The sequence below is a fragment of the Luteococcus sp. H101 genome (genome assembly GCF_038433155.1).
Taxonomy (GTDB): domain Bacteria; phylum Actinomycetota; class Actinomycetes; order Propionibacteriales; family Propionibacteriaceae; genus Luteococcus.
In genome coordinates, this window is sequence record NZ_JBCDMW010000035.1 from 1 (window position 1) to 53,703 (window position 53,703).

Consider the following 53,703-nt stretch of genomic DNA (forward strand, 5'->3'; position numbering starts at 1 on the left):
CCCGGGGCATGTTCCCGGCTAGGATTGGTCGGCGGCCGCAGCATGGCCGCACCACCCACGAGCGAATGATCCGGAGCGACGATGGCGAGCGAGAAGGCCAAGGAACTGGCGGCCAAGCAGAAGGCCCAGGTCAAGGCGGAGAAGGAGCGCAAGAAGAACTCCTCCGACCCGCGTGACTGGAGCCAGATGCGCCAGATCAAGGAGAGCTACCGGATCACCAAGGAAGCTGATCCGAAGCTGCCGCTGGTGCTGGGCGCCGGCTTCGGTGTGCCGGTGCTGCTGGGCATCCTGTTGGGCCTGTTGGTCAAGCCGATCTGGTTCTGGATCTTCCTGGGCGTCATGGTGGGCCTGACCGTGGCGATGCTGCTGTTCACCCGTCGGGTGAAGAGCTCGGTCTACAAGCGGTACGAGGGCCAGCCCGGCTCCGCCGAGGTGGCGCTGAACATGCTGCCCAAGGGCTGGAGCTCCACCCCCGCCATCAATGCCACCCGGCAGCTGGACGTCGTGCACCGCGTCGTCGGCCCCGGTGGCCTGATCCTGGTGGGCGAGGGCGACCCGGGGCGGTTGAAGAACCTGCTGGCCACCGAGGTGAAGCGGCACGAGCAGACCGCCTATGGCGTTACCGTGCAGACCGTGCAGATGGGTGAGGCCCCCGGTCAGGTGCCGCTGGCCAAGCTGGCCGACCACATCAAGAAGATGCCCAAGCAGCTGGACGCGGTCAAGATCGACGAGGTGAACAAGCGGCTGCGCGCCATGGACGCGGTGCGTGCCCGGATGCCGATCCCGAAGGGCCCGCTGCCGCAGCAGGGTTCCCGTCGCGCCATGCGCGGCCGCTGAGCCGGCACCGTGGCAGCGCAGAACCTCCTCAACGCGGAACAGGTCACCAAGACCTACGGCACCCGCACCCTGCTGGACCAGGTCTCGCTCGGGCTGGGCAAGGGTGACGTGATCGGCGTCGTCGGCCGCAATGGCGACGGCAAGTCCACCCTGCTCAAGGTGCTCACCGGCGCCATCGAGCCCGACGGTGGCCGGGTGACCCGCACCGGATCGGTCTCCATCGGCGTGCTCACCCAGGCCGAGCAGGTGGTGCCCGGCCAGACCGTCCGGGACCTGATTGTCGACGGCGAGCCGGACCATGTCTGGGCCCGGGATGCCTACCGCCGCGCGGTGGTGGAGCACCTGCTGGCCGACATCGCGCTGGACGCCGAGCTGGGCCGGCTGTCCGGTGGCGAGCGTCGCCGGGCCGCCCTGGTCAGCCTGATGTTCGGCCACCATGACCTGCTGGTGCTGGACGAGCCCACCAACCACCTGGACGTGGAGGCCGTCGCCTGGCTGGCCGACCACCTGAACACGCTGCAGCAACGCAGCATCGCGATGCTGGTGGTCTCCCACGACCGCTGGTTCCTGGATGCCATCTGCAACCGGGTCTGGGAGGTGCACGACGGCGTCGTGGACCCCTACGACGGCGGTTACGCGGCCTATGTACTGGCCCGTGCGGAACGGGCCCGGCAGGCCGCCGCCAACGAGGCCCGTCGGCAGAACCTGGTCCGCAAGGAACTGGCCTGGCTGCGCCGCGGCGCGCCCGCCCGGACGTCGAAGCCGAAATTCCGGATCGAGGCCGCCAACAGCCTGATCGCCGACGTGCCGCCGCCGCGCGACCGGCTGGCCCTGGAACAGTTCAGCGTCAGCCGGCTGGGCAAGGACGTCTTCGACCTGGAGAAGGTGACGCTGCGCTTCGGCGAGCGCACCCTGCTGAACCAGCTGACCTGGTCGATCGGGCCCGGCGACCGGATCGGCCTCCTGGGGGTCAACGGCGCCGGCAAGACCACCCTGCTGAACCTGCTGGCTCACCAGATCTCCCCCACCTCCGGCCGGGTGAAGCAGGGCAAGACGCTGCGGTTGGGGCACCTGAGCCAGCACGTCGGGGAGCTGGACGAGCGGGAGACGGTGCTGGAGAGCGTCAACCGGCTCAAGCAGGAGACCAAGCTGGCCACCGGCCGCGACGCGTCGGCCTCCAATCTGCTGCAGGAGTTCGGGTTCACCGGGGAGAAGCTGGTCACCCGGATCGGTGAGCTGTCCGGCGGTGAGCGACGCCGGTTGAGCTTCCTGCGGATCCTGATGGACGAGCCCAATGTGCTGTTGCTGGACGAGCCCACCAATGACCTGGACATCGACACCCTGACCGTGATCGAGGACTACCTGGACACCTGGCCGGGCACCCTGATCATCGTCAGCCATGACCGTTACTTCCTGGAGCGGGTGACCGACTACACCTATGCCCTGATGGGCGACGGGCGGTGCGTGCTGTTGCCCGGTGGCGTCGACGAGTACCTGGCCCACCGTCGCAATCGGGAGACGGGCCCCGGCAAGAGTGCCCTGGCCGGCCCCGACTCCCCCACCCAGGAGGATGCGGCTCCGAAGGCGTCGGCCGGCGAGATCCGGGCGGCCAAGAAGGAGATGAGCCGGATTGACGGGCAGCTGACCAAGCTGCGCGCCCGGATGGAGAAGGTCCACGCGCAGATGGCCGAGGCCGCCAGCGACTACACCCGGCTGGCGGAACTGCAGGCCGAGCTGCAGGAACTCACCGACCAGTCCGACGAGCTGGAACTGGCCTGGCTGGAGGCCGCCGAGCTGGCCGAAGGCTGAGGGCGGAGGGCCGGCGCTCAGCGGCAGGTGACCTGGGCGTAGACCTCGCCCAGCTCGGCCGCGATCCGCTCCGGCGCGAAGCGCGCCACCACCTCGGCGCGGATCCGGCCGGGCTCCCACTGCGGGAAGCGGCTGACGAAATCGGTCAGCGAATCCGCCAGTGCCGCCACGGAATCGGTCTGGGCAAACATCCCGAGATCGTCGTGCAGGAAGCCTTCCGGCCCGCCGCACCGGCTGGCCAGCACCGGCAGCCCGGAGGCCATCGCCTCGATGAAGACCACCCCGAAGGTCTCCCACTCGCTCAGCATCACGAAGCCGTCACAGGCCGCGAACTCGGCGGCGATCTGGGCGCGGGTCCGCTGCCCCAGCAGCCGGACCCGGTCCGAGACCCCGGCCTCGGCGGCGTGCGCCTCGATCACCTCGCGCTCCGGCCCGTCGCCGATGATGGTCAGAGTGGCCTCCGGCCGGTCCGCGAAGGCGCGGGCGAAGCCGTCGACCAGCAACACCATCCGCTTGCGGGGCAGCAGGTTGCCCGCCGTGACCAGCCGGATCCCGTCGTGCGGTTCCCGGGGCAGCTGGGCGAAGGTGGCGACGTCGACGATGTTGGGCACCACCCGCACTGGCACGTCGAAGTTCTCGGTCAGCACGTCGGCCAGGGCCTGGGAGACGGCCACGACGGCGTCGGCCCGACGATAGGCCTCGGTGGCCTTGAGCCGGAGGTCGAAGGGGATGGAGGACGGGTTGAACTTGGAATTGTGCTCGGTGACCACCAGCCGGAACTGCCGACGCCGGCTGCTGCGCGCCGCGGCCAGGGCGTACTTGGTGAAGTGGGCGTGCACCACGTCGGGAATGCCGTGGGCGGTGACGATCTGGGTGAAGACCAGGTCGAAGGCGCGGTCCAGCACGGCCTGGTCCACCGCGCTGGGCACCTGGCCGACCGGCAGGCTGAGGGTGTGCACGTCGATCCCGGCAATCACCTCGTGCCGCATCCCGAAGCGACGCCAGCGCCGCACCGACCGCACGTCCAGCGCGGCGATCGCCACCCGGTGACCGGCAGCGCGCAGCGCCCGGGCCTGGTCCAGCTCGAAGATGCCCCAGAGCGGGGTGCGCGGGCTGGGAACCCCGCGGGCCACGATCACGACGAACATCGTCGCCTCCTCCCTTGGCGTCTCGGGTCAGCGCCGGTTGACCACGACCGTACCCAGCGCCAGGTCATCCAGGGCGCGCCGCTCCGCCCCGATCACGACGGCCGGCAGCAGCACCACCTTCATGGCGGCCCGCAGCAGCGAGCGCAGCCAGCCGATCGGCTGGTGGTCCAGCCGGACCACCGCGATCCGGCAGAGCAACTGCCCGAAGGAGCCGGAGGTCAGGGCAGTCAGCACGCTCTTCTGCAGGAAGTACAGCCCCATCGGGGCAAACCGCCGCCAGTCGAAGCCGTGGGTGACGGCATCCCCGAAGAGCAGCTGGGCCAGGATCATGCACGCTGCCCAGTCGATCACCAGCGCGGCCAGCCGGGCATTCCAGGTGGCCAGCGAGCCGCGGCCGGAGCGCGGCAGGCCGAGCGTCTCGCCGGGAAAGTACTGATCCGCCTGTGCGCCCTGGGTCATGGGTGAGAGGATACCGGGCATGTAACACCGCTGTTACATGCCCGGAACGGCAAGGCAATCAGGGCTAACTAGTTTCATGGCATCAACCCGCTCAGTTCCACTGGAGGAAACATGTTCCAAGGCGCCGAAGACCTGCTGGCGTTCATCAAGGACGAGGGTGTCGAGAACGTCGACGTCCGCTTCTGCGACCTGCCCGGCGTCATGCAGCACTTCACGGTTCCCGCGGCGGCCTTTGACGAGGCCGTCTTCGAGGAGGGCCTGTCCTTCGACGGCTCGTCGATCACCGGCTTCACCAAGGTGCACGAGTCCGACATGGCGCTGATGCCCGACCCGACCACCGCCTTCATCGACCCCTTCCGGGTGTCCAAGACCCTGGTGGTCAACTTCTTCGTGCACGACCCGATCACCAAGGAGCCCTTCTCCCGGGATCCCCGCACCATCGCCAAGAAGGCCGAGGCCTACTTCGAGTCCACCGGGCTGGGCGACACCGTCTTCTTCGCCCCCGAGGCCGAGTTCTACGTCTTCGACGACGTGCGCTTCGAGACCAAGTCCAATGGCTCCTTCTACGAGATCGACTCCGAGGCCGGCGCCTGGAACACCGGCCGCGTCGAGGAGGGCGGCAACCGCGGCTACAAGGTGAAGCTCAAGGGCGGCTACTTCCCCGTCGCCCCGGTGGACCACTTCTGCGAGCTGCGCGACGAGATCGTCGCCCACATGGAGAAGCTGGGCATGCAGACCGAGCGGGCGCACTCCGAGGTGGGCACCGGCGGCCAGGCCGAGATCAACTGGCGCTTCGACACCCTGACCGCCAGCGCCGACAAGGTGATGCTGTTCAAGTACCTGGTCAAGAACACCGCCTGGGTGAACGGCAAGACCGCCACCTTCATGCCGAAGCCCATCTTCGGTGACAACGGCTCCGGAATGCACGTGCACAGCTCGCTGTGGTCGGGCGGCCAGAACCTGTTCTACGACGAGAATGGCTACGGCCAGCTCTCCGACGTGGCGCGCTGGTACATCGGCGGCATCCTGAAGCACGCCCCGGCGCTGCTGGCCTTCACCAACCCGTCGACCAACTCCTACCACCGTCTGGTGCCCGGCTTCGAGGCCCCGGTGAACCTGGTCTACTCGGCCCGCAACCGCTCCGCCTGCATGCGGATCCCGCTGACCGGCGCCAATGCCAAGGCCAAGCGCGTCGAGTTCCGCTGCCCCGACCCGTCGGCCAACCCCTACCTGGCCTTCTCCGCCATGCTGCTGGCCGGCCTGGACGGCATCCAGAACCGGATCGAGCCGCCGGAGCCGATCGACAAGGACCTGTACGAGCTGCCGCCCGAGGAGCACGCCCAGGTGGCGCAGGTTCCCGCCTCGCTGGACGCCGCGCTGGATGCGCTGGAGGCCGACCACGAGTTCCTGCTGCAGGGCGACGTGTTCACCGCCGACCTGATCGAGACCTGGATCGAGATCAAGCGCGCGGACATCGACGAGATCCGTCAGCGCCCGCACCCGTACGAGTTCGACCTGTACTTCGCGATCTGATCCTCGCCGGTTCGAGAGGCCGTCGCTTCCCCACGGAAGCGGCGGCCTCTTGCCGTGCCGGTTGGAGGGCCAGTGGCACACCTGCCCACGACGCGCCGTAGTAGGTGTGCCACACTGGCAGGGCGACCCGGGCCGAGGAAGGCGGTGTGAATCCGCCACGGTCCCGCCACTGTGAGCGTCGGCGACGCCAGTCAGGAACTCTCCCGGGCCCTGAAACGACTACTCGGGCGAGAGACCTGAAGGAGCCCCATGAGCGAACCCTGCCGCACCGCACCCCCGCGCCTGATCGGCGTCGGCGTGGGCCCCGGAGACCCGGAACTGGTCACCCTCAAGGCGGCCCGGCTGCTGCGGGAGGCCGACGCGGTACTGGTGCCCGCCACGGAGTCCTCGGGCGACGGTCCGGGACGGGCGGAGCAGCTGGTCACGGCGGTGGCGCCCGACACCCGAATCATCCGGATCCCGTTCTCCATGGCGGACCGACGGGGGGTCACCCCCCGTCGCGAGGAGAGCTGGCAGGCCTCGGCCACCGCCGCCCTGGAGCTCTTCCGGGAGGGGGCACACAGCGTGGTCTTCGCCACCATCGGGGACCCCAGCGTCTACTCCACTTTCAGCTACCTGGCCGGCACGGTCACCGCCCAGCGCCCCGACGTGGTCACCGAGGTGGTACCCGGGATCACCGCCATGCAGGCCCTGGCCGCGGCCAGCGGCACGCCGCTGTGCGAGGGCACCGAGATCCTGGCCCTGGTGCCCGCCACCCGGGACCTGACCGGCCTGGATCCGGTGCTGCAGGCGGCGGATTCGGTGTGCCTCTACAAGGGGGGACGCCAGCTGCCGGCGGTGCGCGCGGCGCTGGCCCGGCACGGCCGCACCGGGGTGATGGGCAGCCGGCTGGGCCTGCCCGACGAGGAGGTGACCCGGCTGGACGCGCTGGACGAGGCCGCCACCGGCCCCTATCTCTCCGCGGTGCTCAGCGTCCCCGAGCGCCACCGGACCGGGGGTGCCCTGTGACCGCGGATGGTGTGGTGAGCGGCCAGGTGGTCTTCGTCGGCGCCGGCCCCGGCGCCGCTGACCTGGTGACGGTGCGCGCGGCCCGGGTGATCGAACGGGCCGATGTGATCATCTGGGCCTCCAGCCTGGTCCACCCCGACATCGTCGCCGGCCACAAGCCCGGGGCCGAGCTGGTGGACTCCGCCTCCCTGCCGTTGGAGGCGCTGGAACCCTACTACCTACGCGCCCGCGACGACGGGATCCTGGTGGCGCGGGTGCACACCGGTGACCCGAGCATCTACGGCGCCACCGCGGAGCAACGCGAGCTGTGCGACCGGCTGGGCGTGCCGCACCAGACCATCCCCGGGATCAGCGCGTTCAGCGCCGCCGCGGCCCGGATGGACGTCGAGATCACCCTGCCGGAGGTCAGCCAGTCGCTGGTGCTGACCCGGCTGGAGGGTGGCCGCACCCCCATGCCGCCGCGGGAGACGGTGCGCGGCTTCGCCAGCCACGGCGCCACCATGGCGCTCTACCTCTCGGCAGCCCGCAACAAGGTGCTGCAGGAGGAGCTGCTGGCCGGCGGCTACCCGCCCGAGACCCCCTGCATCATCGGGCACCAGGTGACCTGGCCCGACGAGCTGATGCTGCGCTGCCAGCTGGCCGACCTTTCGGCCACCATGAAGGAACACAAGCTGTGGAAGCACACCGTCGTGCTGGTTGGCCCGGCGCTGGCCGAGACCCCGATGGCGCGACGCAGCCACCTCTACCACCCCGGCTTCCGGCACGAGTACCGCCAGGCCGACCCCCAGGCCCAGCAGCAGTTGCGCACCGAGGGTGCCGTCGGCCTGACGCAGCAGAACCCCAAGGAACAAACACCCGACCTGCAGGAGGACAAGTGATTCGCGTCTACGGCTACCTGGGTGAGCCCAGTCTGCGGGTCTACTGCGAGGCCGCCGCGGCGGACCTGGTGGTGGGCGGGGCCCGCCACCTGGATGCGCTGGACGTACCCGAGGAGCGACGGATCGTCTTGGGCCCGATGAGCCAGGCGATCCCGAAGATCGTCGAGGCCGGGCCCACGGCCCAGGTGCTGGTGGTGGCCAGCGGGGATCCGGGCATGTTCGGGATCGTGCGGCGGCTGACCGAGGCCGGTCTGTCCGTGCAGGTGGTGCCGCGACCCACCTCGATCGCCGAGGCCTTCGCCCGGGTGGGGATGGCCTGGGACGACGCGGAGGTGGTGAGCGTGCACGGCCGCCCCCTGACGCCCGGGCTGGCGGTCTGCCGGGCCTGGGGAAAGGTGGCGGTGATGACCAGCCCGGTGCACGGGCTGCGTGAGCTGGCGGCCGGCCTGGCGGACCTGGACCGTCGACTGGTGCTGTGCGAGCGGCTCGGCGAACCCGACGAGCGGGTCCGGGAGTTCGACGTGGTCAGCGCGCTGCAGGTGGACGAGATCCTGGAGCCCAATGTGGTGCTGGTGCTGGACCCGGCCGAGACGGGTCATGTCGGCTGGCGGCTGGGCGCGCCCCGGCCCGAGGGCGCGCCCCCGGCGGTCTCCCCCGCCGCAGCCGAGCTCTTCTGCCGCCTGCTGCCCGGGCTGGGTGACCTGCTCTGGGTGCGGGGCGAGCTGGCGCGCGAGGTGGCCGGCCTGGCCCGGACCTACCGGAGCGCGGTGATTGACCTGGCGGCCGAGCCGGCACCCGTCGCCGCCCCCACCTGGCTGATCACCGACGACCCCGCCGACGCCGCCCTGGCCGCCGAGCACGGGCTGGCCGCGGACCGCGTCGTGCTCACCACCGGAATGGGACCCACCGCATGAGGCGCTGGCAGGACGTGACCATCACCCAGCTGGTGAACTCGACGGCCGCCCGGGAGCATGCCGAGCGCATCGACCGGGCGCTCGGCGGCGGTACCCGGATCATCGAGGGGCCCCTCGCCGAGACGCTGCCCGCGGCCTGGCCCCAGACGGAGCTGATCATCAGCCACCTGGCGCTGGGCGCCACCACCCGGATCCTGGCCCCCCTGCTGGACAGCAAGCGGACCGACCCGGGCGTCGTGGTGGTGGACGAGGCCGGCCGGTTCGCGGTGCCGCTGGTGGGCGGGCACGTCGGCGGGGCCAATGCCCTGGCCGACGCCATCGGCGAGGCGCTGGGCGGGACGGCGGTGCTGACCACCGCCACCGACGCCGTCGGGATCCCCGCGCTGGACCTGCTGGGCTGGAGCTACGACGGGGACCTGCCGGCCGTCACCCGCGCGATGCTGGAGGCCCGGCCGGTGCTGCTGGACCGGACCCTGGGCTTCCCGGTGCCGCCGCTGGCCCCGTCGGTGTCCGCCGACGCCGCCGAGCCGGTGGCCCGGATCGTGGTGACCGATGCCGCCGCGGCGCCCCAGGCCGACGACCCGGCCCTGCCCACCGTCGTGCTGCATCCCAAGTCCCTGGTGGTGGGGATGGGCTGCAACAAGGGCACCGATGTCGAGGAGCTGGAGTTGCTCTTCCACCAGACCCTGGCCGAGGCCGGGCTGCACCCGTCGAGCGTCACCGCGCTGACCACCGTCGAGGCCAAGGCCGGGGAGCTGGGACTGCTGCAGCTGGCCCATCGGCTGGGCCTTCGGCTGAGTGACCATCCCGCCGCCGAGCTGGCCACCCAGGAGGTGCCGAACCCGTCGGAGTACGCGCAGCGGCACGTCGGCTGCCCGTCGGTGAGCGAGGCCTCCGTCCTGGCCCACGGCACACAGCTGGTGGTGCCCAAACAGAAGTCGGCCAATGCCACCTGCGCGGTGGGCCGGTTGCCGGTACGCGGGCTGCTGCAGGTGGTCGGGCTGGGCCCCGGCTCGCGTGACCTGCTCACCCCCCGGGCCCGCGACGCCATCCGGCAGGCCAACTTGGTGGTGGGCTATGGCCCCTATGTGAAGCAGATCCGGGACCTGGTGCGCCCCGGCACCGAGGTCTACGCCTCCAAGATGGGCACCGAGAAGACCCGCACCAGTCTGGCCATCGACCGGGCCCGGGCCGGTGACCGGGTGGTGCTGGTCTGCGGCGGGGACCCGGCCATCTACGCCATGGCCTCCCCGGTGCTGGAGCAGGGCACCGACGGGATCGACGTGGAGATCATCCCCGGGGTGACCGCGGAGCTGGCGGTCTCGGCCATCCTGGGCGCCCCACTGGGCCACGACCACGCCACCATCTCCCTGTCCGACCTGCACACAGACTGGCAGGTGATCGAGCAGCGGCTGCGGGCGGCGGCCGAGGGGGACTTCGTCGTCACCCTCTACAACCCCCGCTCCCGGACCCGACGGATGCACCTGCCCCGCGCCCTGGAGATCCTGGGCGCGCACCGGCCGCCCACCACCCCGGTGGCGGTGGTGCAGCAGGCCAGCCGCCAGCGGCAGAAGGTGATCACCGCCACCCTGGCGGACTTCCAGCCGGACTGGGTGGACATGAACTCGCTGGTGGTGGTGGGCTCCTCCCTGACCCGCTTCGTGTCGACGGGTTCCGGCGAACGGCTGATCGTCACCCCGCGGGACTACCACTGGATGACCGCGCCGGACGCACAGGAGTGAGCGCATCGTGAGCACCGAACCCGCCCTGGTGATCGCCGCCCACGGCACCCGGCTGGCAGCCGGGCAGCGGGACTGCCAGCAGCTGGCCGAGCTGGTCTCCGGGCAGCTGCCCGGCGTGGAGGTCCGGCTGGGCCACGTCGAGCTGGTGGACCCTCACATCGACCAGGTGGTCGAGGAGCTGCTGGAGCGCCATGAGCACCTGGTGGTGACCCCGCTGATGCTGGGCACCGGCGCCCACGTCCGCCGGGACATCCCCGACATGGTGGGGCAGGGTGCGCAGCCGTCGGGCCGACGCGCCGACGTCACCCTCACCCCGCACCTGGGGCAGCACCCGCTGCTGCTGGATGCCCTGTGGCGCCGGGTTCGGGAGGCGATGGCCGACGGCCAGCCGTGGGACGAGGCCGAGACCATGGTGGTGCTGGTGGGCCGGGGATCGCTGGTGCCGCAGGCCAATGCGGACCACGTCGCGCTGGCGCGGCTGCTGCGCGAGGGCCACAACGTGGCGGACGTGCTCACCGGCTTCATCCAGGTCACCACCCCGGACGTCGCCGCGGCGCTGGACCGGGCGGTCCTGCTGCGGGCCCGACGGATCGTGCTGGCCCCCAACTTCCTGTTCGCCGGCCGGTTGGACGGCTGGCTGCACCAGCAGGCCGACGCGTGGGCGGCCGAGCATCCCGACGTCGAGCTGCGGGTGGCCGGGGTGATCGGCCCGTGCGCGGAGCTGGCCAGCGTGGTGGCCGAACGCTACCGGCAGGCCGCCCATGAGCACCGCGCCCAGGCGATGCGCTCCAGCGGGTCGCCGATGTACCTGTCCGGGCTGGACCTGAAGGACCGACGGGTGCTGCTGGCCGGCGGCGGGGCGGTGGCCACCCGTCGGCTGGTCCGGCTGCTGGCCGCCGGCGCCCGGGTGGAGGTGGTGGCGCCCCGGGCCAGCACCACCATCCAGGACCTGGCGCTGCAGGGTCGGATCGGCTGGCAGCAGCGCCCGGCCGGCGTCGACGATGTGGCCGGCGCCTGGTATGTGCTGGCCTGCACCGACGACCCGGCCACCAACCGGGCCCTGACCGAGGCCGCCACCCGTCAACGGATCTTCTGCGTCCGGGCCGACGACGCGCGCCACGGCACCGCGTGGACCCCGGCCACCGAGAGCGTGGGGGGGTTCACCGTCGGGGTGCTGGGAAACCGGGACCCGCGCGGCTCGGTCCGGCTGCGCCAACGCATCATCGACACCCTGCAGACCGAGACCCTGACCGCGGAAGAGGACTGATGGCCACCTACGAGTACCTGACCGACGGCGCCGAGATCTACGCCAACAGCTTCCGGATCATCCGGGAGGAGGCGGGGCTGGACCGGCTGCCCAACGACCTGTCGCAGGTGGCGGCCCGGATGGTGCACGCCTGCGCGCAGACGGACCTGGTGGACGACATCGCCTACAGCCCGGGCGTGGTGACGGCGGCCCGGCAGGCGCTGCTGGCCGGCGCGCCGGTGCTGTGCGACTCCACCATGGTGGCCACCGGGATCATCCGCTCCCGGTTGCCGCGCTCCAATGACGTCGTCTGCCTGTTGCAGGATCCCCGGACGGTGGCGCTGGCGGCCCAGAAGCAGATCACCAAGACGATGGCCGCGGTGGAACTGTGGCTGCCCCGGCTGGAGGGCGCCATCGTCGCGTTCGGCAATGCCCCCACCGCCCTGTTCCGGCTGTTGGAGCTGGTCCGCGACACCGGGGTGAAGCCGGCCGCGGTGATCGGCATCCCGGTCGGTTTCGTCGGCGCCGCGGAGAGCAAGCAGGCGCTGGTGGACAATGACCTGGGCCTGGAATACCTCACGGTGCGGGGGCGCCGCGGGGGCTCGGCGATGGCCGTCGCCGCCCTGAATGCGATCGCCTCCACGGCGGAGACCAGCAACACCGCGCAGCTGGATTGAACGGCTGACCGCCCCGGAGGGCCCCGACTGTCCCGGCGGACCCCCGCAGTGGCATAGTCGGGCACACAACTCCACATGCCCCCGCGGTGCGAGGAAGCCGGATGAGCCGGCACGGTCGCGCCACTGTGTCCATCCCGCCATGACCCGGTGGGGTGGGAGTCAGGAACTACGCCGCGGGGCACACCCAACCCATACCGAGACGCGTCATCTCGAGAAGGAGTCCGCATGCACATCGCAGAAGGCTTTCTGTCACCGGCACAGTGTGCCCTCTGGTACGCCGCCAGTGCCCCGTTCGTCATCCACGGCGCCAAGGCCGTGATCGCCGAATCCCGCAAGAGCCCGGAGAACAAGCTGCTGCTGGCCGCCGCCGGCGCCTTCACCTTCGTGCTGTCGGCCATCAAGCTGCCGTCGGTGACCGGCAGTTCCTCGCACCCCACCGGCACCGGGCTGGGCGCGGTGCTGTTCAAACCACCGATCATGGCCTTCCTGGGCACCGTCGTACTGCTCTTCCAGGCCCTGCTGCTGGCCCACGGCGGCCTCACGACGCTGGGCGCCAATGTCTTCTCGATGGCCATCGTCGGCCCGTGGGCGGGCTACGGCGTCTTCGTACTCTGCCGCAAGGCCCGCTTGCCCTGGTATGTCGGCATCTTCGGCGCGATGTTCTTCGCGGACCTGGTGACCTACTGCTGCACGTCGGCCCAGCTGGCGCTCGCCTACCCCGACGCCGGCAGCGGCTTCCTGGGCTCGCTGGCCAAGTTCCTGGGGCTGTTCGCGCTCACCCAGATCCCGCTGGCCGCCATGGAGGGCCTGCTGGGCATCCTGGTCTTCCGATTCCTGGGCCGGGTGGCCATGCCGGAGCTGCAGCGGCTCGGCGTCGCCGGCCCGGGCCGGACCCGTCCCGTGCCGGAGGCCGCCCATGTCTGAGCTCAGCGTGAATCCGTCCCGCAACCGTTGGGTGACTCCCCTGCTGCTGGTGGGGATCCTGGCCATCTTCGCCCTCAGCCTGCTGCTGGCGCCGCGCCCCTCCGATCCGGAGGCGGAGGCCTTCGGCGGCACCGACGCCGCGGTCACCGACGTGCTGTCAGACAAGGGCGTCGAGCCCTGGTTCCAGCCGATCTTCGAGCCCGGCTCCAGTGAGATCGAGTCCGGCCTGTTCGCGCTCCAGGCCGCCCTGGGCGCCGGCGCCTTCGGATTCGCCATCGGCAACCTGCGGGGGCGTCGCGCGGAGCGCGCCCAGAATGAGGCTCGCGCGGAGCGCGCCCAGCACCACCCGACGGCAGACTGAGGTGCATCTGACCAGCGTCGACGACGCCGCCTGGGCCAGCCCCTGGCGGCGTCGTCGCGTCGGCGAGAAGGCCCTGCTCAGTCTGGGCCTGGTGCTCACCGCCCTGCTGGCCCCGACCTGGCCGGGCACGGTGCTGGTGGGCCTGGCGGCGTTGGCCGCCATCCTGGGGCCGGCCCGGATCCGGCCAGCCGTGCTGGCCGGGGTGATGGCCGCCCCGTCGGCCTTCATCCTGGTGGGCGCCGCCTCGGTGGCGGTCGGGGTGGGCTCGCCCGTCGCGGAGAGCCACCTGCTGTGGCGCTGGGGGCCGTTCAGTCTGGGGCGCGACGGGTTGCTGCGCGCGGCTGGGCTGCTGGGCCACGGGATTGCCGGCGCCCTGGCGCTGATGGTGCTGGCCACCACCACCCCGATGGTGGACCTGATCACCTGGGGCCGCCGTTGGCGCATTCCTGACCCGCTGCTGGAGGTCGCCGCGCTCACCTACCGCCTGCTGTGGGTGCTGCTGGCCACCACCGTCGGGATCCGGCAGGCGCAGGCCGCCCGGCTGGGCGACGCGGCCCCGCTGCGCCGCCGGATGGAGGCCGCGGGCAATGCCGTCGGTGCCGTGCTGGTGCGCTCCTGGAACCAGGCCCGACGTCTGGAGGAGGGCCTGGCCGGGCGCGGCTACGAGTCGTCGCTGACCACGCTGAGCGTGCAGCGGCCCGCCTCCCCGCGCTTCCTGCTGGCCACCGCAGCCGCACTGGCCACCATCTGGGCCCTGGTCTGGGCGGTGGTCGGCCATGGCTGAGAACATGCTGCCCGTGATCGCCGATTCCACCCGCCCCGTCGACGACGGCCTGGTGCTGCGCGCCACCGGCCTGGTGGCCGGCTATCCGGGCAAGGAGGTGCTGCACGGCGCCAATCTGCGGCTGCCGCGCGGGTTTCGGCTGGCGCTGCTGGGGGCCAACGGTTCGGGCAAGACCACCCTGCTGCGCTGCCTGTCCGGCGCCCACCAACCGTCGGGCGGCAGCATCACCGTCGACGGCCGGGTGCTGCGCCGCAACCGTGAGGGGCTGCGCGAACACCGTCGGTTGGTGCAGCTGGTGCTGCAGGATCCCGACGACCAACTGTTCAGCGCCGACGTCACCCAGGACGTCTCCTTTGGCCCGATGAACCTGGGTCTGGATGACGCGGAGGTGCGGGCCCGGGTCAGCGAGGCGCTGGAGCTGCTGGGTGTCAGCCACCTGGCCGAGCGCCCCACCCACCAGCTCTCCTATGGCGAGCGCAAGCGGGTGGCGACGGCCGGCGCGGTCGCGATGCGTCCCCGCGTGCTGCTGCTGGACGAGCCCACCGCCGGGTTGGACCCGGCCGGGGTGCACGAGATGCTGGCCGCCCTGGAGCGGCTGATCGCGCAGGGCACCACCGTCGTCTTCGCCACCCACGACGTGGACCTTGCCCTGGCCTGGAGTGAGCAGGCCGCGGTGGTGCTGGACGGCACCGTGCGGCAGGGCCCGGCCACGGAATTGCTGGGCGACGCCGAGCTCCTCGACGCCGCGCGGCTGCACCGGCCGTGGCCGCTGGAACTGGCGGCCCGCCTGGGGCTTCCCGGGCGCCCCCGACACCTGGACGAGATTGCCGCCCTGCTGGGGCCGAAGACTGCGAAGGATGCCTGATGCCGCTTGATGCTGACCCCATTGCCGTGGACCTGTCCCCCGTGCCCGGGCGGCCCGACGAGTGCTTCGAGCACGACGGGCTGATCACCAAACGGGCCGTGCGGGCGATGGCGCTGGCCCAGCTGCGGCCCGCCGCCGGGGAACTGCTGTGGGATGTCGGCGTCGGTTCGGGCGCCGTGGCCATCGAGTGGGCCCTGGCCGCGCCCGACGCCCGGGCCGTCGGCTTCGAGCGCAAGGCGGAGCGGGCCGAACGGGCCCGGTGCAACATCGCCCGTTTCGGGCTGACCGATCGGGTCGAGCTGCGGCTGGGCGAGGCCGTCGAACGGCTGGCGGAGCTGGCCGCGGCGGGAGCCCGCCCGGATGCGGTCTTCGTCGGCGGAGGCGCCAGCCAGCAGGTGCTGGAGACCTGCTGGGCGGCGCTTCGCCCCGGCGGACGGATCGTGGTGCACGGCGTCACGCTCGAGACCGAGGCGCTGGCCGTGGACTGCCATCGCCGCCACGGCGGCTCTCTGACCCGGCTGCAGCTGGACTCCGCGGAGGCGCTGGGCAACTTCACGGCCTGGAAGCCCGCCCGTCCCATCGTGCAGTGGGCCGCGACCCGCCCACTGGGGCTGTGACAGCATGACCCAGCACCCCACCGCTGAGAAGGAAACCCGGATGAACCTTGAGAAGACCCAGCCCACCGCGGGCACCTTGGCACCCCTGCAACCGGGCACCGTGACCCTGGTGGGCGGCGGTCCCGGCGACCCCGGGCTGCTGACCGTCGCCGGGCTGCAGGCGCTGCGCCAGGCCGACGTGGTGCTGGTGGACCACCTGGCCCCGCAGGCCTCGCTGGCCGAGTGCTCCGAGCAGTGCGAGCAGGTCTGGGTGGGCAAGCTGCCCCGCGGGGAGTTCGTGCCGCAGGAGCGGATCAACGAGCTGCTGGTGGAGCATGCCCGGCAGGGCAAGCGGGTGGTCCGGTTCAAGGGTGGCGACAACTTCGTCTTCGGCCGGGGCGGCGAGGAGTGGCAGGCCTGCGCCCAGGCCGGGATCGCCGTGCGGGTGATCCCCGGCGTCACCTCCAGCGTCGCCGCCCCCGCGCTGGCCGGGGTGCCGGTGACCCACCGCAATCTGGTGCAGGGTTTCACCGTGGTCAGCGGCCACGTGCCGCCGGGTGACGAGCGCTCCCGGTTGGACTGGGAGGCGCTGGCCCGCACCAGCACCACGCTGGTGGTGTTGATGGGTGTCAAGTACCTGCCCGAGATCACCGCCGAGCTGATCCGCTGCGGGATGCCCACGAGCACACCGGTGGCGGTGGTGGCCAATGGCGGGCGCGCTGACATGCGTCAGGTGCGTGGCCCGTTGGACCGGATCCCAGACCTGGCGCGGGACATCCGGCCGCCGGCCGTGACCGTGATCGGTGAGGTGGCCGGGCTGGACCTGTCAGCTGCGACCGCGCAGTGAGGTGAGCCAGGTCAGGGCGTCGTCCATGCTCTCGGCCTGCTGACCGGGCAGCTCTGGGCGGGCCAGCATCACCACCTGCACCCCCAGCTGCGCGGCGGCCTCCAGCTTTGCGGCATGGTCGGTGCCACCGATGTCGCGGGCCACCAGGGTCCGCTGGTCAGCCAGGAGCCCCAGTTCGGTCTGCAGGTCCAGGGCCCCACGGGCCACGACGACGTGCCAGTCCGCGGGACGTTCGAAGCCGTCGTCGCGGCCAACCCGCACGGTCACCGGCGAGGGCAGCAGGTGATAGTGCCACAGCGGCTGCCGGCCGACGGTGAGGAAGACGGGCGCCCCGCTACGTCCGGCCGCCTGGCAGGCCTCCTCGTGGTCGGCCACCCAGAGCCAGTCGCCGGCGTCGAAGCGTTCCCGCCAACTGCGGCGGGCCACCCGGAGGAAGGGGATTCCCAGGTGATCGCAGACCTGATACGCGTTGCGGGTCATGGTGCGGGCATAGGGATGGGTGGCGTCCACCACCGCGTCGACGGTATGGGTCCGCAGCCAGGCGGCCAGACCGGCGGCGCCGCCGAATCCGCCGCGCCGGATCTGGCCGGGCGGCTCGTCGGTGCTGTTGGACGGCAGGGAACTGATCGGGGACATGCCGCGCGCCACCATCGCCTCCGCCAGCCGACGGCCGGCGGTGGTCCCGGAGAGCACCAGCACTGTCATGGGCACATCCAACCAGTAGTGAGGCGCAAATGGGGCGGGTGCCTGCCGGGAATGCAAGGCAATGAGGTAACTTATCGCGACGAGGCCACGCCAGCCGCTCTGCTGCCCCGCCTCCGGACAGCGCAGACGCCCCCACTTCCCCATGGTGGACGCAGGCTGCCCGCTCACTCCCATAGAGAAGGAAGTACCCATGGCCACAGAACAGGCCAGGCAGATCATCGAGGAAATCGGTGGGCCTGGGAACATCAAGAGCCTCACTCACTGCGCCACCCGCCTGCGCTTCGAGCTCAACGACGCCTCGGTCGTCGACAAGCAGAAGCTGGAGCAGGTCAAGGGCGTGATGGGCGCGGTCCCGCAGTCCGGTGACCGTTACCAGGTGGTGATGGGCGGCGCCGTCGCCGGTGCCTACAGCGACATCATGCAGCTCCCCGAGATGGCAGATCTCGGGGGAGCGAATGCCGGCGCCTCCAGCGCCAAGAAGTCCGCCGACGACATCAAGGCCGAAGCCCGCGCCGGTGGCGTGCGCGGCAAGCACGCCTGGGTGGATGCCTTCTTCGAATTCCTCTCGGACTCCTTCCGCCCGATCCTGGGCGTGCTGCTGGGCGCCTCGTTGATCATCGCCATCACGGCCGTGCTGGATGCCCTGCACATCGTCGACTTCCGGGCCAAGGACAAGTCGGCCAGCTGGGTCTTCGTCGACGCCATGTGGAACAGCGTGTTCTACTTCCTGCCGATCATGGTGGCCTACAACGGCGCCAAGAAGCTCAAGGTGGATCCGTGGATCGGCGGTGCCATCATGCTCGCGCTGATGACGCCCGACTTCGGCAAACTGGCCAAGGCCGCCAACACTACCTGCGTGACCCCCTCCTTCGGCGGTGACCCGATCTGCACCGCGCACATCTTCGGCCTGCCGATGCAGCTCGCCAACTACGGTGGCCAGGTCTTCGTGCCGCTGATCATGGTGGCCATTCTGGCCGTTCTCTACCGGTTCCTGCAGAAGATCTTCCCGGCCAACCTGCAGATGGTCTTCGTGCCCTTCTTCTGCCTGCTGATCATGATCCCGCTGACCGCCTTCCTGATCGGCCCCTTCGGCGTCTGGCTGGGTGCCACCATCGGTGCCGGCCTGGCCTATGTCAACACCCACTTCCCCTTCGTCTTCGCCCTGATCATCCCGATGGTCTACCCCTTCCTGGTGCCGCTGGGCCTGCACTGGCCGCTGAACGCCATGATGCTGGTGAACATCAACACGCTGGGCTATGACTTCATCCAGGGCCCGATGGGCGCCTGGAACTTCGCCTGCTTCGGCGCCACCGCCGGTGTGTTGGCCCTCTCGCTCAAGGACAAGGACGTGGTGATGCGCCAGACCGCCTCCGGCGCCCTGGCCGCCGGTCTGCTGGGTGGCATCTCCGAACCGTCGCTGTACGGCATCCACCTGCGCTTCAAGCGGATCTACCCGTCGATGCTGGTGGGCTGCTTCGTCGGTGGCCTGGTGATTGCCGTCGGCGGCGCGCTGGGCATGGCCGACGGCGGCATCAAGACCAATGCCTTCGTCTTCACCAGCCTGCTGACCATCCCGGTCTTCAAGCCGATGATGCTCTACGTGATCGCCATCACCGCGGCCTTCTTCACCGCCATGGCCATGGTGATGGCCCGCGGCTACATGACCAAGGAGGAGCGCGCCGAGGCCCTGGCCCTGCGCGACGAGGCCGCCGTCGACCCGCTGGCCGCCGCGGCCGACACCACCGACCACGCCGTCGCCCCGGCCGCCGCCGTTGCCACCACCGGTACCGCGGCAGCCGCCGGCACCGGCACCGCCGTCGCGGAGAAGCCCGCCAAAGTGGTCAAGCCCGCCATGGTTCCCGGCACGGTGACCACCGTCACCGCTCCCCTGGCCGGCCGCGTCGTGCCGCTGGCCGAGGTCCCGGATCCGGTCTTCAGCGCCGGCACCGTCGGGCTGGGCGTGGGCATCGACCCGTCGGGGGACACCGTCTTCGCGCCGGCCGCCGGCAAGATCGTCGTCGCCCAGAAGACCGGGCACGCCTTCGGCATCCAGCTGGACAGCGGCGTGGAGCTGCTGGTCCACGTCGGCATCGACACCGTGAACCTGGAGGGTCGCGGCTTCGACGTGAAGGTGGCCCGCGGTGACCGGGTGGAGGCCGGCACCCCGCTGGTCACCTTCGACCGCGGCATCATCGAACAGGCCGGCTACTCGCTGGTCACCCCGGTGCTGGTGACCAATGCCAAGAAGTTCGGCGACGTCGCCCAGATCGCGCAGGGTGACGTGCAGGTAGGCCAGGAGCTGATCAGCACCACCGCCAAGCCGGCCAAGACCGAGCCGACCGCCTGATCAACCGGCACCCATGACGGCCGGTGGGCACTCCTTCGCGGAGTGTTCACCGGCCGTTCGTCGCCCTGGCCAAGGGGTCGCTGCAACCAAGCCGTCTGGTCAGACTACGTGGATCTGGTGGTCCGCAATGACACCGACGCCACCTTCCAGCTGCTGACCAGCGTCGGGGATCGCTATCTGGAGGGCGAACTGCGCTGCGACCAGGGCGTGGAGATCATCGACCTGGGCGACTGACTACCCCACCGGCGTCACCGGATGGGAGTCGTTGACGTAGACCAGTGCGTCCCACGCCTGACTGGGCGTGACCTTCACCTCGTGGAAGAAGGGCAGCCAGCGCTGCAGCTGGTTGAAGGGTGATCCGGCGCTGGCCATCGGCAGGGCCCGATCCAGCACGGCTCGGTTCTCTGGGTTGGCCTGGGCGGTCTCCAGGTAACCAACGCGGGTGCCGGCGAAGATGCCACGCACCGGCGAGTTCACCGTGAACCGGAGGTCTTGTCCTGGTCCCGCAGCCGGACGCGGCGGGCGTCGACCCCGATCGCCCGGTAGCGCTCGCCCCAGCGTTCGGCAGCCAGCACCCCGAGCTTGGTGCCCGGCGCCAGCGACGCCTGGCCGGACCTGTCGACGTGTCCGTTGTGGGCCAGCAGCCCCGCGAACAGCCCCGCGGCCCAGCAGGCCGTCGCCCGGCTGACCGACCGGGAGCGCGAGGTGATGGTGCTGGTGGCCCAGGGCCTGACCAATGCCCAGATCGCCAGCCGGTTGCACCTCAGCCTGGCGTCGGTGAAGGCCCACCTCACGGGTGCCTTCACCAAGCTGGGCGTGAACAACCGGGTATCAGCCGCGATGGCCATTCGCGACGCTCGCCCGTGAGTCGAAGTCTCACCACACGGCGGCGGCCACCAGAACCGGCAGCGGCAGGGTGACCACGATGAACGCAATCACCTGCCAGCGCAGGGTTTCGGCCAGCACGGCGACGAATTCGCGCAACACGGCGCTGGGCCAGAAGTAGCCCGCGGTGGGAGCGCCGGCCACCTGCACCGGAACCCCCAGCCGTCGGGCCAGGATGGCGGCGCGCATGGCGTGGTAGCTGCTGGTGACCGCCAGCCCGGTGGCGTTGGGGCCGAGCCGAGGGTCGGCGCGGACCAGTTCGTGGGTGTAACGCAGGTTCTCCGCGGTGGTACGGGACTGCTGCTCCAGCAACAGCGACTGGGTCGCCAGCCCCTTGCCGACGGCGTACTCCCCCATGGCGCTGGCCTCGCTGGTCAGCTCGTCGCGCCCCCGACCGCCGCTCATCACCAGCACCGGGCTGCGCCCCGCCGCCTGCTCCTGCCGGAAGATCTGCAGCGCCCGGTCGATCCGGCTGGCCAGCAGCGGCGGCACCCGGCTGCCAATCAGCCCGGAACCCAGGGCGACGATGAAGTCGGGATGCTGGCGGCGCACCAGCAGCTGATAGAAGCCGGAATAGCCCAGGTAGCCGAAGAAGAGGGTGGCCACCCAGCCGCCGGCCATCACGATCCACAGCGAAACCGGCAGCCACGCGCGGCTGATCGTCGCCAGCCACAGCGAGAGCGCCATCGCCGTCATCAGACCAAGGCCGGCCAGCAACGAAAGCGAATTGCCCAGCGTGCGCGATTCCCGACGCAGCATCACCGATCCGTTCCAGAGCAGGAATCCGACCAACCCCAGGGCCAGCAGTGGGGAGCAAATCAGGACGACGAAGGCGGCGCTGGCCAGCGTGGCATCACCCAGCACCGTGAGCGTGATGGCCAGCAGCGCGGCGGTGGCGCCGATCCAGGCGGCGTTGGCCAGCCGCCGGGGCTCGTCGAGCACGCGTCGCCAGGCGTGCCACCCGCACAGCATGGTGACAAGGATCAGGGCGAGGGCGACGGTGATGTGCAGCATGAGTCCATCGTTTCCGGCGCCCGACTGAGCGCGGATCCTCCTCCGGGATGCTCCGGGCGTGCGACCAACCCGTCCGCCCTCCTCCTCAAGGATGAACTTTGTCAAAGACCCTTGACACCCACTCCACCGTCAAGGACGCTTGCCTTGTCAAGGAAACTTGACTCCAATCCCAGAGGAGAGCGACATGAGCAAGACCCAGACCCCCGTCGAGAAGCAGCGCACCGCTGCCCTAGCCCCCATCATGGTCGGCCTGCTGGCGATGATGCTCTCGAATGCCGTCGATGCCTCGCCCTGGCATGTGATCCTGCAGATCGCGGCCGCCATCCTGTGTCTGTTCGGCGTGTACCAGCTGAGCAGGAGCATGGGCCAGCGCCAGCAACGGTGAGCTGCGCCAGCGTCTGGATCCGCTGATGCTGAACGACGTGCGCCAACTGCGCGAGACGCTGGGACTCTCCCAGGGAGCCCTGGGAGAGCGGCTGGGCGTCTCCCGGCAGACCATCAACTCGATCGAGACGGGCAAGTACGACCCGTCACTGCCCCTGGCCATCAACCTGGCGCGGCTCTTCGGCCGCCCCGTGGAGGAGATCTTCCATGTCGACGAGAAGTAATACCCCGGCACGGATGTGGCTGGGTTTCGCGGCGGGCCTCGTCGCGATCCTCACCCTGTTCGCGGCGCTCCACCCCCGCGACCCGTCCACCGCCTGGGGCGCATTGTGCGGCGGCGGTCTGGTGCTGCTGGTCTTCACCGTTGCCCGGCGGATCAAGCGGGGCGACAATGCCCTGGTCCGTGGCGCCCGGGGCGAGTCCGACGAACGCGACGCCCTGATCCTGACCAAGGCCGGAGCCTGCGTCGGGTTGGCCTCGCCGCTGGCCGTCGGCGCCGCGATGGTGGCCGTGGTGTGGGATGTCACCCCGCTGACGGCGCTGGGCGGCATCGCCTGGGTGAACCTGGTGGTCTTCGTCGCCGCCTACTGGTGGCTGCGGCGCCACAGCTGAGCAGCGTCAGCGTGGCAGGCTTGCCAAGTAGTCGGCAGCTCCCAAGGTGCGCAGCCCGGGCGGCGCCACAAAGCGCGAATCATGTGTGACCACGACGTCAAAACCAGCTTCCCGCGCGGTCGCGGCCAGAACGGCATCTCGACCCCCGACACCGGCGGCGGCCACCAGATCCACTGCCGCACGGGCCACGTCCACATCAAAGGGATGCACCACCACAACATTCAACAACCACCTGGCCTGCTCCACTGCCTTGGTGGCATCACCCACCCGGAGGCGATGGAAGAGGAACTCCTGGATGGTCTCGGCCCCCACGTGAATCGCGAGATCTCGCTCCACGCGGCCAAGCAGCTCCCGGGCAGCATCGCGACGCGGATGCGACCCGCCCACGGCATGGAGCAGAACCGAAGTGTCCACGAACACGGAGATCACGCGAACCGCCCGACGAGCTCAGCCTCCATCGCCTCACGGGTCTCCCGCCAAGCGGCATCATCCAGATCAGCGGGCTCACCATCCGCGCTTGCCAGGAGATTCCTGACGGACTGAACCCTGACCTCGTAACCAGACGGGTAGGCCAGATCAATGGCATCACGGATCACCGTGGCCACACTCGCCCCACGCCGGGTCGCCTCCTCGGCCACCCGGGCATAGCGCTGCTCGTCCAGCAATAGTTGGAGGCGTCGTTCAAGCACGGCCATGCACATACATTAGCATGCACATGGTGACGCGAGACCGTGATCCAGTACGTTCGGTCTACACCGGGAGGCGGCGCCACAGGGCGCGGGGCATCAGACCGGCCAGCACCATCCCCGGGCCGAAGAGTGCCGGGACGTGCACCACCGCCTTGCCGGAATCCAGGGCGCGCACCGTCGCCCGGGCCACCTCGTGGGGCTCGACGGTGAAGGCCACCGGCTTGTTCCCGGCGATCATCGGTGTCGCGACGGCACCGGGGCGCACCACCAGCACCCGCACCCCGCTGCCCGCCAGCTCGTCGCCCAGGTTGAGGTAGCTCGCGTCCATCGCGGCCTTGCTGGCGCCGTAGACAAAGTTGGAGCGCCGCACGCGCACTCCCGCCACGGAGCTGAGGGCGATGATCGCGCCGCCACCCTGGCGTCGCATCGCATTGGCCAGCGCCACCCCGATGCCCACCGCGGCGGTGGCATTGACCGTCAGCAGCCGCTGCGCCGCGCCGACGTCGCTCCGGGCCTGCCGCTGGTCCCCCAGCACCCCGAAGGCGACCACCGCGTGACCCACCCGGTGCGTGCTGAAGACCCGCTCCACCAGGGCCTGGTGTGTGTCCAACGCCAGGGCGTCGAAGTCCAGCACCTCCACGGCGCCTGCCCCGGCCGCCCGCAGCCGCTCGGCCACCCGCGCCCTCTCGCCGTCGGCCTCCTCCGGCCGGGGGCGCTGGGCCAGCAGCACGTCGCTGCCCGGATGCTCGGCCAGCAGCGCCTCGACGATCGCCAGCCCGATCCCGGAGCGGCCGCCCAGCAGCAGGATCGCGCTCATTCGGCCGCTCCCCAGAAGTACTTCTCCACCGCCTGGGAGGCCCGACGGGTGGTGCGCCGGTAGTCGTCCAGCAGTTGGGAGACCTGCCCGCGGTCATAGCCCAGCATGGTGGCCACCGCGTCGGCCTCCCGGGCGTCGCCGGGGATCGCGTCGTTGGCCCGCCCGCGGACCAGCATGATCTTGTTCCGCAGCCGGCTGGCCAGCCGCCAGGCCTCCTCCAGCACCTGGGCATCGGCCGGCTCCACCAGTCCGGCCTCGGTGGCGGCGTGCAGCGCGGGCAGCGTGGCGGTGGTGCGCAGGCCGGGCAGCTCGTGCGCGTGCTGCAGCTGCAGCACCTGCACGGTCCACTCCACGTCGCTCAGCCCACCGGGGCCCAGCTTGGTGTTGCGCCGGGGGTCGGTGCCCCGTGGAATCCGCTCCTTCTCCATCCGGCTCTTCAGCTTGCGGATCTCGTTCAGCCGGGAGCGCTCCAGCCCGTCGACGGGCCAGCGCAGCGGATTGACCAGCTCAAGTGCTCGGGCGGTGAGGTCCGGATCCCCCGCGCCGTGGGCGGCGCGCAGCAGCGCCTGCGCCTCCCAGGTGACCGACCAGCGCTGGTAGTAGCTGGCCAGGCTGGACAGGCTGCGCACCATCGGGCCGTTCTTGCCCTCGGGCCGCAGGTCGACGTCGATCTCCAGCGCCGGGTCCGGCCCGCGGGTGGCCAGCAGGGTGCGCAGCTTGCCGATCAGCTGCGTGGCGCGCTTGCCCGCCTCCTGGTCATCGCTGTCGGCCATCACGAACATGGCGTCGCAGTCGCTGCCCAAGCCCATCTCCCCGCCGCCCCACCGGCCCAGGGCAACCACGCCCAGCTCCGGGGCGTCGGGCACCTCGCGTCGGGCCACGGTCAGGGCGGCGTCGATGGTGGCGCCGGCCAGGTCGCTCAACCCGATGCCCAGCTCGTCCAGCGTGGTGACCCCCAGGATGTCCCCGACGGCCAGCCGGAAGAGCTCGGAGCGGCGGATCGCCCGCACCGAGGCCATGGCGTCGGCCGTCTGATCGTGCCGCTTGGCGGCGCTCAGCATGGAGGCCAGCACGTCCTGCCGGGCGCGCGGGTGCAATTCGTCGTCCTTGGCCAGCACCCGGACCATCTCCGGTGCGCGCTTGAGCAGGTCGACGGCCAATCGGCTGGAGGACAGGATCCGGGCCAACCGCTCGGCCATCTCCCCCTCGTCGCGCATGGCGCGCAGGTACCACGGGCTGTTGTTGCCCAGCGCCTCGGAGACCTGACGGAAGCTGAGCAGCCCTAGGTCCGGATTGGGCCCCTCGGCCAGCCAGGCCAGCATGGCCGGCAGCAGCTGGCGTTGGATCTCGGTGCGCCGGTTGACCCCGGTGCTGAGCGCCTCGATGTGCTGCAGGGCCGCCTTCGGGTCCTGGAAGCCGAGCACCCGCAGCCGGTCCCCGGCCTGTTCCGGGGTGAGCTTGAGCTCGTCGCTGTTGAGTCTGGTGACGGCGGCCAGCAGTGGGGAGTAGAAGACCCGCTGGTGCAGCCGCAGCACCCGACGGCTGGTGGCCCGCCAGGTCTCGTTCAGCTGCTGGGCGCCGTCGGGCATCCGCAGGCCGCGGGCTATCACCCGCAGTTCGCGTTCGTCCTCGGGCAGCAGGTGGGTGCGGCGCAGCTTGTAGAGCTGGATGCGGTGTTCCAGGGTGCGCTGGAAGCGGTAGGCGGCGTCCAGCTCCGCCCCGTCGGCCCGGCCGATGTAGCAGGCGTCGACCAGGTCCTTGAGGCAGGCCAGGGTGGCGCGGCCGCGGACCCGCTCGTCCACCCGGCCGTGCACCAGTTGCAGCAGCTGGACGGAGAACTCGACGTCGCGCAGGCCGCCCGCGCCCAGTTTGATCTCCCGGGTGGCCTGGGCCGCCGGCAGCAGGCTGATCACCCGCTGGCGCATGGCCTGGGTCTCTGCCAGGAAGTGCTCGCGCTCGGCCGCCCGCCAGACGTGCGGTTGGACGATGTCGACGAAGGACTGGGCAATCTCCAGGTCCCCGGCCATCGCCCGGGCCTTCAGCATCGCCTGGAATTCCCAGTTCTTGGCCCACTTGGCGTAGTAGGTCTCCATGCTGGCCAGGCTGCGCACCAGCGGGCCCGACTTGCCGTCGGGCCGCAGGTTGGCGTCCACCTGCCAGATGGAGCCGGCCGCGGAGTGCGCGGAGCAGATCTGGCTCACCTTGGCGGCCAGCCGGGTGGCGATCTCCACCGCCCGGGCCGAGGAAGTGTCGTCATCGGCGGGCTCGGCGACGTAGATCACGTCCACGTCGCTGATGTAGTTCAGCTCCTGGGCGCCGCACTTTCCCATGGCGACGATGCCCAGCCGGGTGTGTTCCTGCCCGGGGACCTGGCTGCGGGCAATCGCCAGCGCGCCCTCCACCAGCGCATCGGCCAGGTCCGCCAGCTCCGCCGCGACGTCGTCGACGATGGCGTACGGGTCGGCGGCCCCCAGGTCCCGGGCCGCGATCCGCAGCAGGTGGTTGCGGTTGGCAATCCGCAGGGCGTCCGCGGCACCGTCGTCCGCGGCCACCGGCCGGGGATCGGCCGGGTCCACGCCGATCGCCGTCAGCACCGCCGCCCGCAGCTGGTCACCGGGCAGCCGGGCCGGGTCGGCCAGCAGGATCTGCAGTGACTCGGGATGGGCCACCAGGTGCTGGTTCAGCGCCTGGGAGCCGCCCAGCACGGTGGCCAGCCGGGCGCCGGCGGCCGGGTCACTGGCGAAGGGGGCCAGCAGTTCGGGGGCCTTCTCGTCGAGCCGGTTCAGCCCCAGCAGGGCCAGGTCCGGGTCGGCGCTGGCCTCCAGCAGCTTCAGCCAGCCGGCGTCCCCCTCCAGCACCAGGCTGGCGCCGCCGGGCAGCTCGCGTCGCTGCGCCAGGGCGGTCAGGTCCCGGACCGCCTGGTCCACGTCCAGGAATCCCCGCCGGGCCAGTTCCCCCGGCGTGCTGGTCATCCGCGCCATTGCCACCCTCCTCGAGACCGTGTGGCAAGAGACTATGACAACTGGGCATTCGCCCGGATGTCATGTCGGGGTAACCTGACAGAAACCCTTGTCACAAAAGATTCGGAGCATGAGCATCATGGCGGCACGAAGCGATCGCGCCCTGCGCACCGCAGGTGAGGTGCTGCTGGGGCAGTGTCGCGCCATGTGCGGGGGGCAGGTGGCCCTGAGCGCCCACGCCCGGGCCCGGGTGGTGGTGCTGCTGGATGACCTGCTCGACGGGATCGAGAACCCCACCAATGCCCGCCACCAGAGCTGGGCCAGCCTGCTGAGCCATCGCAGCGCCGGCCGGACCCAGCTGGACGAGATGACGGCGGAGCTGGCGGACAACACGTCCCCGCAGGCGCTGCGCCGGCTGTGTGCCGCCCGCAATGCGACGCTGGCCTCCGTCCTGGCCGGGAACCTGCCGGTGAGCATCCGCAACCAGTTCGGCAACTCCCACCTGGTGGACTACCTGCGGGTCACGCTGCTGGAGCTCTCGGTGCTGGCGGTGCTCGCCGGCGGCGCGACGCTGCAACCGGCGGCGCTGCGGATGGATGTGCGGGCGCTCTCCCAAGCGCTGGGCGAGCGTTACCCGGGGCAGACCATCGAGGTGCGGATCCCGCCGGCCAGCGCGGTGCAGGTGGGCGCCTTCGGCGAGGGCCCGACGCACACCCGCGGCACCCCGCCCAATGTGGTGGAGACCGACGAGTTGACCTGGCTGCGGCTGGGTACCGGGTTACTGACCCTGGACGATGCCATGGCCCAGGGCCTGGTCACCGCCTCCGGCAGTCACTTCCTGGCGCTGGAGCGGATGCTGCCGCTGATCGACCTGGCTCAGTCCTCGTCGTAGCCCCGACGCTCCACCGAGACGCCACCCATCACGGCGACGCCCTGGATGGTGACCACCGGGGCATCGGCCGGGAGCTGGTCCGGGTTGATGCTCCCCTCGGCGCCGAAGCCGCCCATCACCGGCAACCCGTGCACCCGCACCCGCACGTCCGGCGGCACGATCACGTCGATCCCACCCATGAGGGCGAAGGCCAGCACCGTGGTCTTCGGCTGGGTGAAGCAGGCCTCGCGCAGGTCCAGCTCCACCCGCCCATGATGGCGACGGCCGTGTGGGTGCCGGCGGCCGTCCACTCGCCGGCCCGGGAGGCGCCCGACATCAGGGCGAAGGTCACCGGCAGGCCGGTGCCACCCACCACCCGGGAACGCTCCAGATCGCTGCCCATCGGCCGCAACGCGGGCAGCGGGCGGTCGGTGGTGGCGGGCAGGTCCGCCAGCAGCACGTCCAGGTCGGTGACGTGCACCGCCGACCACGCTCGCTCCATCCGCTCGGTGAACTCCGCCAGATCCAGCATTCCCTCCTGGTAGCCGACGGAAAGCCGTTCCACGGCCGCGGCCCGTTCCTGGTCACCGGCGCGCACCTGGCGCGCCGGCAGGTTCTCGCTCATGCCCCGAGCCTATCGGCGGACGGGATCGCTCACAGGCGCGGCAGCAGGGTACTCAGCTCGTGGTGGGTGACCTGTCGCCGGTATTCCTCGAACTCGGCCCGCTTGTTGCGCAGGAAGTAGTCGTAGACGTGCTCCCCCAGCGTTTCGGCCACCAGTTCGGAGTTCTCCATCTCCCGGATCGCCTCGTCCAGGTTGTGCGGCAGGCTGGCGATGCCCATTGCCCGTCGTTCCCGGTCGCTCAGGGCCCACACGTCGTCGGCGGCCTCGTCGGGCAGCTCCATCTCGTGCTCGATCCCGGACAACCCGGCCGCCAGGATCAGGGCATAGGCCAAGTAGGGGTTGGCGGCTGAATCGATGCTGCGCAGCTCGATCCGGGCGCTGGAGGACTTGTCCGGCTTGAACATCGGGATCCGCACCAGCGCGGAGCGGTTGTTGCGGCCCCAGCAGATGAAACTGGGCGCCTCTCCCCCACCCACCAGTCGCTTGTAGGAGTTGACCCATTGGTTGGTGACGGCGGTGATCTCGGCGGCGTGGTGCAGCAGTCCGGCCACGAACTGCTTGCCGGTCTTCGACAGCCGGTACTGGTCGGTGGCGTCGTAGAAGGCATTGGTGTCGCCCTCGAAGAGGCTCATGTGGGTGTGCATGCCGCTGCCCGCGTGCTCGGTGAAGGGCTTGGGCATGAAGCTCGCCTCGATCCCCTGGCTGACGGCCACCTCCTTCATCACCACCCGGAAGGTCATGATGTTGTCGGCCATCGTCAGGGCGTCGGCATAACGCAGGTCGATCTCGTGCTGGCCGGGCGCGCCCTCGTGGTGGCTGAACTCGACGCTGATGCCCATCCGCTCCAGCATCTGGATGGCGTCGCGGCGGAAGTCGGTGCCGTCACCCAGCGTGGTGTGGTCGAAGTAGCCGCCCATGTCCAGCGGGGTGGGCTCCACCCCGGGCACGACGGGTGACTTGAACAGGAAGAACTCGATCTCCGGGTGGGTGTAGAAGGTGAAGCCCATGTCGGAGGCCTTGTTCAGCGCCCGCTTGAGCACATGCCGGGGGTCGGCGAAGCTCGGGGACCCGTCGGGCAGCGTGATGTCGCAGTACATCCGGGCGGTATTGCTCTGGGTGCGCCAGGGCAGCATCTGGAAGGTCGACGGGTCCGGGTGGGCCACCATGTCCGCCTCGTAGACCCGGGCGTACCCCTCGATCGCGGAGCCGTCGAAGCCGACGCCCTCCGCGAAGGCCCCCTCAAGCTCGGCCGGGGCAATCGCGACGGACTTCAGGAAGCCCAGGACGTCGGTGAACCACAAGCGGACGAATCGCACGTCCCGCTCCTCCATCGTGCGCAACACGTACTCTGTCTGCCTGTCCATGACCCCCAGTCTGCCAACGATCGTGTTTCAGTGGGGTTACAGAGGCGAGCACCTAGACTCGGTGGCATGTCGATGCCTGGTTGGTACCCGGACCCCGCGGGAGCACCGGGCCGTTTCCGCTACTGGGACGGCTCGGCGTGGTCTGCCGAGACGACGGACAATCCGGGCCAGACCCGGCCCGTGGCCTTCGCGGCGCCCACCGGTGGGCGGGACGAGCGGGGCGGCAAGGGGCCGCTGATCGCCCTGCTGGCCGGGCTGCTGGTACTGGCCTTGCTGGTCTGGGCCCTCTTCTTCCGTGGCAGCGACGGTTTCAAGGCCGTCCCGGAGGACACCAACAGCGCCTCCCCCACCGGCCCGGTGTGGAATGAGACCGACACCCCCACCCCGACCCCGTCGGGCGTGAGCGAGCCGGCCCCCACCGGCGGCGCCATGGTCAACTGCCCCACCGGCGGCGGCGAGGTCACCCCGCACTCCGGCAATGAGCTGCGCGGCGGCGGGCTGGTGATCCCGGCCGCCAGCGACTGGGCCGATGCCAGCAGCATGTCCTTCAGCCTGCCGTGGACCCGAGACATGCAGGCCCAGACCAAGGAGATCTACCGCAGCGGCGGCACCTCCTGGTTCTCGGTGCAGGCGGTGGGCGCGGTGAACAAGTCCGACGGCTTCACCGAGGTGCGCAACAGCGCCCGGATGATGATGAGCTGTTTTGCCACCTCCGGCTACTACTCCGGCTACATCGGCCGCAAGGACCTGGTCACCGAGGCCGTCACCATCGACGGCAAGCAGGGCTGGCACCTGCGCAGCGAGGTGTACGTGGAGATGGAGGGCCTGCCGCAGGTGCCCGGTGACGTGATCGACGTGGTGGTGGTGGACACCGGGTCCACCGACACCATGGGCATCTTCGTCAGCTCGGCCACCATCGGGGACCAGCCGGTGCAGGGCGTGGTGGATTCCGCCCGGGAGGCCATGAAGCTGGGCTGACCCAGCCCCGCCGCCCGGGCGGCCGCCGCTCACTCCTCGACGGGGCTGCCGTCCAGGTGGGTGCGCTCCTCGTCGTCGGCATCCTCGTCCCGGTAGCGCGGGTCATTGTCCCACTGGTCGTTGCGCTCCTGGACGTGAGTGAGGGCGTTGGCGGCCTCCTCCTTGGTGGCGTAGGGGCCAAGCCGGTCCTCAGCCTTGGCCTCCCCCTCGCCAACCACCCGGTGTTCGGTCAAAGACCAGTACCACTGCTCCAGCTGAGCCATCGTTGCCTCCTACTAGACTGCGTCCGTGACTGACATCAAGCCCTATCCCATCAGCCCGCGTCGGGCCGTTCCGTCCTCGATCATCCGCCCCGAGTACGTGGACAAGCCTGCTCCCCAACCGTACATGGGCAGCAATGTGCAGTCACCGGAGACGATCGAGAAGATGCGGGAGGCGGGTCGGATTGCCTGCGGGGCCATGCACGAGGCGGGCAAGGCGGTGGCCCCGGGCGTGACCACCGACGAGCTGGACCGGATTGCGCACACCTACATGCTGGACCATGGCGCCTACCCGTCGACGCTGGGCTACCGGGGCTACCCGAAGAGCGTGTGCACCAGCGTGAACGAGGTGATCTGCCACGGCATCCCCGATGCCCGGCCGCTGGAGGACGGGGACCTGGTCAAGATCGACGTCACCGCCTTCAAGGACGGCGTGCACGGGGACAACTGCTTCACCTTCCTGTGCGGCGACGTGGACGAGGAGTCCCGGCTGCTGGCCGAGCGCACCCAGGAGGCGATGAACCGCGCCATCAAGATGTGCAAGCCGGGCCGGCCGCTGAGCGTGATCGGCCGGGTGATCGAGTCCTATGCCAAGCGCTTCAACTACGGCGTGGTCCGGGACTACACCGGCCACGGCGTGCACACCGCCTTCCACTCCGGCTTGGTCATCCTGCACTACGACGAGCCGCGGCTGGACACTCCGATGGAGGTCGGGATGACCTTCACCATCGAGCCGATGCTCTGCCTGGGGGACTACCACTCCCACCAGTGGGACGACGGCTGGACCGTGGTCACCAATGACCGCTCCCGGGTGGCGCAGTTCGAGCAGACGATCGCGATCACCCCGTCGGGCGCCGAGATCATCACCAAGCTCGACTGAGGTCTGCACAAGTTGGCAGCCTGGCGGACACAGAAAATTTCCTGAACGTGCAAATCGCCAAATAGTTGCCAACTTGTGCGCCCCCGAGGGCCAAGGGGCGCCGGCCTCTGCCCCAGGACTGGAAGACGAGTCGGCCTGTAAGCCGGATTTTGTCCTCGCGGTTGCCCGCGATGGGTGGTCATCCATCTGCGACGCCTGTTGCCAGACGCCTTCGACGCGCCCTCCCGAAGGATTGGCGTCGTGCGACCTACCCGGACGCTCGGGCGGGCAGCCCTCGATCACGTCCGCGACCCACCAGGGGTGGGCCTTCTTGGTCTTGCTCCGGGTGGGGTTTGCCAGGCCGCCCCAGTCACCTGGGGCGCCGGTGGTCTCTTGCACCGCCGTTTCACCCTTACCAGCGTTGCCGCTGGCGGTCTGTTCTCTGTGGCACTTTCCCGCGGGTCACCCCGGGTCGGTGTTACCGACCACCCTGCCCTGTGGAGTCCGGACTTTCCTCAGGAAGCATGCTTCCCGCGATCACCCGGCCGACTCGTCCGTCGTCCAGTGTAAGCCCCTCACTGCGGGGCGAAGACCACGGTGCCCTTGTTCAGGTCGACTGCATCCAGCCGGGCGGTGACCTCCTGCCCCAGCTCCAGCCCACGCTGCTTGATCCGGCCCTCGGTGGCCGGCTCGGCGATGGAGATGGTGCCCTCGCCGCGCTTGTCGTCGTAGTCGACGATGGTGCCGGTGAACTCCTGCCCCACATGGCTGGACAGCACCAGCGCCTCGGTCAGGTCCACCACGCCTCGCTCGAACTTCTTGGCCCGCTGGTCGCTAGCGCGCATCTCGTCGGGCAGGGCCGCAAGGGCGTCGGTGACCCACTGTGGGATCGGAGTCTGGCTGCACAGGTGGACGCAGATCTCGCCCACATAACGGTCCACCAGCCGACGCAGCGGCGCGGTGCAGTGCGCGTAATGGGCGGCCAGGGCATTGTGCTTCAGGTTCTGCCCCGCCGTCTCAGGCCCGACGACGGTATAGGCGGCACCACGGAAGAGCCGGGTGCAGGAGGTCATCATCGCCAGATGGCGGGGCTGGCTGACGTCGAGCGAACGGACGAAGTCCGGGTACCCCATGCCCTGGGGCCACGGGATCTGCAGGCTGCGGGCCGTGGCCTTGAGCCGCTGCACGTCGCGCTCCTCCGCCGGTGGAAGGGTGCGCAGGATCCCGGCGCCGGCGGCCAGCATCATGTCGGCGGCGGCCATCCCGGTGAGCAGGGAGATCTGGGCATTCCAACCCTCGACGGGCAATGGGGAGCGGAACTCCACGCGCCACCGGTCCCCCTCGGCGACGATCTCCTGCTCGGGCAGGTTCAGGCTGACGCCGCCGCGGCTGATCTCCTGCTGTTCACGCAGCTGGCCGACCTCGCGCAGCAATTGCAGCCATTCGGGCGCGGTGCCGTCGTCCAGCATCTTCTGCACGCCGAGATAGTCCAGCCGCTCCCGGGAGCGCACCAGCGAGCGTTGCACCGTGGCGGAGCGCTGGGCGCCGGTGGCGTCCAGTTCCACCTGCCAGACCAGCGCGGGACGGGGCTTGCCGTCGGCCAGCAGGCTGGCGGCCCCCTCGCTCAGGCTCGACGGGTGCAGGGGCGCCCGCTCGATCGGGGCGTAGAAGGTCTGTCCCCGCCGGTGCGCCTCCGAATCCACCGGGCCGCCCGGTTCCACCCACGCGGCGACGTCGGCGATCGCGTACCAGACTCGGAAACCGTCGTCGAGCCGCTCCAGGAAGAGCGCCTGGTCCAGGTCCATCGAACCCTCGGGGTCGATGGTGACGAAGTCGATCTGGGTGTGGTCAACCCGCTCCCCCAGCTCCCACCGCTCGGCATCCAAGGGTCCTGCCTGTGCGGCCTGGTCCGCGGCGCGCTGGACGTCGTCGGGGAAACCCGACGGCACCTCCAGCTCGGAGCGCAGCCGCTCGATCCCGGCCCGGATCGGCTCCGGGGTCTGCTGGGCGCTGATGTGACGGGTTGGCATGGCTTCTCCTCAGCTGGGTCAAGCAGTGGGTCAGGCAGGCATTCAGTCGGGCAGGCCGGATTCCTTGGTGCGGACCAGGATCCGGTCGCACTCCTCACAGCGGAGTACCTCGTTGGCGGGGGCCGCGGCATAGCGACGCAGGTCGGCCAGGTTGGCCTCCAGCTGGCAGCCGGTGCAGCGACGCTGCTTGAGTTCGGCTGCGCCAATCCCCATCCGGGCCGAGAGCTTGTCATAGGTGGCCACCAGCGGCGCGGGCAACAGCCGCACGTGGGCCTCGCGCTCCTTGTGGCGCTCGGCCAGCTCGGCGTCCAGGTCTGCCAGCTGGGAGTCCCGCTTGGCCATCAGGGCGCGGATCCGGTCCTCCAGCTCCTTGCGCTGCATGGTCAGCCGGTCCACCTCGATCCCAAGGTCCTCCACCACCTGCATGGCGTCCAGCTCGTCGTCCTCCAGCTTGTTGATCCGGCCACCCAGGTGCTCGATCTCCTCGGTCAGGGAGCGCAGCGCCTTCGGGTCCCCGATGCTGCCGTCGTCGACGCGCTTCTGGTTGCGGGCCAGCCGCTCCCGGGCCGGGTTGAGGTCATCCTCGATCCGCTTGGCGTCGGCCTGGGCGTCGCTGAGCCGGGTCTGGGCGGCCACCTGGTTCTCCACCAGGGTGGCGCGTTCAGCCATCAGCGTCTTGATGGTCTCCAGCTCGGGCAGGGTGCGGCGACGGTGCTGCAGCTGGTTCACCTGCAGGTCCACGGCGGCAAGGTCCAGCAACCGCATCTGGTCGGCAGGTTCGGCAAGCATGGTCTTCTCCTGTTCCCGCCCCGGAACTCTCGCGGGGCCTGGGTGGCAGCCTACCCACTGCCGCGGGCAAAAGAGGGCTGACCAGCCGGTAGAATGAGCCCGCCCACCTCTTGCAAGCCCCGGCCCTGCCGCGGGAAGGACCCCCATGAGCACCCCTACCCCCGCCAGCGCCATGCCCGGCGACCGCCTGGACGCCGCCCAGTACCGACGTCTGGTGATCGTGCTCGGCATCCTCGGGGCGCTGGGCCCGATGACGATCGACACCTACCTGCCCGCCCTGCCACACCTGGCGGAGAGCCTGGGCGCCTCCAGCTCGCAGGCGCAGCTGACGCTGAGCGCCATGATGATGGGCCTTGGCCTGGGTCAGCTGGTCTTCGGCCCGCTCTCCGACGCGGTGGGGCGCCGCCGCCCGCTGCTGGCCGGCCTGGTGGTGCACGCCGTCGCCAGCCTGGCCTGCGGGCTGGCGCCCAGCATCGGGGTGCTGCTGGCGGGCCGGCTGCTGCAGGGCTTCGCCGCGGCCGCCGTGGCCGTCGCCTCCCAGGCGCTGATCCGCGACCTCTTCCGCGGCATGCGGGCCGCCGAACTGTTCAGCCGGCTGGCGCTGATCACCGGCATGGCACCGATCCTTGCGCCGTTGGTGGGCTCCGGGCTGTTGACCTTCACCTCCTGGCGTGGGGTCTTCGTGGTGCTGGGCCTGGCCGCGGTGCTGATCGGTCTGCTGACCCGCAACCAGCTTGCCGAGACCCTGCCACCCGAACGCCGGATTCCGGCGACGATTGCCGGCACCCTGGCCGCCTACCGACGAGTGCTCTCGGACAAGCTCTTCCTGGCGGTGGTCTTCGTCGCCGCGATGATCTTCACCGCCCTGTTCGCGTATGTCTCCGGCTCGCCCTTCGTGATGCAGGGGGTCTTCGGGCTGAGCCCGCAGGCCTTTGGTGTCACCTTCGCGTCGATGTCGCTGGGCCTGAGCCTGTCCAGCCAGTTCAACCCGCGGCTGGTGCGCCGGGTCGGCCCGGTGCGTGGGCTGATCACCGGGCTGGCGGTGATCGTCACTGGGGCGCTGGTGATGCTGGCCCTGGCCGAATTCCGGATCGGCGGGCTGGTCGGCTTCCTGGCACCGATGTTCCTGGTGATGATGGGTCTGGGCATCGCCCTGCCGAATGCGCCCGCCGTCGCGCTGCACCGGCACGGGGAGGCCGCCGGCACCGCCGCCGCCCTGCTGGGGGCGGCCCAGTTCACCATGGGCGGCATCGTCACCCCGCTGGTCGGCGCACTGGAAGACGGCACCTCCCGCCCGATCCCGCTGGTGATCCTGGCCTCCGCCGGCCTTGGTCTGCTGGTGCTGCTGCTCGTCGCCCGACGACTGCGCGCCGAGAGCTACGACTAGAGTTCCGCGCTGGGGCAGGTCATCTGGCGCGGCGGACGTCGTCGCGGAGGCGTTGACCACGGCCTGGCGGCGGATCCAAGTCCTGCCACTGGACCTGGACGACGCCCGGGCCTGGATCTTCGGGATCGCCCAGCACTGCCTGCTCAACGACCGTCGCGGCCAGCGACGGCAGGGGGCACTGGGCAGTGCGGATCGCCACCGTCGACATCGGCCTGACGCGTAGCGTGAATGATGCCGCCAGCCTGGCCATTCCGCGCGCCGATCTGGCCCGCGCCTGGCACCGGCTCGGCCCGGACCAACAGGAAGTAATTGCCCTCACGGCACTCGACGGCCTGACCTCCGCACCACCCCTTCCACTTGGCGGCCTTGCCAGCTACTATGCTGTACAAGGTAGCTGGCAAGACCGACTGGAGGCCGGGATGGACGAGCGGATCACCCAATTGCGCAAGGGGGCGTTGGACCTTGCGGTACTCGCCCTGCTCGCCGAGACCCCCCGTTATGGCGGGGCACTCGTCGAGAGTCTGCAGGCGGCCGGGCTGGAGGTCAGCACCGGCACCATCTACCCGATCCTCACCCGGCTGAAGAAGGCCGAGCTGGTCCAGACCCACTGGGAGGAATCCCCCTTCGGCCCGCCGCGCAAGTTCTACACGCTCACCGATGACGGCCAGCGGGAACTCGTCGGGCTGGCCGACGCCTGGCGCTCCCTGAACCGCACCATCAACGGGCTGCTGACCAACGGCACCCCCGCCGCCGGCACCTCGATCATCTCCGGCTCATGACCACCATCGACGACTGGCTCGCTGCCGTCCGCGCCGACCTGCTGGAGCCGCACGCCCCTCGCGCGGAGCTGGCCGAACTGGTCGACGCCCTGCGCGAGGCCGCCGACGAACTCGGCGAGCAAGCCGCCTGTGAGGCCTTCGGCGACCCCGCCGAAGTGGCTCGGCAACTCAACCAGCAGACCCCCACCGAGCCCGTCGGCACGAACCGGCTGGTGGGCTCGCCTATCGGGGTCAATCCGATCACCATGCCCTCCCGTCTGGCCTCGGCTTTCAACCCCGCCGACTCCCGGATCCTGGTGCCGCACGCCCTGGGCCTCGGCTGGCAGGTGAACCTTGGGGCCGTGGCCACCCGCCTGCACCTCGTCGAGCCAGACCAGCTGGACGAGGACGTCCTCGACGCCCTGGACGAGCAGACCCTCACCCGGGGCGCGGTTGCCGCCAGCATCCCGGCCCTGCTCGGCCTGGCCCTGCTGCCCTTCGGGATCGGCCAGGACCGACTGCCCAACCACTGGCCGCTGTTCGGCCCGCCAGACGGATGGGTCACCCCGATCACCGGCCAGTGGCTGCCGATCCTCCTCGCCCTGGGCGCCATCGGCCTGGCCTTCCTGCCGCGGCGGCTGGGCGCCAGCCAGCTGTGGAGGATGTTGCTGCTGGTGATCGCCAGCATGCTCTCGGTCACCATGGCCGGCGTGATCGGGATGCAGGTCTTCGGCGGCAGCCGCCCAATCGGCTGGTTGCTCCTGCCGGTGATGCTGGCCGCCACCGGCGCCGCCCTCTCCCAGGGCGTCGTGCTGCTGCGAGCCGGCGCCCGCGCCGCCGCCCGACTCCACGAACCCTCCCAGAACAGGAGTTGACCATGAACGACTGGAATCAGCTGTCCCCCACCATGCAGACAGTGGTGCTCGTCCTCGGCGGCATCCAGGTGGCGCTGTGGATGATCGCGCTGATCTGGTGGGCGCGCACCCCGGCCGAGCGAATGAGCCTGCCGCGGGTCGCGTGGCTGTTGATCATCCTGTTCGCCAACGGAATTGGTCCAATCGCCTGGTTCATTGGCGGGCGTCGCCCGAATGCGGTGACCCAGACCGCCCCGGTGCAGGAGTGGGCCAGCCAGCAGCAGCGCGCCGTCGACACCCTGTACGGCAAGAAGTGAGTACCGCGCCCGCCCTGCAGATCCGGGACCTCGGCAAGCGGTTCCGGGACAAGACCGCACTGGACGGAGTTGATCTTGAGGTGGCGGAGGGGAGCATCTTCGGCTTCCTCGGCCCCAACGGCGCAGGCAAGACGACCACCATCCGCATCCTGCTGGGACTGGCTCGTGCCACTAGCGGCCGGGCGGAGATCTTCGGCCAGGACGTCGCCACCGCCGGAAATGATCTTCGTCGTCAGGTGGGCCACCTGCCTGACGTCCCCGGCTTCTACCCGTGGATGACAGCGCCGGGCTTCCTGGCCTTCACCGGCCGGCTCTTCGGGCTGGACCGGGCCACCATCGCGGAGCGCTCCGACGCGCTGCTGGCGATGGCCGGACTGAACGGTGTCGAGCACAAGGTGGGCGGTTTCTCCCGCGGCATGAAACAGCGGCTGGGGATCGCGCAGGCGCTGATGAATGCTCCCCGGCTGCTGATCCTCGACGAGCCCACCTCCGCCCTTGACCCGACGGGGCGCAAGGAGGTGCTGGACATGATCGCGGCGCTCAAGGGCCGCACCACCGTGCTGTTCAGCACACACATCCTGGGCGATGTGGAACGGGTCTGCGACGAGGTGGCGATCCTGGCCGACGGCCGGGTGGTCACCCAGCAGGGGCTGCACCAGCTGAAGGCGTGCTATGGCGGCCAGACGAAGGTATTGATCAAGGTCACCAGCCAGGCGGACGCCTTCACCGCCGCACTGCGCGCCGAGCCCTGGGTCAGCAGCGTGGAGGTCACCGCCGACGGACTCCTGGTGGCCAGCACTGATCTTGCAGCCGCAGCCCACCGAGTACCTGCACTCTGCGTCAGCACCGGCGCTGCCCTGCAACGCCTCGAGCCAGTCGAGGCAAGCCTGGAGGATGTCTTCCTTGACCTGGTACAGCATCCGAGGGGAGCAGTCGCATGACCGGATTCACCGCCCTGCTGGGCAAGGAGTTCGCCGAGATCCGGCACTCCTGGCGGCTGTGGGTGCTGCCCGGCTTCGTGCTGCTGCAGGCCATCGTCGGGCCGGTGACCGCACTGTTCACCAAACAGTTGCTGGGCTCGATGGTCTCCCCGGAGATGGCCCAGACCATCCCGGAGCCAACCTATGCCGACGCCTGGGTGCAGTGGGCCAAGAACCTGTCCCCGACGGTGTTGCTGGTGGTGCTGGTCAGCGCGGCCGGCCTGGTGGCGGGCGAGGTGAGCAAACAGACCGCCGTCCTGGTGCTGACCAAGCCGGTCTCCCGCCGGGCCTTCGTGCTGGCCAAGTTCGTGGCGACCCTGGCCTTCCTGATCATGGTCTCCGTGCTGGGCGCGGCCATCACCGGCGGGCTGACCGCGCTGCTCTTCGACGGGGTGCACTGGGCTCCGCTGCTCAGCTCGACGCTTGTCTGGCTGGTGCTGGCCGCCTTCTACCTGGCCGCGACGCTGGTGGCGAGTTGTCTGATCGACGCACCAATGGGTGCAGCAGGAGCCGGTCTCGGCGTCCTGCTGGTGGTCTCGGTGGCCGGGCTGTGGGGGCCGCTGGCCCGGCACACCATCGCCGGGCTGGGTGGCGTGATGAACCGCTTCGCGGCCGGCGAGCAGCCCGCCTGGGGCTGGCCAGTGGCAACCACCGTCCTCCTCACGTGTGCCCTGGTGGCGCTGGCCGCCGAGCTGTTCACCCGTCGCGAGATCTAGGGAAACACTGATCAGTCGCAGAGCCGCTGCATGGGCTGTCCAGTGACCTCGCGGATCAGGTCGAAGTCCTTGTCACAGTGCAGCACCGTCAGCCCGCGTAGTTCGGCCGTGGCGGCAATCAGCAGGTCGGGCAGCGACGGGGCGCGATGCTGACCGCGCCCAGCCAACAGTCCCTGCACCTCAAAGGCGCGATCCTCGACCTGCGGCGACAGATACTCCACGGGCATGCCAGCCACGGGGCCAAAGCGCTGGATGTCCCGGTGATCCACTTCATTGCGCGCAGACACGCCGATCTCCAGCAGAGTGACTCCGCAGACGCGCACCAGACCGCGCTCGATCCGCAAGATCCAGTCTCGGCCATCCGGCGCGGTCCCGAGGCGCATGAGCGCCGACTTGTCAATGAGCCAACATCGGCGCTCAGCCGTATTCATGACCAGGCCTGCCTCATCACCTCGGGATCTCCGAGGTCCGCGTAGCGCTCACAGAAGTCCTCGAGGTCCTGCATCGTGAGCCGCACGGCGCGCCGGCCGGCCACCTGCTGCACCTCCCGCCGCAGGAAGTCGTTGCGGGACAATCCGAGATCCTTGGCCATCTCGTCAATGGCCGCGACCTGCTCGGCCGGTACTCCACGAATGAGAATGTCGGTCATGGCGCCTCCCTGCTCGGGTGATATCCGATGATATCACTCACGCATTCCATCGGATGATCGCCGGGGACTCCTTCTCCCAGCCCAGGACGCACACCGCGCCGGTGTCCAGCGGGAAGGACTGGCCGCGAGCGATGTCGATCCCCAGCCAGCACAGCGCCAGCACCCGGGAGGCGTGGCCGTGGCTGAAGCAGATCGCCCGCTCCACGCCGGAATCCTGCACGCGCTGCACCACCTGGGTAAGCCGGTTGATCACCTGGGTGCGGGTCTCACCGCCGGGCACCTCATGGCTCCAGATCCGCCAGCCGGGCACCTGCCGCCGGATCTGCTCGCTGGTCATCCCCTCATAGTCCCCGTAGGCCCATTCGGCCAGGTTGTCGTCGATTTCCGGGCTGAAGCCAGCCAGTTCCGCGGTGCGTCGGGCTCGCAGCCGGGGGCTGGAGAGCGCCAGCTCGAAGTCCGACGGGTCCAGCTTGGCGCGCAGCCCGCTGGCCTGCTCGACGCCGTGATCGGTGAGGTCGAGGTCGGTGACGGAGGTGTGTTGGCCGGACTTGCTCCAGGCTGTCTCACCGTGCCGGACAAGATAGAGCTCGGTCATGCCGCCCAGCCTAGGTGGTCAGTTCACTGATCACCGGCAGCCGGCCACTGCAGCCCATCACGTGCTCCCCCTCGCGCCACAGCTCCAGCATCGCGCGACGCAGTGCGGTGTCGGCGGGCAGGCGGTCCAGGTCCCCCGGCAGCGAGGCCCCGGGCGCGGGCTCAATGCCGAAGCCGAAGTACAGCCCGTCCCGGTCATCCTCCTCGGCCTTCCAGACGGTGAACCGCCGGGTGAAGTCGGCCAGGTTGGAGCCAGGCATCCGGTGGGCCAGCCCCGGGTCCAGCAGCCAGGACTCGCAGATGAACCAGTCGATCGGTCCCACTTCCGGAAAGTGCTCCTCGACATAGGTGGACGCCCGCAGCAATGATTCATCCACCTCGTCCGGATGCAGCGGGCCGCTCTCGTCGATGTGAACACTGAGCACCGGTACCGGTTCGGCAAGGATTCCGCAGTCGCTGGCGGTCAGCTCGTACTGGAGCCGCCCCAGCCGGACGAAGCGACCGGCCCAGATCCGGGCCAACCAGGCCTGGTTGTGCAGTCCGGTGGACCCATTGACCTGCCGGTCCTTGACCACCTTCTGACCAAGATCGGCCAGGGTGTCATCACTGACCTCCGCCTCGATCCCGCGGGCCGCCTGGTACTCCCGGACCGCGGGCGCCGCCAGGGCAAGCGCCAGCAGCGGCAACACCCCCCGCCCCAGTTCGTGCTGCCGGTCGACAGGCTCGAAGACCTCCCCCGACCGCTCGGGCTGCCCCAGCCCGGCCCGCAGTCGGGAGATCAGCTCAGCCACCCGCGCGAGGTCGTTGGGACGCTTCGCGACCGCCCGCGCCCAGCCCAGCACGGTGGGCAGGTCCTCCCCGCGCAGCCCCAGCCGGGTGAGCTGGTCGGCCAATCGGGGGTCGCACAGGGAGTCGGTCAGGTCCGGGGGAGCACAAGCCATGTGGGGAAGCCTATGATGCCTCTGGTGCCCGACGAGTCCGGAGATGATGATGAGCGAAGAACAGGCGAAGCTGCCCAACCGACAGACCCCCTTCTCCGAGGCCTTCCGGGAGTTCATCCCGATTGAGTGGGCCCCGTACAGCAGCGAGCTGCCCGAGCAGCTCCCGGCCAGCGTGGCCGCGGCACCCCGTCGCGACGCCCTGGCCCTGGCCTTCCCCGGGGAGCGGCTGGTGATCCCCGCCGGCGGCTTGAAGGTCCGCAGCAACGACTGTGACTACGTCTTCCGCCCGCACTCGGCCTTCGCTTGGCTGACCGGCCTGGGCGCCGACCGCGAACCCGATGCGGTGCTGGTGCTGGAGCCCGTCGATGCCACCGACGAGCATCCGTCGGGCCACCAGGCCACCCTCTACTTCAAGCCGCGCGCCCCGCGCACGGACCAGGAGTTCTACGCCGATGCCCGCTATGGCGAGACCTGGGTGGGCCAGCGGGAGAGCCTGGATGAGATGCAGGCCATGCTGGGGATCAGCTGCGCACCGCTGAGCGAGCTGCCGGCCGCGCTGGCCAAGAATGCCGAGTCCACCCAGATCCGGGTGCTGCGAGCCGCCGACCAGACCATCACCGCGCAGATCGACGAGATCCGCGGCGCCAGCGCCCAGAGCAGCACGGAGCTGACCGAGCAGGACAACCAGCTGGAGGTCACGCTGTCCACCCTGCGTCTGGTCAAGGACGACTTCGAGGTGGAGCAGATGCGCGAGGCCTGCCGGGCCACCGCCGTCGGCTTCGAGGCCGTGGTGCGGGACCTGCCGGAGGCCGTCAAGCGTGGCCGGGGCGAGCGGTGGGTGGAAGGTGTCTTCGGCCTGCACGCCCGCCATCAGGGCAATGGCGTCGGCTATGACTCGATCGCCGCCGGCGGCGACCACGCCAACACCCTGCACTGGATCCGCAACGACGGGGACCTCAAGGAAGGCGACCTGCTGCTGCTGGATGCCGGCGTGGAGGTGGACAGCCTGTACACCGCCGACGTCACCCGCACCCTGCCGGTCAGCGGAAAGTTCTCGGAGCAGCAGCGCAAGGTCTACGACGCCGTGCTGGAGGCGCAGGAGGCGGGGATCGCCGCCGCCAAGCCGGGCAACAAGTTCTCCGATGTGCACGCCGCCGCGATCGCCGTCGTGGCCAGGTACCTGCACGAGTGGGGCCTGCTGCCGGTCACCCCGGAGGAGTCGCTCAGCCCCGAGGGCGGGCAGCATCGCCGGTGGATGGTGCACGGCACCAGCCACCACCTGGGGATCGACGTGCACGACTGCGCCCAGGCATTGCGGGAGGACTACCGCGACGGCGTGCTGAAGCCGGGCATGATCATCACCGTCGAGCCGGGGATCTACCTGAAGTCCACCGACCTGCTGGTGCCGGAGGAGATGCGCGGGATCGGGGTGCGGATCGAGGATGACATCCTGATCACCGAGGACGGCAACCAGAACCTGTCCACGATGCTGCCCCGCAGCGCGGACCAGGTCGAGGAGTGGATGGCCGGTTTGCTGGGTGAGAGCCGGGCGGGCTGATGCCGGATTCCCGTCGGCACCTGCCAGTGCTGCGGCCCACCGCGCGCGTCACCACCCGCCCCCGCCCCGCCGCCCGCCGCCAGATGCGGCAGTGGGCCACCACCCCGGATTCGGTGCAGGCCTGGGCGCTGTACATCGACGGGGTCAAGGTCGATCTGCACAGCCTGGAGACGGCCACCGAGCGCGCCAAGGAGGGTGAGGGTTTTGTCTGGTTGGGGCTGAAGGACCCCACCGACGAGGACATGGCGCGCTTCGCCCGCCAGTTCGACCTGCACCCGCTGGCCATTGAGGATGCCGTCGAGGGCCACACCCGCAGCAAGCTGGAGCAGTTCGACGACACCCTGTTCTGCGTGATCTCCACCGTCGCCTATGTTGATCATGAAGCGGTGACGGAGACCAGTGAGATCGTCTCCACCGGACAGATCATGATCTTCGTCGGCGAGAACTTCCTGCTCACCGTGCGCCGTGGCGACAACACTCCCCTGCGCAGCCTGCGTCGCACCCTGGAATCCACTCCGGAAGAGTTGTCGGTGGGCCCGGCCTATGTCTTCTACAAGATCCTTGACCGGGTGGTCGACGAGTACATGGCCGTGGTGGGCGAATTCGAGATCGACATCGACGAGGTGGAGGAGGACATCTTCTCCCGTCAGGGAACCAAGGAGATTGACCGGGTCTACAACCTCAAACGCGAGCTGATCGAGTTCAAGCGTTCGGTGGTGCCGCTGGCCGCTCCGCTGCAGGCGCTGTCCACGCGTAGCTACCCGGTCATTCCCGACGAGACCCGGGCCTACTTCCGCGAAGTGGCGGACCACCACACGGATTCCCGCGAAGCCATCCTGTCCTTCGACGAGGTGCTGTCCACCATCCTGCAGGCCGGGATGGCGCGAATCAGCCTGGAGGACAACCGGGACATGCGGCGATTGTCCGCGATTCTGGGGATCCTCGCGGTGCCCACCACGCTGGGCGCTGTCTACGGCATGAACTTCGACAACATGCCGGAGCTGCACAGCCAGTACGGCTACTTCGTGGTGCTCTCGGTGATGTTGGTCGGCATGGTGGGTTGCTTCCTGATCTTCCGCCACCGCCGCTGGATCTGATCCGGGTTCAGCCGCGCTTGCGCTGGCCCAGCACCTGGAGCACGGAGCCCAGGCCCTGGTGGCCCATCCCCTCGAAGATCCGGCGCTCCACCAGCCGCACATCAAGATCAAGACCGGGCCACTCGTCCAGCACGTGCTGGCGGGTGAGCAACACGTCGGGATCCTTGGGGCCGCCGGTGCCAAGGGACGGCTGCGCGGGGGTGTAGGCCTCCATGATCAACTTGCCCTGCGGCGCGAGCTGCGGGGTCAGCGCGTCGGCAACGATCCGCCGGAGTTCCGGGTTCAGGTGGCAGAAGATGGAGACGATCCCGTCCCACGGCCCCTGAGCGGCGGGGGTGTGCACCCATTCGGCAAGGTCGGCCACCTGGATGTCCAGTTGCACGCCGCGCTCGTCGGCCAGGGTGCGGGCCTTGCCGGCCCCCACCTCGGAGAGATCGACGGTGGTGACGTCGTGGCCCTTCTGTGCCAGCCACACGCCATTGCGGCCTTCGCCGTCGCCGAGCACCAGCACCCGGGAGCCGCGACGCAGCATCACCTCGGCGGTGACCAGAAAGTCATTGGGGCGGTAGCCGTAGACATAATTCGGATGGGAGTAACGGCTGTCCCACAGCTCCTTCGGGCCCATCGTCACTCCTGCTCCCGGTCCGATGAGGTGGGCTCAGGCGGCCAGATGGTGGGCGCCGGCTGCTGCAGCGGAGTCTGGCCCAGCATCTCCCGGGCCTGGTTGACAACGCTGTGCTCGCCGAGCACCTCGTAGCGCGTGGCGACGATGGCCTGCACCGACGCGAAATCACGCTGCCCCTTGCTGGCGGCATAGGCCATCCCGGCGGTGATGATCCCCATCCCGACGCCCAGCACCAGACCGAACAGGAAGGCCTCGGAGGCGCCGATGTCCTGCAGGAAGACCATCATCATCAGGCCGAAGAAGATGCCGGTGCCCAGGCCACTCATCGCACCCTCGGCCAGCACCCGTCCCCAGGTCCGTCGGCCCAGCACCCGCTCCACCTGCTTCAGGTCGGTCCCGACGATGCACAGGTGCTGGACCGGGAAGTCCCGGTCGGCCAGATGGTCGACGGCGCGCTGCGCCTCGGCATAGCTGGGATAGATCGCCACCGACATCGGGTACTTCAGCGGCATCACCGTCGCCGCCGCCTGCATCTGGGAAGACATGCGCCCCAGCCTACCTGCGAGCTCACGCATGGGGTGTGTGCGCAGGCCCCTCATCACCGGAGGCTCGGCGCCGTGCCATCAGCCACCCGGGCGCGTGCGCTGGTTCCTCACCATCGTTGGCGCCTGATCACAGAGCGGCAGTTGAGTGCGTTCTCGGGGTGGTCGATGATCCAGACTGTGGGTGCGAAGCGCGCTTCTCGGCGGGTGATTGGTGTCACGCACCTCGCCAGCGCGGATCTGGTCAAGACAATGAGAAGTTTGCCGAAGGCCGCTCTGGCCCGCGGCCCGGCTCGGTGAGATCCGCCGGAACCTGCAGGCCCACCCGATTTTTGTCACACCTGGGTGCTTGGCTTGTGATCAGCGTCGAAGCGCCCGCCGTTCGACAAGCCGCGCCTGAGTCTATCGAGGGCACGAACCGCTCGCCCAAAATCCTCAGAAGAGTGACTTTTCAGACATTCGTATCTCTTGTTCAAAAGAGGACTCGGAAGTAGAATTAGAATACAGACACGAAGACTTCGGGGGAGGTCACCATGAGCAGCACACCAGCAACCCAGACGCCTCCCATGGGCGTGCCCGACGACCTCCCCGCCACCGCGTTGGCCACCATTGAGGCGTTGCGTGCGGAGCGCCGGGCCCGGCGCAAGTCCGAGGCCCGCGACTTCCGGCTGATCGCGCACCTGGCCGACCTGTACTCCGACGTCGACGAGGTGGATTCGTCCGAGCCGGCGCTGCCCGGCCGGGAACGCCTCGTCGCCCTCGGTGGAGCGGGAACCCCGGAGGTGGCGGAAGGTTGTGCGTTGGAGTTGGCCGCCGACCTGCATGTGCGGGTGGAGGAGGCCACCGCGTTGATCGCCACCGCCCTCGACGTACGACACCGGCTCCCCGTCCTGTGGCGCATGGTGCAAGAACTCAACGTGCCGGTACATCATGCCCAGCACATCGCCTACGCCACCCGCGAGCTCGACCGCGACAGGGCGGGGTTGGTGGACCTCGAACTGTCCCGGATGATCGTGGGCATGTCGTTTCGGCGGGTGAAGAAGACGGTGGCCGGGGTGGTGCTGCGCCACCTGCCACCGGACCAGGCCGAGCAGAAGCGCGTGGATGCGGCTGAGGCGCGGGGAGTGTGGATCGCCCAATCCGAGGGCGGGGTCACCGATGTGGCCGCGGTGGTGGATGCCGCGGACGCCGTGCAGTTGGATGCCCAACTGGATCGGCTGGTGCAGGTGCTGCGCCGCGCCGGACACGCCGGCACCCCCAACGCGCTACGCGCCAAAGCCCTCGGATTGATGGCCACCCCCGCCCTGGCCACCCAGTTGCTGCAGGCCGATCTGTTGGACCAACTCCCCACCGGTGAAGAGTTCGAACAGGTCTGTCAGCGGGCGGGTCAGGCCGGGCATGTGTGCGGCACCATCACCGTCGACCCGGACAAGCTGCTGCCCAGGGCGCAGGTGGTGGTGCACTTGACCGACACCACCCTCGCCCACGGTGACGGTGTGGTGCGCGCCGACGAACTCCAACCACTGCTGGCCGGCTGGTTGCCCGACCTGTTCGGGCATCACCGGGTCACGGTCCGCCCGGTGATCGACCAGAACCACCAAACCCCCTCCGATGCCTACGAATGCCCACCCACCATGCGAGAAGCCGTGACCCTTCGCAGTCCGTACGAGGTGTTCCCCTGGTCCACCCGAAAATCACCCGGTCTGGACCTGGACCACACCATCCCATGGACACCCGGGACCGCTCGATCAGGACAGGCCCCTCGACAAGCTCGGGGACCGGTGGCCGAGTCGAGCCCGCCCGCAGAGGCAAGCGCGAGCACCGCCCTTCGACAGGTTCACGAGCCGCCTGCCGGAGCCGCTGCTGGCACGGACCCAACCCCGGCTGGCGTACCTGCCGAGCCCCCTCCCCAGACACGGGCCCCTCGACAAGCTCGGGGACCGGTGGCCGAGTCGAGCCCACCCGCCGACCCAGCCACGGCGGCCGACCCGGTCGAGGCCCCTGCCCGCGGCGTCACGCATCCGGACAACCTGGGTCCGTTGTCCCGTCGCGCCCACCGCGCGAAGACCCACTTCGGCTGGCGCCTGACCCAACCCCTGCCCGGGATCTTCCTGTGGCAAACCCCCTTGGGCTACCGCTACCTCACCACGGCCAGCCGCACCCTGGACCTCGGCCGACCCGACGTCGCCGCTTCCCGCCGACACCACGAAACCCACCACCACGAAACCCCACACCCGGAAGCCCGCATCCTGGAAACCGGCGCCGCCTGATCGCGTCGCAGCACAATGCCCCCGTGGGGAGAGGTGTCGGGGCCTGCAGTCCGATTGCGTGGAGGCGGAAGACACCTACGGTGGATGCATGCCGCGACGCTGGATCCCTCTGACCGGATGTACCACCATCGTCCTGCTGGCCGTCTGGTCGGTGGTACAGAACCTGGTGCTGAACCCCTTGGCCACTGCGCCCGGCCGCTCACTCCCACAGATCCATGCCGACATTACCGCGGCCGGGGAATCCATGGACAGCGGATTGGTGCTCGCAGTGGCCGGCCTGGGAGTCGGGCTCGCGTTCGCTCTCCTCCTGACTGGTCGCCGCCGTCAACACGCCAACCCCCGGGCGGCTGCCACCGGCTTCCTTGTCCTGGGTGTGTTTGCGGCGCCGGCGCACTGGCTGGCCTCCTTCGGCCCCAACATCGCGCTGGCCGACACCTACCAGACCAGCGGCGCCGCCCACTCTCCATGGGGCTGGCCGATCTACCTGGCCAGCGGGTTGTGCCTGATTGCGTTGATCCTCCTGGCGCATCCGGCCCGGGAACCCCACGCCGCGACCTCCTGACCGCGCCGACGCCCACCCGTGACTCAGACGCGCTCGCCGATCTTGGCCAGGGTGGAGCGGGCGACGGCCAAACCGGCGCCGTCCACCATCTCGTCGTCCACCACGATCGCGCCCACCGCTCCCCCGGCCTCCGCCGTGGCATGGCGGTAGGCCTCGACGATCCGCCGGGCGCGCTCGATGTTCTCCTCGGGCGGGGTGTAGATCTGGTTCCCGGCCTCCACCTGGGAGGGGTGGAGCACCCACTTGCCGTCGTAGCCCAGCGCCGCGGAGCTCGACGCGGAGGTGCGGAAGCCGTCCAGGTCCCGGATCCCGACGAAGGGCCCGTCGATCGCCTGCAGGCCGTGCGCCCGGGCCGCCACCAGGATGGACATCTGGACGTGATGGAAGGCATCGCCCACGTAGCCGGGCGGCTGGGAACCGACATTCAGGGTGGCCATCCCCATCGAAGCCATGAAATCACCGGGCCCGTAGACCAGGCTCTCGGTGCGCGGGCTGGCGGCCGCGATCTCGGCGACGTGCAGCAAACCCCGCGCCTCCTCGATCTGCAGTTCCAGCCCGATCCGCCCCACCGGCAGCCCGGCGGCCTGCTCGGCCTGGGTGAGCACCAGGTCCAGCGCCTTCACCTGGCTGGCGTCGGTGACCTTGGGCAGCACGATGCAGTCCACCCGGGCGCCGGCTCCGCCGACCACCTCCAGCACGTCCATCGTGGTCCACGGCGTCGACCAGTCGTTCACCCGGTAGGTCACGGTCGGCGCCTGCCAGCCGTCGGGATGGTTCAGGGCCTCGACGATCCGCTGGCGGGACTCCTGCTTCACCGGGGGCGCGACGGCGTCCTCCAGGTCAAGGAAGACGGCATCCACGGGCTGGGTACGGCTCTTGGCGATGAAGCGGTCGCTCGAGCCGGGAACGGCGAGGATGGTGCGGCGGGCCCTGGTCACGGCCGGGCTGGCAACGGCATTGTTCACGGACCCAGCCTAGCGACGACGCGTGACGAACCGGGGGACACGTTAGATTTGCGGGGTGAGTGTCTCCTCCACCGCAGTCTTCATCTCGCGGATCCGCGGCCTTCCCGTCCTCGACGCCTCCGGCGACCAGGTCGGGCGCGTGCGCGACGTCGTGATCCAGCTGCGCACGCAGGGCCGCGCACCCCGCGTGAAGGGGCTGGTGGTGGAGCTCTTCGCCCGCCGCCGGATCTTCGTCCCGATGGTCCGGGTCCACGCCATCGACGCAAGCCAGGTGGCCATCGAGGGGCAGGTGGACACCCGTCGGTTCAGCAAGCGGGATGCCGAGACCTTGGTGATCGACGACCTCTTCGACCGCACCGTCAACCGCGCCGAGGGTCGTCGCGCCGCGATCTATGACGTTTCCATGAAGCCCACCCGGGCCCGCGAGTGGGAGGTCAGCGACGTCGCACTGCGCGAGGTCAACCCCAATGTCCGATTCCGGCTGAGTCAGCGCGGGCGGACCAGCATCGTGCGCTGGTCGGAGATCCCCAACCTGGTGCTCAACGCCCAGCAGGTCACCGACCACCTGGTTGCCCAGATGGCGGACATGAAACCGGCCGACATGGCCCGGGAACTGCACGACATGGCCCCCGCCCGTCGCGCCGAAGTGGTGGAGCAACTCGACGACGAGCAGCTGGCCGACGCCCTGGAGGAGTTGCCGGAGGACGAGCAGGTGGAACTGCTGACCGCCCTGGACAATGAGCGGGCCGCGGACATCCTGGAGGAGATGAACCCGGACGACGCCGCGGACCTGATCAAGGAACTGCCGGCCGAGATGGCCGAGGACCTGCTGCAGCGGATGGAGCCCGACGAGGCCGCCGACGTGCGCGGTTTGTTGATCTATGCCGACCTGACCGCCGGCGGCATGATGACCCCCGAACCGGTGGTGCTGGCCCCTGATGCCACCGTCGCCGAGGCCCTCGCGCGGGTGCGCGATGAGGAGCTGACGCCTGCCTTGGCCTCCATGGTCTTCATCTGCCGTCCCCCGTTGGACACTCCGTCGGGTCGCTTCCTGGGCATGGTGCACACCCAACGACTGCTGCGCGAACCGCCGTCGATGCTGGTCTCCGGGCTCGTGGACGAGGGCTTGGAACCGATGCGCCCGCACAGTGCACTGGCCGAGGTCAGCCGTTACTTCGCCACCTACAACCTGGTGGTGGCACCGGTGGTCAACGAGGAGAACCAGCTGGTCGGGGCGGTGGCCGTCGACGACCTGCTGGACCACATGCTGCCGGAGGACTGGCGGGGTGAACAGCTGGACGGCGACGACCACGAGAACGCACGGGAGGTGAGCGGTGGCTGAGGCACGTGAACGACTGAACACCCCCGGCAGCCGCAAACGCGCCCTCCTGCCCAAGGTGGAGCTGGACAGCGACTCCTTCGGTCGCTTCGCCGAATGGGTGGCCCGCTTCATGGGCACCGCCAAGTTCCTTGCCTGGATGACGGTCTTCGTGATCGCCTGGGTGACGCTCAATGTGGTCAGCATCTGGCACTACAAGTGGGATCCGTACCCCTTCATCCTGCTCAACCTGTTCTTCTCCACCCAGGCCTCCTATTCGGCCCCGCTGATCCTGCTGGCGCAGAACCGACAGGAGGCGCGCGACCGGTTGACCATGGAGGAGGACCGGCGGGTGGCCGCCCAGAGCCGGGCCGACATGGACTTTCTGGCCCGGGAGATCGCCAGTATCCGGATGACCATGGGTGAGATGGCCACCCGTGACTACCTGCGCGGTGAGCTGCGCTCCGGCCTGCGCGAACTGCTGGCCGAACTGGAACGCGACGAGGACGAGGAACCGACCGACCAGCGGCGCGACAGCTGGCTGCGGGACCAGCGCGGCGGCAAGGACCGTCGCTGACCGAGCCGGGCGAGGCCTGATTTGCAATAGCGCTTCCGGAGGAAAAGGATCACTACATGAGCGACGTTGAAAACCCCCTGCTGGGCCAGGTCCGCGCGGCCCTGCACACCGTGGACGACCCCGAGATCCACCGTCCGATCACCGAACTGGGCATGGTGGACGACGTCTCCATCGACGACGCCGGCCATGTGCTGGTGAAGATCCTGCTCACGGTCTCCGGTTGCCCCTTGAAGGCCACCCTGCAGACCGAGGTGACCAAGGCCGTGATGGCCGTCGACGGCGTCAGCTCCGTCGAGGTGCAGTTGGGTGTGATGGATGACGAGCAGCGCGCCGCCCTGAAGCAGGTGCTGCGCGGCGGTGAGCCCGAACGCCAGATCCAGTTCGCCCAGCCGGGGAACCTGACCAAGGTGATCGCCGTGGCCTCCGGCAAGGGTGGCGTCGGCAAGAGTTCGGTGACGGTGAACCTGGCCAGCGCCCTGGCCGCGATGGGCCGCAGCGTCGGCATCCTGGACGCGGACATCTACGGCCATTCCGTTCCGGACATGCTGGGCTTGGGCGACGCGAAGCCCACCGCCGTCGACGACATGATCATGCCGGTCCCCTCCATGGGGATGAAGGTGATCAGCGTCGGCATGCTGAAGCCGGATCGGGACCAGGTGATCGCCTGGCGTGGCCCCATCCTGGACCGGGCCCTGACCCAGCTGCTGGCCGACGTCTACTGGGGTGACCTGGACTACTTGGTGCTGGACCTGCCCCCGGGCACCGGCGACGTGGCGATCAGCCTGGGCCAGAAGATCCCCAATTCCGAGGTGGTGGTGGTGACCACCCCGCAGGTGGCCGCCGCCGAGGTGGCTGAGCGGGCCGGCACCATGGCCGCGATCATGCAGCAGCGGGTGATCGGCGTGGTGGAGAACATGTCCTACCTGGAGACCACCTGCCCCCACTGCAGCCAGCCGCACAAGGTGGACCTGTTCGGCCACGGCGGCGGTCAGGCCGTCGCGGACACCCTGACCGAGCGGCTGGGCTACCAGATCCCGCTGCTGGCCCAGATCCCGATCGAGCAGCAGCTGCGCGAGGGTGGTGACCAGGGCGCGCCAATCGTGGTGAACCAGCCCGAGTCCGCCTCCGCCAGGGCGCTGCGGGCCCTGGCCGAGCAGATCGACGGCCGTCAGCGCGGGCTGGCGGGCATGCAGCTCGGGGTCAGCCCCGTCTAGGTTGCATCCGCGTAGTCGGGCACGCCGACGCCAGCCATCCCCGGCTGGTCGTCGGCGTCCTTGCTCTCCAGCTGGTGCTGCAGGTCCTGCCCCAGCATCTTGGCGTCCTTGAGGTCGGAGTCCAGGTCACTGCGCACGTCCGACAGGTCCGACTTGATCTCGTCGATGTCGGACTGCATGTCCTCCAGCAGGTGCTTCTGGATGAACGTCTTGGGGTGCAGGTCCCGGATGTCCAGGTTGGCATACTCGGGGCCCAGCTCGGCTCGCAGCTGGTCCTGCGCGGTGTTGGCGATGTTGCGCAGGAAGAAGACGATGCGGGCGGCCTTGCGGCTCAGCTCCGGGATCTTCTCCGGGCCGAACATGATGGTCGCCAGCACCGCGAGCATGAGGAACTCCTGGATGCCGGGCACGACGGTCAGCCTACCGGCCCCGCTCACCCACCAGCGCACGCAGCCCGGTGCGGACCCGCTGCACCGCGTCGTCGGCCACGGCCTGCTCGTGCGGCAGCTGCGCGACGGCGGCCCGCCCCACCGTCTCATCACTGGCCACGACGCAGTAGACCGTCTCCCCGGACTGCCAGGCCTGACGGAACTCCCCCGCCACCCGGTCCGGTTGGCCCGCCAGCCAGCCGTGCTGCTGCACCACCGTCACCTGCTGGCCCTGCGCGGCGTAGTCGGTGCGCACCAGCCCCGGGGCGCCGGACAGGTCCAGCTCCGTGCGGGGCAGACCGGTCAGGGCGTCGGGGCAGGCGAACGGCTCCGGGCAGTCCTGCCCCTCCTCCTGCTCAACGTCGACCACCGGCACCGTGCTGACCACGGCGGCGCTGGTTTGTGGCCCCAGCAGGTTGCCGGCGCCGTCGGCCCGGGAATTCTCGGTGAGCGTGATGCTGCCGGCCTCCGGGTCGCTCACCGGAGGCAGCGTCGGCGCCATCAGCCAGGCGCTGCCCAGCGCGCCCAGGATGC

The 53,703-nt window shown here is 69.9% G+C and carries 60 protein-coding genes, 1 other RNA gene, 1 pseudogene and 1 riboswitch (1 of these 63 only partly in view); of the genes and pseudogenes, 37 read left to right on the forward strand and 25 right to left on the reverse strand.

The genetic code is table 11. The annotated features are described in order from the left end of the window. Positions 1–81: 81 nt before the first annotated feature. Both AAEX60_RS14020 and AAEX60_RS14025 read left to right on the forward strand, forming a co-directional pair. Entirely contained in the window at positions 82–837 is a 756-nt protein-coding gene (locus tag AAEX60_RS14020; RefSeq protein WP_342104187.1) for a DUF4191 domain-containing protein, read from the forward strand. Positions 838–846: 9 nt separating this feature from the next. Further along, entirely contained in the window at positions 847–2,646 is a 1,800-nt protein-coding gene (locus AAEX60_RS14025) for an ABC-F family ATP-binding cassette domain-containing protein (RefSeq protein ID WP_342104188.1), read from the forward strand. A gap of 17 nt (positions 2,647–2,663) precedes the next feature. On the opposite strand, the gene AAEX60_RS14030 is transcribed toward AAEX60_RS14025, so the two are convergent. Then, positions 2,664–3,794: a glycosyltransferase gene (locus AAEX60_RS14030; protein WP_342104189.1), complete on the reverse strand. Its 1,131-nt coding sequence runs from the start codon at positions 3,792–3,794 to the stop codon at positions 2,664–2,666. 27 nt (positions 3,795–3,821) lie between these two features. Further along, positions 3,822–4,253 carry an RDD family protein gene (locus tag AAEX60_RS14035; RefSeq protein WP_342104190.1) on the reverse strand — a complete coding sequence of 144 codons (432 nt, stop codon included), beginning with the start codon at positions 4,251–4,253 and terminating at the stop codon, positions 3,822–3,824. Positions 4,254–4,364: 111 nt separating this feature from the next. On the opposite strand from AAEX60_RS14035, the gene glnA (AAEX60_RS14040) reads away from it, so the two are divergent. The 13 genes and pseudogenes from glnA (AAEX60_RS14040) (at position 4,365) to cobA (ending at position 16,628) form a co-directional block, all read left to right on the forward strand. Further along, positions 4,365–5,786 (forward strand): type I glutamate--ammonia ligase, encoded by a 1,422-nt coding sequence (gene glnA / locus AAEX60_RS14040; RefSeq protein ID WP_342104191.1) that lies wholly within the window; start codon positions 4,365–4,367, stop codon positions 5,784–5,786. A 103-nt stretch (positions 5,787–5,889) separates the two neighbouring features. Continuing rightward, positions 5,890–6,007, forward strand: a riboswitch (cobalamin riboswitch). 28 nt (positions 6,008–6,035) lie between these two features. Then, positions 6,036–6,794, forward strand: a complete 759-nt coding sequence (cobI, locus tag AAEX60_RS14045) for a precorrin-2 C(20)-methyltransferase (RefSeq protein ID WP_342104192.1) — start codon at positions 6,036–6,038, stop codon at positions 6,792–6,794. A gap of 14 nt (positions 6,795–6,808) precedes the next feature. Beyond that, positions 6,809–7,672: a precorrin-4 C(11)-methyltransferase gene (gene cobM, locus AAEX60_RS14050; RefSeq protein WP_446721324.1), complete on the forward strand. Its 864-nt coding sequence runs from the start codon at positions 6,809–6,811 to the stop codon at positions 7,670–7,672. After that, the gene (gene cbiE / locus AAEX60_RS14055; protein WP_342104194.1) at positions 7,669–8,586 is read left to right on the forward strand and encodes a precorrin-6y C5,15-methyltransferase (decarboxylating) subunit CbiE; all 918 of its coding nucleotides are present in this window, start codon (positions 7,669–7,671) and stop codon (positions 8,584–8,586) included. Before cobM ends, cbiE begins: the two co-directional genes overlap by 4 nt. 8 nt (positions 8,587–8,594) lie before the next feature. Next, positions 8,595–10,328: pseudogene (gene cobJ, locus AAEX60_RS14060) on the forward strand (precorrin-3B C(17)-methyltransferase); the annotation flags it as partial. A gap of 7 nt (positions 10,329–10,335) precedes the next feature. After that, complete coding sequence (locus tag AAEX60_RS14065; RefSeq protein WP_342104195.1) at positions 10,336–11,595, forward strand: CbiX/SirB N-terminal domain-containing protein; 1,260 nt, start codon at positions 10,336–10,338, stop codon at positions 11,593–11,595. Continuing rightward, a complete protein-coding gene (locus AAEX60_RS14070; protein ID WP_342104196.1) occupies positions 11,595–12,251 on the forward strand; it encodes a precorrin-8X methylmutase in 657 nt (218 codons plus the stop codon). The genes AAEX60_RS14065 and AAEX60_RS14070 overlap by 1 nt, the downstream gene beginning before the upstream one ends. 225 nt (positions 12,252–12,476) lie before the next feature. After that, positions 12,477–13,175, forward strand: coding sequence for an energy-coupling factor ABC transporter permease (locus AAEX60_RS14075; RefSeq protein WP_342104197.1), 699 nt, complete (start codon positions 12,477–12,479; stop codon positions 13,173–13,175). Next, positions 13,168–13,536 (forward strand): energy-coupling factor ABC transporter substrate-binding protein, encoded by a 369-nt coding sequence (locus AAEX60_RS14080; protein WP_342104198.1) that lies wholly within the window; start codon positions 13,168–13,170, stop codon positions 13,534–13,536. Before AAEX60_RS14075 ends, AAEX60_RS14080 begins: the two co-directional genes overlap by 8 nt. Before the next feature lies 1 nt (position 13,537). Beyond that, positions 13,538–14,320, forward strand: a complete 783-nt coding sequence (gene cbiQ / locus AAEX60_RS14085) for a cobalt ECF transporter T component CbiQ (RefSeq protein WP_342104199.1) — start codon at positions 13,538–13,540, stop codon at positions 14,318–14,320. Beyond that, complete coding sequence (locus AAEX60_RS14090) at positions 14,313–15,185, forward strand: energy-coupling factor ABC transporter ATP-binding protein (protein WP_342104200.1); 873 nt, start codon at positions 14,313–14,315, stop codon at positions 15,183–15,185. Before cbiQ ends, AAEX60_RS14090 begins: the two co-directional genes overlap by 8 nt. After that, the gene (cbiT, locus tag AAEX60_RS14095) at positions 15,185–15,802 is read left to right on the forward strand and encodes a precorrin-6Y C5,15-methyltransferase (decarboxylating) subunit CbiT (protein ID WP_342104201.1); all 618 of its coding nucleotides are present in this window, start codon (positions 15,185–15,187) and stop codon (positions 15,800–15,802) included. Before AAEX60_RS14090 ends, cbiT begins: the two co-directional genes overlap by 1 nt. A 40-nt stretch (positions 15,803–15,842) precedes the next feature. Beyond that, on the forward strand, positions 15,843–16,628 hold the full coding sequence (gene cobA / locus AAEX60_RS14100) for a uroporphyrinogen-III C-methyltransferase (protein WP_342104202.1): 786 nt from the start codon (positions 15,843–15,845) through the stop codon (positions 16,626–16,628). Here cobA and AAEX60_RS14105 read toward each other — a convergent pair. Continuing rightward, the gene (locus AAEX60_RS14105; RefSeq protein ID WP_342104203.1) at positions 16,608–17,333 is read right to left on the reverse strand and encodes a precorrin-6A/cobalt-precorrin-6A reductase; all 726 of its coding nucleotides are present in this window, start codon (positions 17,331–17,333) and stop codon (positions 16,608–16,610) included. The genes cobA and AAEX60_RS14105 overlap by 21 nt on opposite strands. Before the next feature lie 190 nt (positions 17,334–17,523). On the opposite strand from AAEX60_RS14105, the gene AAEX60_RS14110 reads away from it, so the two are divergent. Together AAEX60_RS14110 and AAEX60_RS14115 are read left to right on the forward strand one after the other, a co-directional pair. After that, entirely contained in the window at positions 17,524–19,680 is a 2,157-nt protein-coding gene (locus AAEX60_RS14110) for a glucose PTS transporter subunit IIA (protein ID WP_342104204.1), read from the forward strand. 108 nt (positions 19,681–19,788) lie between these two features. Beyond that, positions 19,789–19,914, forward strand: coding sequence for a hypothetical protein (locus AAEX60_RS14115; RefSeq protein WP_342104205.1), 126 nt, complete (start codon positions 19,789–19,791; stop codon positions 19,912–19,914). On the opposite strand, the gene AAEX60_RS14120 is transcribed toward AAEX60_RS14115, so the two are convergent. Then, positions 19,915–20,145 carry a hypothetical protein gene (locus AAEX60_RS14120; protein WP_342104206.1) on the reverse strand — a complete coding sequence of 77 codons (231 nt, stop codon included), beginning with the start codon at positions 20,143–20,145 and terminating at the stop codon, positions 19,915–19,917. A 120-nt stretch (positions 20,146–20,265) separates the two neighbouring features. Here AAEX60_RS14120 and AAEX60_RS14125 point away from each other — a divergent pair, with 120 nt between their 5' ends. Then, entirely contained in the window at positions 20,266–20,547 is a 282-nt protein-coding gene (locus AAEX60_RS14125; protein ID WP_342104207.1) for a response regulator transcription factor, read from the forward strand. A 9-nt stretch (positions 20,548–20,556) separates the two neighbouring features. On the opposite strand, the gene AAEX60_RS14130 is transcribed toward AAEX60_RS14125, so the two are convergent. Further along, complete coding sequence (locus AAEX60_RS14130) at positions 20,557–21,579, reverse strand: YdcF family protein (protein ID WP_342104208.1); 1,023 nt, start codon at positions 21,577–21,579, stop codon at positions 20,557–20,559. 184 nt (positions 21,580–21,763) lie between these two features. Here AAEX60_RS14130 and AAEX60_RS14135 point away from each other — a divergent pair, with 184 nt between their 5' ends. From AAEX60_RS14135 to AAEX60_RS14145, 3 genes are read left to right on the forward strand one after another with little or no spacing between them, the layout of a single operon-like run. After that, positions 21,764–21,964 carry a hypothetical protein gene (locus AAEX60_RS14135; RefSeq protein ID WP_342104209.1) on the forward strand — a complete coding sequence of 67 codons (201 nt, stop codon included), beginning with the start codon at positions 21,764–21,766 and terminating at the stop codon, positions 21,962–21,964. A gap of 25 nt (positions 21,965–21,989) precedes the next feature. Continuing rightward, a complete protein-coding gene (locus AAEX60_RS14140) occupies positions 21,990–22,187 on the forward strand; it encodes a helix-turn-helix transcriptional regulator (RefSeq protein WP_342104210.1) in 198 nt (65 codons plus the stop codon). Beyond that, positions 22,171–22,575, forward strand: coding sequence for a hypothetical protein (locus tag AAEX60_RS14145; protein WP_342104211.1), 405 nt, complete (start codon positions 22,171–22,173; stop codon positions 22,573–22,575). The genes AAEX60_RS14140 and AAEX60_RS14145 overlap by 17 nt, the downstream gene beginning before the upstream one ends. Positions 22,576–22,581: 6 nt before the next feature. Here the strand turns inward: AAEX60_RS14145 and AAEX60_RS14150 are convergent, their stop codons facing one another. From AAEX60_RS14150 to AAEX60_RS14165, 4 genes are read right to left on the reverse strand one after another with little or no spacing between them, the layout of a single operon-like run. Beyond that, positions 22,582–23,004 (reverse strand): type II toxin-antitoxin system VapC family toxin, encoded by a 423-nt coding sequence (locus tag AAEX60_RS14150; RefSeq protein ID WP_342104212.1) that lies wholly within the window; start codon positions 23,002–23,004, stop codon positions 22,582–22,584. After that, the gene (locus tag AAEX60_RS14155) at positions 23,001–23,270 is read right to left on the reverse strand and encodes a hypothetical protein (protein WP_342104213.1); all 270 of its coding nucleotides are present in this window, start codon (positions 23,268–23,270) and stop codon (positions 23,001–23,003) included. Before AAEX60_RS14155 ends, AAEX60_RS14150 begins: the two co-directional genes overlap by 4 nt. 55 nt (positions 23,271–23,325) lie before the next feature. Beyond that, complete coding sequence (locus tag AAEX60_RS14160) at positions 23,326–24,081, reverse strand: SDR family NAD(P)-dependent oxidoreductase (RefSeq protein ID WP_342104214.1); 756 nt, start codon at positions 24,079–24,081, stop codon at positions 23,326–23,328. Continuing rightward, on the reverse strand, positions 24,078–27,062 hold the full coding sequence (locus AAEX60_RS14165) for a bifunctional [glutamine synthetase] adenylyltransferase/[glutamine synthetase]-adenylyl-L-tyrosine phosphorylase (RefSeq protein WP_342104215.1): 2,985 nt from the start codon (positions 27,060–27,062) through the stop codon (positions 24,078–24,080). Before AAEX60_RS14165 ends, AAEX60_RS14160 begins: the two co-directional genes overlap by 4 nt. Positions 27,063–27,171: 109 nt before the next feature. Here AAEX60_RS14165 and AAEX60_RS14170 point away from each other — a divergent pair, with 109 nt between their 5' ends. Beyond that, positions 27,172–27,933, forward strand: coding sequence for a sterol carrier family protein (locus AAEX60_RS14170; protein WP_342104216.1), 762 nt, complete (start codon positions 27,172–27,174; stop codon positions 27,931–27,933). Here AAEX60_RS14170 and AAEX60_RS14175 read toward each other — a convergent pair. The 3 genes from AAEX60_RS14175 to glnA (AAEX60_RS14185) are packed head-to-tail and all read right to left on the reverse strand — an operon-like array spanning position 27,918 to position 29,868. Next, positions 27,918–28,097, reverse strand: a complete 180-nt coding sequence (locus AAEX60_RS14175) for a hypothetical protein (protein ID WP_342104217.1) — start codon at positions 28,095–28,097, stop codon at positions 27,918–27,920. The two genes, AAEX60_RS14170 and AAEX60_RS14175, sit on opposite strands and share 16 nt — an antisense overlap. Then, positions 28,094–28,537 carry a DUF1707 SHOCT-like domain-containing protein gene (locus tag AAEX60_RS14180; protein WP_342104218.1) on the reverse strand — a complete coding sequence of 148 codons (444 nt, stop codon included), beginning with the start codon at positions 28,535–28,537 and terminating at the stop codon, positions 28,094–28,096. The genes AAEX60_RS14175 and AAEX60_RS14180 overlap by 4 nt, the downstream gene beginning before the upstream one ends. Before the next feature lie 29 nt (positions 28,538–28,566). Further along, positions 28,567–29,868, reverse strand: coding sequence for a type I glutamate--ammonia ligase (gene glnA, locus AAEX60_RS14185; protein ID WP_342104335.1), 1,302 nt, complete (start codon positions 29,866–29,868; stop codon positions 28,567–28,569). Positions 29,869–29,967: 99 nt separating this feature from the next. Between glnA (AAEX60_RS14185) and AAEX60_RS14190 the strand changes: the two genes are divergently transcribed. Next, on the forward strand, positions 29,968–30,879 hold the full coding sequence (locus AAEX60_RS14190) for a DUF2510 domain-containing protein (protein ID WP_342104219.1): 912 nt from the start codon (positions 29,968–29,970) through the stop codon (positions 30,877–30,879). 29 nt (positions 30,880–30,908) lie between these two features. On the opposite strand, the gene AAEX60_RS14195 is transcribed toward AAEX60_RS14190, so the two are convergent. Further along, positions 30,909–31,142: a hypothetical protein gene (locus AAEX60_RS14195; protein ID WP_342104220.1), complete on the reverse strand. Its 234-nt coding sequence runs from the start codon at positions 31,140–31,142 to the stop codon at positions 30,909–30,911. 25 nt (positions 31,143–31,167) lie between these two features. Between AAEX60_RS14195 and map the strand changes: the two genes are divergently transcribed. Then, a complete protein-coding gene (gene map / locus AAEX60_RS14200) occupies positions 31,168–32,019 on the forward strand; it encodes a type I methionyl aminopeptidase (protein WP_342104221.1) in 852 nt (283 codons plus the stop codon). Positions 32,020–32,141: 122 nt separating this feature from the next. Here the strand turns inward: map and rnpB are convergent. From rnpB to AAEX60_RS14215, 3 genes are all read right to left on the reverse strand, one after another. Continuing rightward, an RNA gene (gene rnpB / locus AAEX60_RS14205) (RNase P RNA component class A) lies at positions 32,142–32,551 on the reverse strand. Positions 32,552–32,573: 22 nt separating this feature from the next. After that, entirely contained in the window at positions 32,574–34,028 is a 1,455-nt protein-coding gene (locus AAEX60_RS14210) for an RNB domain-containing ribonuclease (RefSeq protein WP_342104222.1), read from the reverse strand. 42 nt (positions 34,029–34,070) lie between these two features. Further along, entirely contained in the window at positions 34,071–34,817 is a 747-nt protein-coding gene (locus tag AAEX60_RS14215; RefSeq protein WP_342104223.1) for a zinc ribbon domain-containing protein, read from the reverse strand. A 145-nt stretch (positions 34,818–34,962) separates the two neighbouring features. Between AAEX60_RS14215 and AAEX60_RS14220 the strand changes: the two genes are divergently transcribed. The 6 genes from AAEX60_RS14220 to AAEX60_RS14245 all read left to right on the forward strand — a co-directional run bounded on the left by AAEX60_RS14220 (position 34,963) and on the right by AAEX60_RS14245 (position 39,829). Then, entirely contained in the window at positions 34,963–36,204 is a 1,242-nt protein-coding gene (locus AAEX60_RS14220) for a multidrug effflux MFS transporter (protein WP_342104224.1), read from the forward strand. 185 nt (positions 36,205–36,389) lie between these two features. After that, entirely contained in the window at positions 36,390–36,983 is a 594-nt protein-coding gene (locus AAEX60_RS14225) for a PadR family transcriptional regulator (protein WP_342104225.1), read from the forward strand. Beyond that, positions 36,980–37,837 (forward strand): hypothetical protein, encoded by an 858-nt coding sequence (locus AAEX60_RS14230; protein WP_342104226.1) that lies wholly within the window; start codon positions 36,980–36,982, stop codon positions 37,835–37,837. Before AAEX60_RS14225 ends, AAEX60_RS14230 begins: the two co-directional genes overlap by 4 nt. A gap of 2 nt (positions 37,838–37,839) precedes the next feature. Further along, the gene (locus AAEX60_RS14235) at positions 37,840–38,133 is read left to right on the forward strand and encodes a PLD nuclease N-terminal domain-containing protein (protein WP_342104227.1); all 294 of its coding nucleotides are present in this window, start codon (positions 37,840–37,842) and stop codon (positions 38,131–38,133) included. Then, positions 38,130–39,074: an ABC transporter ATP-binding protein gene (locus AAEX60_RS14240; RefSeq protein ID WP_342104228.1), complete on the forward strand. Its 945-nt coding sequence runs from the start codon at positions 38,130–38,132 to the stop codon at positions 39,072–39,074. Before AAEX60_RS14235 ends, AAEX60_RS14240 begins: the two co-directional genes overlap by 4 nt. After that, entirely contained in the window at positions 39,071–39,829 is a 759-nt protein-coding gene (locus tag AAEX60_RS14245) for an ABC transporter permease (protein ID WP_342104229.1), read from the forward strand. Before AAEX60_RS14240 ends, AAEX60_RS14245 begins: the two co-directional genes overlap by 4 nt. A gap of 11 nt (positions 39,830–39,840) precedes the next feature. On the opposite strand, the gene AAEX60_RS14250 is transcribed toward AAEX60_RS14245, so the two are convergent. From AAEX60_RS14250 to AAEX60_RS14265, 4 genes are read right to left on the reverse strand one after another with little or no spacing between them, the layout of a single operon-like run. Then, the gene (locus AAEX60_RS14250) at positions 39,841–40,260 is read right to left on the reverse strand and encodes a PIN domain nuclease (RefSeq protein ID WP_342104230.1); all 420 of its coding nucleotides are present in this window, start codon (positions 40,258–40,260) and stop codon (positions 39,841–39,843) included. Beyond that, a complete protein-coding gene (vapB, locus tag AAEX60_RS14255) occupies positions 40,257–40,478 on the reverse strand; it encodes a type II toxin-antitoxin system VapB family antitoxin (RefSeq protein ID WP_342104231.1) in 222 nt (73 codons plus the stop codon). Before vapB ends, AAEX60_RS14250 begins: the two co-directional genes overlap by 4 nt. Positions 40,479–40,515: 37 nt before the next feature. After that, a complete protein-coding gene (locus AAEX60_RS14260) occupies positions 40,516–41,073 on the reverse strand; it encodes a histidine phosphatase family protein (protein WP_342104232.1) in 558 nt (185 codons plus the stop codon). A gap of 10 nt (positions 41,074–41,083) precedes the next feature. Next, the gene (locus AAEX60_RS14265) at positions 41,084–42,013 is read right to left on the reverse strand and encodes an acyltransferase domain-containing protein (RefSeq protein WP_342104233.1); all 930 of its coding nucleotides are present in this window, start codon (positions 42,011–42,013) and stop codon (positions 41,084–41,086) included. Between the two features lie 49 nt (positions 42,014–42,062). Here AAEX60_RS14265 and AAEX60_RS14270 point away from each other — a divergent pair, with 49 nt between their 5' ends. Beyond that, the gene (locus AAEX60_RS14270; protein WP_342104234.1) at positions 42,063–43,571 is read left to right on the forward strand and encodes an aminopeptidase P family protein; all 1,509 of its coding nucleotides are present in this window, start codon (positions 42,063–42,065) and stop codon (positions 43,569–43,571) included. After that, entirely contained in the window at positions 43,571–44,668 is a 1,098-nt protein-coding gene (gene corA, locus AAEX60_RS14275; RefSeq protein ID WP_342104235.1) for a magnesium/cobalt transporter CorA, read from the forward strand. The genes AAEX60_RS14270 and corA overlap by 1 nt, the downstream gene beginning before the upstream one ends. A 7-nt stretch (positions 44,669–44,675) precedes the next feature. On the opposite strand, the gene AAEX60_RS14280 is transcribed toward corA, so the two are convergent. Both AAEX60_RS14280 and AAEX60_RS14285 read right to left on the reverse strand, forming a co-directional pair. Beyond that, positions 44,676–45,293, reverse strand: coding sequence for a class I SAM-dependent methyltransferase (locus AAEX60_RS14280; RefSeq protein ID WP_342104236.1), 618 nt, complete (start codon positions 45,291–45,293; stop codon positions 44,676–44,678). Between the two features lie 2 nt (positions 45,294–45,295). Beyond that, positions 45,296–45,838 carry a general stress protein gene (locus AAEX60_RS14285; protein WP_342104239.1) on the reverse strand — a complete coding sequence of 181 codons (543 nt, stop codon included), beginning with the start codon at positions 45,836–45,838 and terminating at the stop codon, positions 45,296–45,298. A gap of 530 nt (positions 45,839–46,368) precedes the next feature. On the opposite strand from AAEX60_RS14285, the gene AAEX60_RS14290 reads away from it, so the two are divergent. Both AAEX60_RS14290 and AAEX60_RS14295 read left to right on the forward strand, forming a co-directional pair. Beyond that, positions 46,369–48,105 (forward strand): DUF222 domain-containing protein, encoded by a 1,737-nt coding sequence (locus tag AAEX60_RS14290; protein ID WP_342104241.1) that lies wholly within the window; start codon positions 46,369–46,371, stop codon positions 48,103–48,105. 88 nt (positions 48,106–48,193) lie between these two features. Then, entirely contained in the window at positions 48,194–48,667 is a 474-nt protein-coding gene (locus AAEX60_RS14295) for a hypothetical protein (protein WP_342104243.1), read from the forward strand. A gap of 23 nt (positions 48,668–48,690) precedes the next feature. Here AAEX60_RS14295 and AAEX60_RS14300 read toward each other — a convergent pair whose 3' ends face one another. After that, entirely contained in the window at positions 48,691–49,632 is a 942-nt protein-coding gene (locus AAEX60_RS14300; RefSeq protein ID WP_342104245.1) for an HpcH/HpaI aldolase/citrate lyase family protein, read from the reverse strand. A 55-nt stretch (positions 49,633–49,687) separates the two neighbouring features. Here AAEX60_RS14300 and AAEX60_RS14305 point away from each other — a divergent pair, with 55 nt between their 5' ends. From AAEX60_RS14305 to AAEX60_RS14315, 3 genes are read left to right on the forward strand one after another with little or no spacing between them, the layout of a single operon-like run. Continuing rightward, positions 49,688–50,974 carry a magnesium transporter MgtE N-terminal domain-containing protein gene (locus tag AAEX60_RS14305; RefSeq protein WP_342104247.1) on the forward strand — a complete coding sequence of 429 codons (1,287 nt, stop codon included), beginning with the start codon at positions 49,688–49,690 and terminating at the stop codon, positions 50,972–50,974. Next, positions 50,967–51,527, forward strand: a complete 561-nt coding sequence (locus AAEX60_RS14310) for a DUF1003 domain-containing protein (protein ID WP_342104249.1) — start codon at positions 50,967–50,969, stop codon at positions 51,525–51,527. Before AAEX60_RS14305 ends, AAEX60_RS14310 begins: the two co-directional genes overlap by 8 nt. Before the next feature lie 56 nt (positions 51,528–51,583). After that, positions 51,584–52,741, forward strand: a complete 1,158-nt coding sequence (locus AAEX60_RS14315; RefSeq protein ID WP_342104251.1) for an Mrp/NBP35 family ATP-binding protein — start codon at positions 51,584–51,586, stop codon at positions 52,739–52,741. On the opposite strand, the gene AAEX60_RS14320 is transcribed toward AAEX60_RS14315, so the two are convergent. Both AAEX60_RS14320 and AAEX60_RS14325 read right to left on the reverse strand, forming a co-directional pair. Then, positions 52,738–53,151 (reverse strand): sec-independent translocase, encoded by a 414-nt coding sequence (locus tag AAEX60_RS14320; protein ID WP_342104253.1) that lies wholly within the window; start codon positions 53,149–53,151, stop codon positions 52,738–52,740. The two genes, AAEX60_RS14315 and AAEX60_RS14320, sit on opposite strands and share 4 nt — an antisense overlap. A 10-nt stretch (positions 53,152–53,161) precedes the next feature. Continuing rightward, on the reverse strand, positions 53,162–53,703 hold the 3' portion of the coding sequence (locus AAEX60_RS14325; RefSeq protein WP_342104255.1) for an anti-sigma factor family protein. It continues 334 nt past the right edge of the window; only the last 542 of its 876 coding nucleotides appear in the window; its start codon lies beyond the right edge, outside the window; its stop codon occupies positions 53,162–53,164.

What these genes read in the sequence shown, in the direction of transcription:
- AAEX60_RS14020 (WP_342104187.1), top strand. Translation starts at nt 82, where the DNA reads ATGGCGAGCGAGAAGGCCAAGGAACTGGCGGCCAAGCAGAAGGCCCAG.
- AAEX60_RS14030 (WP_342104189.1), bottom strand. Translation starts at nt 3,794, where the DNA reads ATGTTCGTCGTGATCGTGGCCCGCGGGGTTCCCAGCCCGCGCACCCCG.
- AAEX60_RS14035 (WP_342104190.1), bottom strand. Translation starts at nt 4,253, where the DNA reads ATGACCCAGGGCGCACAGGCGGATCAGTACTTTCCCGGCGAGACGCTC.
- glnA (WP_342104191.1), top strand. Translation starts at nt 4,365, where the DNA reads ATGTTCCAAGGCGCCGAAGACCTGCTGGCGTTCATCAAGGACGAGGGT.
- cobI (WP_342104192.1), top strand. Translation starts at nt 6,036, where the DNA reads ATGAGCGAACCCTGCCGCACCGCACCCCCGCGCCTGATCGGCGTCGGC.
- AAEX60_RS14070 (WP_342104196.1), top strand. Translation starts at nt 11,595, where the DNA reads ATGGCCACCTACGAGTACCTGACCGACGGCGCCGAGATCTACGCCAAC.
- AAEX60_RS14075 (WP_342104197.1), top strand. Translation starts at nt 12,477, where the DNA reads ATGCACATCGCAGAAGGCTTTCTGTCACCGGCACAGTGTGCCCTCTGG.
- AAEX60_RS14080 (WP_342104198.1), top strand. Translation starts at nt 13,168, where the DNA reads ATGTCTGAGCTCAGCGTGAATCCGTCCCGCAACCGTTGGGTGACTCCC.
- AAEX60_RS14090 (WP_342104200.1), top strand. Translation starts at nt 14,313, where the DNA reads ATGGCTGAGAACATGCTGCCCGTGATCGCCGATTCCACCCGCCCCGTC.
- cbiT (WP_342104201.1), top strand. Translation starts at nt 15,185, where the DNA reads ATGCCGCTTGATGCTGACCCCATTGCCGTGGACCTGTCCCCCGTGCCC.
- cobA (WP_342104202.1), top strand. Translation starts at nt 15,843, where the DNA reads ATGAACCTTGAGAAGACCCAGCCCACCGCGGGCACCTTGGCACCCCTG.
- AAEX60_RS14105 (WP_342104203.1), bottom strand. Translation starts at nt 17,333, where the DNA reads ATGACAGTGCTGGTGCTCTCCGGGACCACCGCCGGCCGTCGGCTGGCG.
- AAEX60_RS14110 (WP_342104204.1), top strand. Translation starts at nt 17,524, where the DNA reads ATGGCCACAGAACAGGCCAGGCAGATCATCGAGGAAATCGGTGGGCCT.
- AAEX60_RS14130 (WP_342104208.1), bottom strand. Translation starts at nt 21,579, where the DNA reads ATGCTGCACATCACCGTCGCCCTCGCCCTGATCCTTGTCACCATGCTG.
- AAEX60_RS14135 (WP_342104209.1), top strand. Translation starts at nt 21,764, where the DNA reads ATGAGCAAGACCCAGACCCCCGTCGAGAAGCAGCGCACCGCTGCCCTA.
- AAEX60_RS14140 (WP_342104210.1), top strand. Translation starts at nt 21,990, where the DNA reads ATGCTGAACGACGTGCGCCAACTGCGCGAGACGCTGGGACTCTCCCAG.
- AAEX60_RS14145 (WP_342104211.1), top strand. Translation starts at nt 22,171, where the DNA reads ATGTCGACGAGAAGTAATACCCCGGCACGGATGTGGCTGGGTTTCGCG.
- AAEX60_RS14155 (WP_342104213.1), bottom strand. Translation starts at nt 23,270, where the DNA reads ATGGCCGTGCTTGAACGACGCCTCCAACTATTGCTGGACGAGCAGCGC.
- AAEX60_RS14160 (WP_342104214.1), bottom strand. Translation starts at nt 24,081, where the DNA reads ATGAGCGCGATCCTGCTGCTGGGCGGCCGCTCCGGGATCGGGCTGGCG.
- AAEX60_RS14165 (WP_342104215.1), bottom strand. Translation starts at nt 27,062, where the DNA reads ATGGCGCGGATGACCAGCACGCCGGGGGAACTGGCCCGGCGGGGATTC.
- AAEX60_RS14170 (WP_342104216.1), top strand. Translation starts at nt 27,172, where the DNA reads ATGAGCATCATGGCGGCACGAAGCGATCGCGCCCTGCGCACCGCAGGT.
- AAEX60_RS14180 (WP_342104218.1), bottom strand. Translation starts at nt 28,537, where the DNA reads ATGAGCGAGAACCTGCCGGCGCGCCAGGTGCGCGCCGGTGACCAGGAA.
- glnA (WP_342104335.1), bottom strand. Translation starts at nt 29,868, where the DNA reads ATGGAGGAGCGGGACGTGCGATTCGTCCGCTTGTGGTTCACCGACGTC.
- AAEX60_RS14190 (WP_342104219.1), top strand. Translation starts at nt 29,968, where the DNA reads ATGTCGATGCCTGGTTGGTACCCGGACCCCGCGGGAGCACCGGGCCGT.
- AAEX60_RS14195 (WP_342104220.1), bottom strand. Translation starts at nt 31,142, where the DNA reads ATGGCTCAGCTGGAGCAGTGGTACTGGTCTTTGACCGAACACCGGGTG.
- AAEX60_RS14210 (WP_342104222.1), bottom strand. Translation starts at nt 34,028, where the DNA reads ATGCCAACCCGTCACATCAGCGCCCAGCAGACCCCGGAGCCGATCCGG.
- AAEX60_RS14215 (WP_342104223.1), bottom strand. Translation starts at nt 34,817, where the DNA reads ATGCTTGCCGAACCTGCCGACCAGATGCGGTTGCTGGACCTTGCCGCC.
- AAEX60_RS14220 (WP_342104224.1), top strand. Translation starts at nt 34,963, where the DNA reads ATGAGCACCCCTACCCCCGCCAGCGCCATGCCCGGCGACCGCCTGGAC.
- AAEX60_RS14230 (WP_342104226.1), top strand. Translation starts at nt 36,980, where the DNA reads ATGACCACCATCGACGACTGGCTCGCTGCCGTCCGCGCCGACCTGCTG.
- AAEX60_RS14235 (WP_342104227.1), top strand. Translation starts at nt 37,840, where the DNA reads ATGAACGACTGGAATCAGCTGTCCCCCACCATGCAGACAGTGGTGCTC.
- AAEX60_RS14245 (WP_342104229.1), top strand. Translation starts at nt 39,071, where the DNA reads ATGACCGGATTCACCGCCCTGCTGGGCAAGGAGTTCGCCGAGATCCGG.
- AAEX60_RS14250 (WP_342104230.1), bottom strand. Translation starts at nt 40,260, where the DNA reads ATGAATACGGCTGAGCGCCGATGTTGGCTCATTGACAAGTCGGCGCTC.
- vapB (WP_342104231.1), bottom strand. Translation starts at nt 40,478, where the DNA reads ATGACCGACATTCTCATTCGTGGAGTACCGGCCGAGCAGGTCGCGGCC.
- AAEX60_RS14260 (WP_342104232.1), bottom strand. Translation starts at nt 41,073, where the DNA reads ATGACCGAGCTCTATCTTGTCCGGCACGGTGAGACAGCCTGGAGCAAG.
- AAEX60_RS14265 (WP_342104233.1), bottom strand. Translation starts at nt 42,013, where the DNA reads ATGGCTTGTGCTCCCCCGGACCTGACCGACTCCCTGTGCGACCCCCGA.
- AAEX60_RS14270 (WP_342104234.1), top strand. Translation starts at nt 42,063, where the DNA reads ATGAGCGAAGAACAGGCGAAGCTGCCCAACCGACAGACCCCCTTCTCC.
- corA (WP_342104235.1), top strand. Translation starts at nt 43,571, where the DNA reads ATGCCGGATTCCCGTCGGCACCTGCCAGTGCTGCGGCCCACCGCGCGC.
- AAEX60_RS14280 (WP_342104236.1), bottom strand. Translation starts at nt 45,293, where the DNA reads ATGGGCCCGAAGGAGCTGTGGGACAGCCGTTACTCCCATCCGAATTAT.
- AAEX60_RS14285 (WP_342104239.1), bottom strand. Translation starts at nt 45,838, where the DNA reads ATGTCTTCCCAGATGCAGGCGGCGGCGACGGTGATGCCGCTGAAGTAC.
- AAEX60_RS14290 (WP_342104241.1), top strand. Translation starts at nt 46,369, where the DNA reads ATGAGCAGCACACCAGCAACCCAGACGCCTCCCATGGGCGTGCCCGAC.
- AAEX60_RS14295 (WP_342104243.1), top strand. Translation starts at nt 48,194, where the DNA reads ATGCCGCGACGCTGGATCCCTCTGACCGGATGTACCACCATCGTCCTG.
- AAEX60_RS14315 (WP_342104251.1), top strand. Translation starts at nt 51,584, where the DNA reads ATGAGCGACGTTGAAAACCCCCTGCTGGGCCAGGTCCGCGCGGCCCTG.